This window comes from Roseateles sp. P5_E1, from assembly GCF_054049335.1.
Genome location: NZ_JBFUMN010000001.1, coordinates 493598 through 546650, shown reverse-complemented (window position 1 = coordinate 546650; position 53053 = coordinate 493598). Strand labels below are relative to the sequence as shown.

Sequence of the window (53053 nt, the reverse complement as noted above, 5' to 3'; positions counted from 1 at the left end):
CCGGTGGCCTTCTGCGGCGCGACGGTGGCGCGCACCCAGGGGTCGTCAACCTTGACTTGAGCCTGGGCGGCGAAAGAGGCGAGCAGGGCAGAAGCGAGCAGCAGGCGGCGCATGGTGAAGGGCGGGAACGCTAAAGCCTGCATTGTGCGCAGTCCTTCGAGCAAGGGCTAGAAGCGGTACAGCCCCTGCAGCCAGAACCAACGCCCGGCCAGCGGCAAGTCGTTGGGCAGCACGCCGCCGGGCAGGGTCGGCTCGCGGGCGTCGGCGTTGAGCGCATTGCGCAGCGAGCCCGAGACTTCCCAGCCGAGGGTAGCGGCCAGGCGCCGCACGGTCAGGTCGACGGTCGTGTAGTCGGCCACTGGCGGCCGCGCGTCGCCCGCCGCGCGCTTGCGGTCGGCGACATGGTTGGCCTGGCCGCTGACGAGCCATTGGTCAGGCAGGCGCCAGTCGACGCGCAGGTAGTGATGCTGATGCGGCGCATAGCCGGCATCAGCACCGGTCGCGCGGTCGGTGGCGCGTTGCAAGGCCAGGTGACCCGTCACGCTCAGCTGCCGCAGCGCGTCCCACCGAAGCTCGAGCTCGCCGCCGCGGCCCTTGAGCCGGCCGACGTTGCGGTAGGTCGCACCGGTGGCCGGTGCCGGGTTCGCAACGACGCGCACGATGTCGACCGCGTCGAGCCGGTAAAGGCTCAGATTGAACTGCAGTTCGGCACTCGGCGCCCAGGCGAGCACGAACTCGGTCGTCTTGATGCGCTCGGGCCTGAGGTCCGGGTTGCCTGTGCTGACCGGGTTGATCGTGTACTGCTCGCTGAAGCCCGGCGCACGGAACGCTCGCCCATGCATCAGCTTGGCCGTCACGTCGTAGGCAGCCTCCCAGACCAGCGCCAGGCGCGGATTGGTGGTGCCGCCGAAATCGGAGTAGCGGTCGTGGCGGACGCCAGCGGTCAGGGTCCAGTCTGGCGCGACACGCCATTCGTCCTGGCCATAGACATAGTTGCTGTCGCGGCGAGCCGGCCGGATATGGGGCTGGATGGCGTTGTAGTCGATGACGGGCCCGGTTGGCACCGGCACGCCGGTCGGCGTCAGGATGAAGTTCTTGTGCGTCTCGGCGCGGTAAAGGTCGGTGTCGTCGTGGCCGACGCCGATACGCAGGCTGTGGCCTTGGAACCCGCCATAGACCGCATGCGCGTCCACGCGCCACATGCGCTCCCAACGCGCCGGGCCGCCGATCATGCCGTCGGGAAAGAGATTCGGCCCGATGCGGACGCCGGCCGGAAACAGCACCAGGCCGCGCGGCGTCTGCTCGTGATAGTTGTGCAGCGCCGCGCTGAAACCGGCGGCCCAGTCGGGCGCGAGCTGCGCGTCGGCCCAGCCCAGATCGGCCATCAGCCGGTCCATGTCGATCACGCTGTCGGGGTCGAGGGCCGAGTTGACGCCGGCGCCGGTGCCGGCGTTGCGGCGCACGACCTTGTTGACGCGCAGCCGCCATTTGTCCCAGCCCAGATCGAGCCCTGCATCAACGGCATCGTGGCCAAGATTGGCCGGCCCGGGAGCGCGGCTGGCGTGGGTGCCAAACAGGTTGTCGAGCCGCGTCGCGCCGTCGGCCGTGATCGTCGCGCCATGGCCATCGGTCGCGCCGATGCGCAAGTAGGCGGCGAGCACCAGCGGCCCGAGCTTGCCGCCATGCTGGAGCCAGGCGTCGCGGCTACGGAAGGAGCCGCCGCGCAGGCCAGCCTCGGTGCCCCGCAGATCGGCCGGGCCCTTGGTCACGATATTGATCACGCCGGCGAAGGCGTCGGCACCGTAGAGCGCCGAGCCGGGGCCGCGGATGACCTCGATGCGCGCGACGTTCTCCAGCGGCAGGCCAGCCCAGGTATTGCCCTTGTCGCCCGTGTACGCGGTCTTCATCGGCTGGCCGTTGATCATCAGCAGCACCTGCACATTGAGCGGCTGGCTCAGCAGGCCGCGCACGCCATAGAGCGGCGTGTACATGATCGGGCCGTAGCTGACATGCAGGCCCGGCACGGTGGCCAGGGCCTCGTCGAGATCGGTCGCGCCTATCGCCGCGATGTCCTGCGCCGTGATGACGGTTGCCACGGCCGGCGCACGGCGCAGGGGCTGCGCGCTGCCGGTCGCGATGCTGATGGTGCCCTTGTCGCCATAGGCCAGGGCCAGGTCTTCATCGATAGGTTCGGCACCGACACCCGCCGCCGCGAGCATCGAGATGACCAGCCAGTGCCGACGGTGTGTCTGCATCATGAGGGTCTCCGCGGGCCGAGACGCAAACCATCGTACGCCCGCGCAGACAACAAATGCTTGACATCAACTGTCCACGTGTACTATCGTACTGATACACGTAGGCAGTTAACGATGGATCCCACCCATTTCGTCCACATCAACACCGGCTCGCCCGAGCCCATCTACCGCCAGCTCATCGAGCAGGTGAAGCGGCGCGTCGCGGCCGGGCAGCTCAAGGCCGGCGACGAGATCCCGTCGGTGCGCGAGCTGGCCCAGGCCCTGGCCGTGCACCCCATGACCATCTCCAAGGCCTATTCCCTGCTGGAGTCCGACGGCGTGTTGGAGCGCCGCCGGGGGCTGTCGATGGTGGTGGCGGCGCAGCACCAGCGCGCCCAACCCACTGCCGACCGCGTCGAGCTGCTGCGGCCGACGCTGGAGAAGGCGGCCGCCGAAGCGCGGCAACTGGAGCTCCCCAAGACCCAGGCCCTGCAGCTGTTCAAAACCATCCTCGACGAGACGCAAGCATGACTGCCTCCTCCGCCCACTTTCCCCACTCCGACACCGCCACCGCCGAACTCGCTGGCGTCAGCCTCGCCTATCCCAAGGGCGAGGCCGTGCTGAAGGCGCTGGACTGGACGTTGCAGCCGGGCCAGGTGGTCGGCCTGCTGGGCCGCAACGGCTGCGGCAAGACGACGCTGCTGGAGACGCTGCTGGGCCTGCGTGAACCTCAGCAGGGCCGCGTGCAGCTGTTCGGCCAGGACGCCGCGCGGCTGGATGACGCGGCGCGCGCCCGCATCGGCTATGTGCCCCAGCAGAGCGACCTGTTCGAGAGTTTCACCGCGGCCCAACTGCTGGCCTACTTCAAGAGCTTCTACCCGCGCTGGAACGAGTCCAGGGTCGAGGGCCTGCTGTCGCGCTGGGACATCGCCCGCGACAAACCCATCCGCAAGCTCAGTGGCGGCCAGCAGCAGCGCCTGTCCATCATCCGCGCGCTGGCCCACGACCCCGACCTGCTGGTGCTGGACGAACCCGTTGCCAGCCTTGACCCGGTCGGCCGGCGCGACTTCCTGCGCGAGCTCGTCGACCATGTGCTGGACCGCGGTACGACCGTCGTGTTTTCCACCCACATCCTGTCCGACCTGGAACGCGTCGCCTTCAACCTCGCCTTCCTGAGCGGCGGCCGCATCGCCCTGCAGGCCCCGCTGGACGAGCTGCTGGAGCAGGTGCGCGCCTTCACCGGCACCGTCACCGAACTGGCCAGCCTGTTCGCGCGGCTGAACGCCCAGCCGCTCAAGCGCACGCCACTGGAGGCCGGCCGCGAGCGCGTGCTGGCGCGGCTGCCGGCCGGCGTGAGCGCGCCGCTGGACGCACAGGCCGTCAACCTCGAAGACCTGTTCGCGGAGCTGACGTGATGAAAGCCGCCCCCTACAGCCAATTGCTGCTGGCCTTCTGGCGCCAGCGCGATCGCGAATCCCCCTGGGGCCGCCGGGCGCTGTTCGCCCTSGCCGTGCTGGGCCTGGCGCTGGGCGTCTACCTGGCGCCGCAGCTGGCGRTGCCCATGCTGGCCCTTTCGGCGGCACTGGTGCTGATGTCGCTGTGGATGGCCATCATCGGCAGCCTCATGCAGCAGAACCATCCCCATGCCGCGCGCTTCGTGCCCGGCCATCTGCGCCAGACGCTGGAGTCCGCGCTCGCAGCCTGGGCCGGCTTGTCGCTGGGCAGCGCAGCCCTGCTGTGGCTTTGCCTGCCGCAGATGCCCTCCTTCGCCCTGCTGCTGCTGGGCGCCGCGGCCGTGCTGGCCTTCATGGGCTGGGCGACGCGCGAATGGCAGCTCTGGCTGGTGATCTCCATCGGGCCGGTGCTGTTCTTCGGCACCGGACTGGACCGGCGGCTGGCGCCTCTGGGCACCGCGCTGCGCGAGCTGTGGCTGGCCCAGCCGCTGTCCGTGCTCGCGCTGAGCCTGCTGGCCCTGGGCTGGTCGCTCACGCGGCTGTTCGGCAGGGGCGACGCGGCCCACGCCGAGGCCTATGCCCGCCTGGGCCGCATGCGCCGCGCCGCCGAGGACAGCATGCAGGGCAAATACGCCGGTGCCGCCGCCTTCGGCCGGGTGGGCGAATGGCTGAGCCAGCCTTTTGCGCTCGCCGTGTCGGCCTGGCAGCGCCATGTCGTCGCGCAGGCCGAACCGACGGGCCAGAGCGCCATGCGCCGCGCCGAGATCGTGCTGCATGGCCGGCAGCACTGGCTGCACCAGAGCCTGGGCGCCGTGATGGCCGTGGGCATCGCCGCGCTGAGCTTCTTCATCGCGTTTGCGCTGGCCGGCCAGGGCCTGCAGGACAACTGGACCAAAGGCGCCTACGGCATGGCCATCGGCCTGGCGAGCATCGGCTTCAACCCTTGCTTCACCCTGCCCAACATGCTCTGGCACAGCCGCCGCGAACAGGCCCTGATGCGGCTGCTGCCAGGCCTGCCGCAGGGAGAGGCGCTGAACCGCGCGGTTGCGCTGATGCAGTTGCGCCACGCCCTGGTTGCCTGGGCGCTGACGACCGCCGGCCTGGGCCTGCTGGCCTGGGCCGCGAACAATGCCGCACTGCTGTGCCTGGCCTTTGGCGCCCTGCCACTGAGCACCGGCTGGCTGCTGCGCGCGCCTTCGCGCATGAAGTCGCCCACGGCCTGGACCACCGTCGTGCCCATCCTGGCCTTCATGCTGATGGGCTGGGGCATGTTCCTGCTGCAAAAGGATCTGGGCGCGCCGCTGCCTCTGCTGGCAGGCGCCAGTGTTGCGCTCAGCGCCGCGCTGGGCGCATGGCGCTGGCGCACGCTGAGCGCTGCGCCAACGGCCTTGCCGGCCGGTCGCTTGAGCTGAAAACGCTCGGCGCAAGCCCGCCGCAAGCTTCAAAAACCGCTCGTCGCGGGCCTCGCGCCGCTCGCCGGGCGGGGGTCTCGGTTCGTGAACTGACGCACGGACAAAACACGGCTTACATCCGCACACTGCGTCCCATGCAGTCGGCAAACCCGTCGAAAGGCGGGGACGCAAAGCCACCGGTCTTCGTGCTCTGACAGGAGCAAAAGACAGCGGGGCCGCCCTGGGCGGACAAGGACATGTCCGCAGCGTGGCACACGGGGAGGTGCCGGCTACTGCCCAGTAGCCCCACCCTTTGCATCAACCCGAAAGACCACGCCATGAAGTACCAAGCCATTGCCTTCGCTGCCCTCGCCCTGTTCGCCCAGGCCAGCTTCGCCGCCGACCCGACGGCCCAGCTCACCGGCCTCGTGCGCATCGTCAAGAGCGACGGCCAGACCGTCCTCGCCCAGGCCGCGCCCATGCTCGTCGCCGCCAACGGCACGGCCACGGGCGCCATGCCCCAGATCACCGTCAGCGAGAAGGATGCCTTCATCTCCAGCCTCGGCCGCTGCGCCTTCAACTTCAAGTACGACGAGGTCAGCGCCTCGGCCGTGGCCACCAGCACCAACCGCATCTACAGCAACGACACACTGATCGCGCAGAACACGCAAATCGCGCTGACGCCCAAGGTCGTCAAGACGATCTGGACCCAGCCCTATCTCTTCGCCGGCGCGAACAACGTGAAAGTCGTCGTCAATGTCGACGGCGTGCCGAGCACGGGCTGGGTGCGCATCAACGTGAGCGGCACCTGCGGCAAGCCCGCCGCGGCACCAGCTCCGGCACCCGTGGCCGCACCGCCCGCACCGGCCCCGTCGCCCGCTCCCGCACCGGTCGTCTATGTCCAGCCCGGCTCGGGCGACTGGAACAACCTCAACAACGCCTGGGGCTACAGCAACTACGCGGCAACCCAGCTCAAGGGCAAGGGCTATGCGAAGTACGCCGAGATCGTGCGCCTGAACGCCGCCCTCACGACGGCGATCAACGCCAAGAAGATCTCGACCGGTGACTACGGCAGCCTGATGGCGGCCTGGAACGCACTGATGGCCGACCCCGCCTTCAAGGCCGCGATGGCGGCCATCGTGCCGACACCAGGCGTCAAGTAAAGACCCCTCGTCCAGTCCCGCTCCGCTGAACACGAGCGGGCCTAACCGGCCCCCCCGAGGGGGCGGCGATGCTTGGCGGCATTGAGCCGCAAGCACATCGCCATGGCGGGCCGGCTAGGGGCGGCCCGTCGCTCGGCCCGAGCGCACCACGTTACTGGTTGATCTCCGGCTCGGCCAGCTGGGCCAGCAGGGTCAGCGACTCCTGCCAGCCCAGGTAGCAGGCCTCGGCCGGGATCATGGCCGGGATGCCTTCCTGCTTGATGTGCACCTCGGTGCCGCAGAACACGGCGCGCAGCTCGACGGTCGTCGTCATCTCGCCGGGCAAGTTGGGGTCGTCAAAGGCCGCCGTGTAGCGCAGCTTCTGGCCTGGCACCAGTTCCAGGTAGCGGCCGCCAAAGCTGTGGCCGCCGCCGGTCGTAAAGTTGGTGAACGACATCTTGTACGTGCCACCCACCTTGGCATCCATCTCGTGAACGGTGCCGGTAAAGCCATGGGGCGGCAGCCACTTGGCCATGGCGGCCGGTGTCGTGAAGGCGCGGTAGACGCGGTCGGGCGGGCAGCGCAGCACGCGGTGCAGGGTGACGGTGTTGGTCATGGTCGATTCCGTGGTTGGACAGAGGATGGCCCTCTGTCATGACGACGATCAGAGCCCGACCGGATCGACAACGCCAACCCGGAAAAAACCCTAGATCGGCAACTCGGTGAAATAACGGCCGCCGTGGAAGATCAGCGGCTGAGCGCCGAGCCGGGACGAGCAACGCTCGACTTCGCCGACGAAGATGACGTGGTCGCCCTCCTCGTAACGGCTGCGGTTGGCGCATTCGAAGACGGCAGCAGCCCCCTCCAGCACCGGCGCGCCGCCCGCGCCCTCGTGCCAGGCCACGCCGGCGAAGCGATCGATGTCACGCGTCGCGAAGCGCTGGGCCAGCTCCTTCTGGTCGGCCGCGAGGATGTTGATGGCGTAATGCGAGCCATGCGAGAACACCGGCATGGAGCCGGCGCGGCGCGCCAGGCTCCACAGCACCAGGGGCGGGTCCAAGGACACGGAGTTGAAGGAATTGGCGGTGAGGCCGACCAGGCCGCCGTCCGCAGCGCGAACGGTGACGATGGTCACGCCGGTGGCAAACATGCCCAGTGCGGCGCGGAATTGCTGGCTGTCCATGGGGTGATTGTCGCCAGTCCCGCGCCGCTGTCCTACGAAAGCCGCCATCGCCGCCCAAGCACAATGTCGGCATGGATGCCGACGACTTCCAGGTCCGCGACGACCTGCAGTTCACTGACCCGCCGACGCGCATGTTCGGCGACTGCGCCGACTGCGCCGCCGGCCGCTGCGCGCCCCCGGCCCTGCGCGGCCGCCGCCTGTTCACCGGGCTGCTTGCCGCTACCGGTGCCGCAGCGTTCATGCCAGCCTGGGCACGCGAAGGCGTGGAGGTCGGGCCCAAGAGCAAGTTCACCGGCTTCGTGTCGGCCGACCAGCTGGAACAGGCCGGTGGCCAGCAGTACGCGCTGATGATGCGCGAGGCCGGCCAGCAGCGTGCCCTGGCGCCGATGGACCACCCCCAGGCCCAGAGGCTGCGCTACATCGCCCAGCGCATCATTCCCTTCAGCTACGAATGGAACGACCGCGCCCGGCAGTGGAAGTGGGAAGTCAACCTGCTGGCCAGCGCGCAGCTGAACGCCTTCTGCATGCCGGGCGGCAAGATCGCGTTCTTCTACGGCATCCTCGACAAGCTCAAGCTGGAAGACGACGAGGTCGCCGCCATCATGGGCCATGAGGTCGCGCATGCGCTGCGCGAGCATGCTCGCGAGCGCGTCGGCAAGTCGGCGTTCACGAACGGCATCGTCGAACTCGGCTCGGCCTTGCTGGGGTTGGGCAACGTGGGCCGCGGCCTGGCCGGCATGGGGGCCCAACTGGTCAACCTGCGCTTCAGCCGCGACGACGAAAGCGAGGCCGACCTCGTCGGCATCGAGCTGTCCGCCCGTGCGGGCTATGACCCCGCCGCCGCCGTGCGCCTGTGGGAAAAGATGATGACGGCCAACAAGGGCGCGCCGCCGCAATGGCTGTCCACCCACCCGGCCAGCACGACGCGCATCCGCGACATCCAGGCCAACCTGCCCAAGGTCGAGGGCCTCTACAAGCGCGCAGCCAAGCCGGACCAGCGCTTCCCGGTTGCGCCGCCGCTGCAGGTCAGGTCGCGGTAGCTACCAGCGCGCTGGCAGGCTCTTGAGTCGCTGGTATTCGCCGGCCGCCACGCGCCTCAGGTAGCCGCCCAGCTCCAGGTCCTTGACGAGCTTGGACACCATCTCACGCGAGCAGCCCAGGCGCTGGGCCATGCCCTGGTGGGTGAGCGCCAGGTGGCGACCATCGCCGGTGGTCTCGTCGACGAGGTTCTTGAGACGGCCATAGACGTCGTTGAGCGCCAGCTGCTTGGTCGACAGCGTTGCGGCGCGGGCGCGGCGGATGACCTTGGTCAGCAGCTCGAAGGCAAATTCGGGGTGCTCGCTGATGTGGGTCAGCAGGCTGGCCCGCGTGACCATGACCAGGCGGCTGCCTTCTTCGGTGATGACACTGGCCGAGCGCGGCCCCCCGTCCAGGCTCATCTCGCCGACGTATTCGCCGGGGCCATAGACGCCGTAGGTGATCTCGCGGCCACGGGCGTCGCTGCTGAAGGCGCGCAGCGAGCCGGAGAGGATCAGATAGAGGTTGTCGCCGAGCGAGCTCTCCTCGATCAGCACGATGCCCTTGCGATAGCTGCGTGCAATGCCGCGCGCGGCCAGCTGCCGCAGCGAGGGCGGCAGGGCCAGGAGTTCGTTGTCGAGCGTGTCGTCAGGCATCCGGCGGCGCTCTGAGCATTTGGCTCCGGAGCGCGGTCGAATGTTAGTGCTTGCGGGCCGAGCGCCGGGCCGTCCCTAGCCGGCCCGCCTTGGGCGATGTGCTTGCCGGTCGATCCGGCAAGCATCGCCGTCCCCTCGGGGGACCGGTCAACGTACCCGTTGGACGAGGGGATTCAATTGACCAGCTTGGCCGGCCGCAGCGACGAAACAAGCGGCGGCAGCAAGGCCAACTGCCGCATCAGCTCGCCGATGCTGTCGGCGCCGCTCTTGGCGCGGATGCTCTGGATCTGGCTGCGCACCGTCGAGATGGCCACGCCCTGGCGCTGCGCGACCTCGGTCGGCTTGACGCCGTTGGACAGCGCCTTCAGCACCTCGGTCTCGGCCGGCGTCAGCTGGTAGCGCAGCGCGAACCACTGCGCGGCCAGGTCGCCGCAGAGCTGGCGGCGCTCCAGGATCAGCAGCACCGCCGCCTGGTTGACATCGCGGTTCAGCGGCACGACGACGACATTGGCGCGGCCACATTCGGCGCGATCGTCACCCAGGCGCAGCAGGCAGCGCCGGCCACTTGCCTCGGCGCCCTCCAGCGCGTCGGCCAGAGGCACCGCGTCGGTCAGCAGGCGGGCCCGCAGATGCTGGCCGACGAGCTCCAGCGGGTGGTTGTCATCCAGCGACGCCCGCGCCGCGAGATTGCTGTGAAGCACACGGCCCGCGCCGTTGAGAAGCACGACGCCGTGGTCGAGCTCCTCCAGCACAAGGCCCATCCATTGGTTGGAAAGCGAGGCCGCCTGACGGCGCTCGCGAGGACGGGAGCCCGGGACCTGCCCCGGCTGCACAAACTCGGACATCCACATCGAAGCACTCCTCGGCCCACCCCATGCGAGCCCTCATCAAAGAGTAGGAGAGCACGTTTCGCTTCGGGCGTAAATGTTGCTGGATGTGTTTGTGAACGAATTACCTCCAACCGCCGTTCAAACGACATCGGCAACATAGGGATTGCTGCGGCGCTCTCTTCCGATGCTGCTTTCCGGCCCATGGCCCGGGATGAACACGGTTTCATCACCCATCGGCCATAGGCGCTGGCGGATGGCGTCGATCAGTTGCAGGTGATTGCCGCCAGGGAAATCGGTCCGGCCGATGCCGCCAGCGAACAGCACATCACCCACGAAGGCGCGCCGCGCCGCGGCTGAGTGGAAGACGACATGACCCGGCGTGTGTCCGGGGCAGTGGCGCACGGTCAGGGTCTCCTGGCCGATCTGAACCGTGTCGCCATCGTCCAGCCAGCGGTCGGGCTTGAAACCTTCTGCCGGCGGGAAGCCAAACATCTTGCTTTGCTGCGCCAGGCCGTCGATCCAGAACTGGTCGCCGGGGTGGGGGCCGATGATGGGCAGGCCCTGTTCGCGGGCCAACTGGCCAGTGCCGCCAGCGTGGTCGATGTGGGCGTGGGTCAGCCAGATGGCCTTCAGGTTCAGGCCGCGCTCCTGCACCGCCGCTAGCAGCCGGGGCAGCTCGCCACCGGGGTCGATGACGGCGGCGTCTTTCGTGACGTCGCACCAGACAAGGGAGCAGTTCTGCTGAAAGGATGTGACGGGGACGGTCAGGTATTGCAGGGCCATTCGGGAGGGAGCTGATAACAAAGTTTCGAACTGAAGGTCAATGTATCGAATCGGCCCACCGAGCTTCACCGAATGCCAATGTCAAAGTTGCGAAGCCCTTGGGCCGCAAGCAACGTATGAATCGGAAATGAAGCAAGCTGCCGAGGGGCTAGCGCGGGTGAGCAGGCCATGCGCAGAACTCAATTCTCAAACCCGCACAAACCCGTCCGCGCTCCACGCCTGCGAGCCCACGCCGTGGTGCACGAAGAAGAGACCATCGGGGTCGTACCGCGCCTTCACGGCCCGCAGCCGCGCGGCGTTGGCGCCCCAGAACTCGCGCTGCCAGTCGGCGTTGAAGAAGTTGCTCTCCGACACATAGGAGCCCGACCTCGGCGCGACGCGGCGCAACGCGGCGGCGGCGGCATCAATGGCGCGCGCGTTGCGGTGCGCGTTGGTCAGGTCGGGCGGGGTGCGGGCCAGGCCCGGGTAGGCGGGCGCCTCGCCGTCGGCCATGATGACCAGCGCGAACGACTCGCACACCGCCGGGTTGGTGGCCGTGTTGGCGGCGCTGGCCAGTGCCGCGGGCGGCGCGCCGGCCAAGCCCTTGTTGAAGTGCAGGTCCAGGTGCTTGTGGCGTGTGCTGTCCAGCAGCGCCTGCACCATGCGGGCCCGCTCGCCGGGCTGCAGCAGCGCGGCGGGCAGCCAGAGGGACTCATAGCCGTGTAGCCAGGCGCCCACCTGGGCCTGGTCGCCTTTCCACCAGCCGTGGTGCTTGGGCGCGCCCTCGCGCGTGTCGGGGATCATGGAGCCGTTGCCCTCCATCCTCCACCAGCCGCGCGCATCGTCCGCCCACGCGCCGGGCTCCTCCACCACGCTGAAGTCCTCGGGCGAGTCCTTCACCCAGTCGAAGAACGGCGCCCACACCTGCTGCGCCTGCGCCTTGTCCAGGCCCTGGCACACCATGGAGATCTTGAGCGTGTTGTCCGGCCCGAACGACGCCTGCTCGCCCCAGTGCGGGTTGAAGAGTGAGTCGGCATAGAAGTCCACGAACCGCGCCACGAGGCGCCGGTAGGCCGCGTCGTCGCGGGCCTTGAACTTGCCCCATGCCGCGCCGAAGTGCTGCGGCAGTTCGTGCGTACGCAGCGTCACGCGCGTCACCACGCCCCAGCTGCCACCGCCGCCGCCCTTCAGCGCCCAGAACAGCTCAGGGTCTGACCGCTCATTGACCGTGCGTACCTGCCCATCGGCCGTCACGATCTCGGCCTCCAAGAGGCTGGACGCCGCCGTACCAAAACCCTTGGAGAAGCTGCCAAAGCCCCCGCTCTGGATGAGCCCCGCCACGCCCACGTCCGTGCAGCCGCCGCCTTGCACATAGCGGCCCGCCAATGTCGTCACCGCGTGGTACAGGTCAATCCACACCGCACCCGCCTGCGCGGACACCGCCGGCACCGGCGCCACCTTGCCCTCGCAGCCCTTGGGCACGAAGCCGTCGTGCAACGTCACCTCGTTCATCGCCCGCGTCCAGATCAACAGCGAGTCSGGYGCRTTGGACGTSCCCTGRTAGCTGTGYCCSSCGCCYTTCACSACCAGCCGCAGGTTGTGCTCGCGCGCGAAGTTCACGCCCGCCACCACGTCCACCGTGCTGCCGGCCTTGATCACATAGGCACTCGCCGCCGGCGTCCACGCGTCCAGGTAGCCCGACACCTGTGTGCCCCCGGCCTGGTCGCCCACGAAGAACGGGTTGCGCAGATTCTTCATCAGCACGCCGCAAGCCGCCGCGACGGGGCTGGCCGCGCACGGCGCCATCAGCGGCTCCACGGCCGACAGGCGCCCGCCCACCGCGTCCTTGAGCCGCTGCCACTGCGCGGCGTCGGGCCAGTCCGGGTCCGTCGGCCGCTTGCGCCGCCGCGCCCGGCCCTGTGCATGGGTGACCATCGGCAGCGCCGCCATGGCCGCTGCGCCTTGAAGAAGATGTCTACGAAGCAACGTGAACTCCCTGGGTCATTGGATGAGCACCAGCATTCCACGGCGCTGCGCGCCTGGCAGGCGCGTTGGGGTGAATGGTGGGGCGAGCGGGGCCAGCGGCTGGCCCGCTGGAAAGACGGGCTAAGGCTCGCAGCGCGCCGCCAGATGACCCACGGCGCGATAGAACGACGCCACATGCAGCGCCTGCGAGAACCGCCCGGCCTCGATGTCGCCGCTGATGGCCGCCTGCGCTATGAAGCTGACCTCGATCTCCTCCGACGGGTCGAGCGACTGGGCCGATGCATGGTCCAGGTCGGCCGCAGCGCCGCTGCTATTGCTTGCGGTCGTGCGGCGACCGCCCCAGGCCGAACAGCAGGACGCCACCGAGCAGAGCGGTGATCAACGACGCCATGCCTGATCCGAACAAGGGATGGTGCCCCCACAGGGCCAGATCATGGTGCTTGATGGCATGGCCGAACGACAGGCCCAGGAAGGCCAGGCCGACGAGCGCGGCGAACAGCAGCAGCGATACGAAAGCGTGTTGAGCATTCATGTGACTTCCTCAGACTGCAACTTCGAATGGCGGTTTTAGCCAAGGCACCGAAGGTTGGCGAGGCCCAGGTTGAGTGGGGCGTCATCAAGCATGAGGACTTCGCCACGTTTCCGGCACCCAAAATACTGTTTAAATCAACAGTATCATGCCGGATCGCCGTTGCCAGGTGTGAGGTGCACGCCAAGGCGTTCAATCCCGGCGGCCCAAGGGTCGCCGGGCTTTTTTGTCATCGTGGGGTCGCCAGACAATCCGCCCTGCCATGCCACGCCGACAGCGCCGCGATCACCACCACGTCTATGTCGTGCTGCTGTCTGAACGCGTCTGGAACGAGCCCGCCTTTCGCAAGGCCAACCCCGGCCATGACATCGTCAAGCCCTGCCTGTACGTTGGCATGACGGGCCTGGACCCGGACCTGCGCTTTGACAGGCACATGGCCGGTGTGCAGGCCAATCGTTTCGTCCTGAAGTACGGCGTGCGCCTGATGCCCGAGCTTTACGAGTTCTACAACCCGATGCCCTACGACGCGGCGCGCGACATGGAAGTGGAACTGGCCATCGGCCTGCGTGAGGCGGGCTACGCGGTGTGGCAGGCGTAGACGGGAAAGAGCGGCGTCAGCTCAGTCCCTGAGACCACGTGCCCAGACGCGGTCGGCAGCCTCGAACATCGTGCGGCCGTCCAGCATGGCCGGGTCGCGGACAAGGGCCAACCAGTCCAGCGTGTCGTGGTGGCTGCCGGGAATCAGGTCGGTCGACCGTTCCGCCACGAGCCAGGCATGCAGCCTGGCATACAGCGCGGGGTGGCGCGCCTGCGCCCAGGCCAGGCCAACGAGATCGCCATAGGCTTCCTCACGCCGCGTGGACCGCATGGCCAGCCAGGCCTGCTGCAGATCCGCGGCCAGGCCGTCCGGGGGCTTGGCGGCGACGAAGCCGGCCGGCACACCATGCCAGGCGCCATCGAGATAGCGGCGGCAATGGCCCAGTTCATGGGCGGCCATCAGCTCCAGGGCCGGGCCGCGCAGCGCGGGGTCGAGGGCGTCGATCTGGCGCTGGCCTTCGGGGTTGCCGCGCATCGACAGCACCAGCTTGCAGCGGCCATCGACAAAACCCAGCGCGAGCGGCGCCGTGCCGGGCTCGGCCTGGGGCTGCACGACGATGTCCACCGGCAGGGCGAGCGCCTGGCGAGCATGGGCAATGACGGGCGTGATGCCCTGCAGCCAGCGCATTTCCAGGGCGGTCAGATCGGCGGCGTGAGCGGTCTGCGACAGCGCGACACACACAAAAGCAAAGGTGGAAAAAAGACGTCTCAGCACGGCAGACACTCCTTGAGAGCATCTTCGGGCGTGACCGGACGAGACTTGACTGCCCCGTGCCGCGCATCCGTGAACTATGCGGACCAAAGCCGGGCTAAGGTGTATCCATGAAAACCATGCGCGACCTGATGACGCCGCCGGCCCATATCCAGGGCCGCGTCGAGACCATCATCGTGCGCGGCGCACCGCGCGACCGGGCCCGACGCATCGAGCAGACGACGGCGCTGGCCGGCATTGGCCTGGCCGACGACCGGCTCGGCCAGCGCGGCGAGGCCGAGCTGTCGACGCGCCAGGTCACGCTGATCCAGCTGGAGCACCTGCCGCTGATCGCGGCATTTGCGCGCAGCGGCCCGATCGACCCGGTCGGCCTGCGCCGCAACCTCGTCATCTCCGGCATCAACCTGCTGACGCTGAAGAACGCCAAGGTGCGCATCGGCGCGGCGCTGATCGAGATCGTCGGCCCCTGCGCGCCCTGCTCGCGCATGGAGGAGGTCATCGGCCTGGGCGGCTATGCGGCGATGCGCGGCCATGGCGGCATGACGGCGCGCATCCTCGAGGGCGGGGCCATCCGCGTCGGTGATGTGGTGAGCGTCAGCTGACCTTGCTGCGTGCCCGATCGACGGCGCGTTGGGCGCTGGCCGTCGCGCTGAGCTGGTCCCGCAGGAAATCAGCCAACCGCGGCTGCTGGCTGAAGGCCGCGTTGAAGCGGATGTGCGAGTCGCGAGCGCCATCGGCCGCGAAGGTGGCGCCGCGCACCAGCAGGATGCCGGCACGGAAGGCCTCCTTCACGACGTTGTCCACGTCGACGCCGGCCGGCAGCGTGCCCCACAGGAACAGGCCGCCCTCGCCCGGATGCTCAAGCAGCACGCCGGCCTGGCGCAGCTGCAGCGTTGCCGCGGCGCGGGCCGCGGCCAGGCGCTGCTGCAGGCGGTCCAGGTGCTTGCGCCAGCGGCCGGCGGCCAGCACTTCCAGCAGCACGTATTCGTTGAGCGCGGCCGTCGTCAGCACCGAGATGATCTTCTCGCGCATCAGCGCCTTCAGCAGCGCCGGCTCGGCCGCCATATAGCCCAGGCGCAGCGCCGGGCTCATGGCCTTGCAGAAGCTGGAGTAGTAGATGACGCGGTCCAGCCCCGAGAGCTGGGCCAGCCACGTCGGCGCGCCGGGGTGGAAGTGGCCCTGCACGTCGTCCTCGGCGATCAGGAAGTCGTGGCGCTGGGCCAGCATCAGCACCCGGTGCAGGTTGGCGGCCGTGCTGCCCCAGCCGGTGGGGTTGTGCAGCACGCTCTGGATGAAGAGCAGGCGTGGGCGGTGCTGCGTGCAGGCGGCGTCCAGCGCCTCCAGGTCGATGCCGTCGGGCCGTCGCGGCACCGGCACGATGGTCACGCCGGCCTGGCGCAGGCGGTCAAAGAGCAGGAAATATCCCGGCGTCTCGACGGCGACCGAGTCGCCCGGGCGCAGGAAGGCGCGGCAGATCAGGTCGATGGCCTGGGTGCCGCCATAGGTCGTCAGGATGCGGCCGGCATCCACGGCCACGCCCTGGCTGCGCAGCAGCATCGCGATGCGCTCGCGCAGCTCAGGCAGGCCCTGCGGCGGGCAGCGCGAAGCCATGCCGGCCGTGGCGCGGGCCAGGCCGCGCTGCACGGCGGCCGCGGGGATGGCGTCTTCCAGCCAGGTGGCCGGCAGCGCGCCGCTGCTGGCCAGCAGCACGCCGGCCTTCTGGTCGTTCGCCTGCTGGGCCAGCCAGACAGCCTCCTGCTCCTCGCCGGCTTCCACGCGCGCCGCCTGAGTCAAAAGGTCAGGCATGGCGTCCGCCGGGCCCTCGGCGACGAAGAAGCCGGCCGTGCCGCGCGAGTCGATGAGGCTGGCGGCGACAAGGCGGTCGTAGGCGACGACGACCGTGTTGGGGCTGACGCCCAGACGCGAGGCCAGCTGGCGGATGGAGTTCAGCCGGGCGCCGGGGGGCAGCTGGGCGCTGGCAATCAGCGCGTGCAGGCGCTGCTCGATCTGGTCGGCCAGCGGCGTCGGGGAGTCGCGGTCCAGAGAAAACATCAGCGCAGCAGCATCAGGGCCAGCACAACCAGGGAGGTGGCCATGATGACATTGAAGGCGCGGCGGCGCGCCGGGCTGGACAGGAAGCGGGAAATGCCGACGCCGAACAGCGCCCACATCGAGACGCAGGGAAAACCGATGAGGGCGCCCGCGAAGCTGACGAACAAGGCGCCGCTGACGATGCTCCACTGCGCCGGCATGAAGACCGACGCCACCGTCACCGCGCGGATCCAGCTCTTGGGGTTCACCGCCTGGAACAGCGCGGCCTCCGCGAACCCGACCCGTTCCGGCGGCCGGCCATTGGCGGCGGGCGCCACGGCCAGCTTCCAGGCCAGCACCAGCATGTAGAGGGTGCCGGCCAGCTTCAACATTTCGTGCAGCACCGGCCAGGCCGTGAAGACGGCACCCAGGCCCGCACAGGTCGCGAAGGTCAGCACGGCCACACCGGTGTTGGTGCCCAGGATGGCCGGCAGCGTGCGCCGGTAGCCGTAGTGGGCGCCGTTGGCCACCAGCATCATGTTGTTGGGGCCAGGGGTGCTGGACATCAGCAGGCAGTAGGTGGCGAAGGGCAGCATCTCGTTCATGGGGCCATTGCAGCGCCCGGCGGCTGGGACGTGAAGCTACAGCGCGCGGTGCCGTGCGGCGTGCTGTATCAATGCGGCGACCGACACAATGGCCGTATGAGCTTCACCCTTCGCGCCGCCTGGGCCCTGGCCGCTGCCGTCGCCGCACCCGTCTGGGCCGAGCCGCCCGCCTACCGCACCCAGGGCCAATGCGACGGCCTGCCCGCCATCACCTCGTTGAAGGTCGCGCCCGAGTTCTGCCTCGCATTGGCCGCCTCCAACCTGGGCCGGCCACGCGGTGTGCTGGCGCTCAGTGCCAACCGCCTGCTCGTCACCGACATGGGCAACTGGAACCCCGGCCATGGCCGGCTGCTGGAGCTGACCCGCGAGCCGGGCCAGCCCTTCAAGGTCACGGTGCTGCTGAAGGGCCTGGACCGCCCGCACGGTCTGCGCAAGGACGCTCAGGGCCATGTGCTGCTGGCCGAGGCCCACCGGATCAGCCGCGTCGAACTGCCCACGGGCCGGCTGCAGCCCCTCGTCACCGAGCTGCCCACCCAGGGTCGCCACCCGCTGAAGTCCTTCGCCGTCGACGCCGCCGGCGCCCTCTTCGTCAACTACGGCGCGCCGAGCGACCATTGCGAGGCCATGGACGGTGTCGCGGCCGGCACGGCCCAGGGTTGCGGCCAGACGGGCGGCAAGGCGCCGCTGGCGGCGGTCTGGAAGTTCACGCCGAAAGATGGCCGCGCATGGGAGGGCCAGCCCTTCGCGTGGGGCCTGCGCAATTCCGTCGGGCTGGCCTTCCACCCCGACAGCGGCGAGCTCTGGCAGGCCGAGAACAGCCGCGACAGCCTGCCCGGCGACAAATACGACAAGGCAAGCCCGCCCGATGAACTCAATCGCGTCGAACCCGGCCGCCACTACGGCTGGCCGCATTGCACCGGCACCGACATCCTGGACAGCAGCTTCGGCGCGCACAGCTGCCAGGACTTCACCCCACCGGTGAAGCTGCTGCCGGCGCATGCCGCGCCGCTGGGCATGCTGTTCTACGGCAAGGCCGGGCCGGCGAAATGGCAGGGCAGCCTCGTCATGACCTGGCATGGCTACCAGCCGACGGGCCACCGGCTGATGGCCTGGCGCTTCGATGGCAAACACCAGCCCATGGGCGAGCCGCTGGCGCTGATCGCGGGATGGAGCGCCCAGGCCGGCAAGCACCCGATGGGCGCGCCGGTCGATGTCGACCAGGACGAGCAAGGCCGCCTGTGGATCACCGAGGACCGCAATGGCGACCTGCTGCTGCTCGCGCCGCGCTAGTCCATGGACTCGCTGATCTCCGCCGCTGCCCGCGCGCTGGCCGCGGGTGACGCGCTGGCGGCACTGAAGCGCGTCGCGCTGCGCGAGGACCCGCCTGCGCTGGCCTTGCGCGGCATCGCGATGGCCCAGCTCGGCGAGCTGGCCCGGGCGCGCGAGCTGCTCAGGCGCGCGGCCCAGGGCTTTGGCGCGCAGGAGGCCACGGCACGGGCGCGCTGCGTCGTCGCCGAGGCGGAGGTGGCGCTGGCCATGCGCGACTTCAGCGCCGCACCGCGCGCGCTGGAGGCCGCCATGGCCGCGCTCGAAACGCGCGGCGACCGCGTCAACGCGCTGCAGGCCCGACTGATCGCGGCGCGGCGGCAATTGCTGCTGGGCCGACTCGATGCCGCGGCAGCCCTGCTTGCGCCGCTTGACGACCAGGCATTGCCACCCCTGCCCGCTGCCGTGGCCGCCCTGGCCGGCGCGGAACTGGCGCTGCGCTCGCTGCGCATGGCCGAGGTGCACGCCGCCCTCACACGCGCTCGCGACGCAGCCGCACGGGCCGGCGTGCCGGCGCTGATGGCCGAGGCCGCCGACGCAGCTGCCGTGCTCGACCACACCGCCGCACGCCGGCTCGTGGCCGGCGCCTGGCAGCCGCTGCGCCTGCACGAGGTGGCCGCGCTGATGGACTCGGGCGCCGTCGTCGTCGACGCATGCCGCCACGCGCTGAGTGCCGGGAAGTTGCGCGTGCCACTCGCCCGCCGCCCCGTCCTGTTCACGCTGTTGCGGGCCCTCGCCGAGGCCTGGCCGGGCGAGGCCGAGCGCGACACGCTGATTGCCCGCGCCTTTCGCATCCGCGAGGTCGACGAAACCCATAGAGCGCGGCTGCGCGTCGAGATTGGAAGGCTGCGTGCCCTGGTCAAGCCCGTCGCCGGCATCGAGGCGACCGCACGCGGTTTTGCGCTGCGCGCTCCGGAGGTGGCCGTGCTCTCGCCACCGATGGCAGGCGAGGCCAGCGAGCTGCTGGCCCTGCTGTCCGACGGCGCCGCCTGGTCCACGTCGGCCCTGGCCCTGGCCCTGGACGCCAGCCAGCGCACCGTGCAGCGCGAGCTGGCCGAACTGGAGGCCGCAGGCCGCGTGCGCGCCATCGGTCAGACGCGCTCGCGGCGMTGGCTGGCGCCGCCGCTGACCGGATTCACGACGATCTTGTTACTCCCCGCCGCGCTGCAGCTTGGCTAAGGTTCGCCCATCGCAAGGAGCAACCATGAACACAGTGATCCACCCCGCCGAGATCGTCCGCGAATACGGCCCCTTCGAAGGCGGCAAGAGCGTCGCCGGCGTCACCCACGACGGTCGGCGCGTCTGGGCCGCCACCGGCGCCGCCCTGGTCGCCTTCGACCCCGCCAGCGGCGAGGCCCAGCAGCGCATCGAGCGCCCCTGCGATGCCGGCACGGCCTTCGATGGCCGCTACCTCTACCAGCTCGCCGAGGCCCGCATCGACAAGATCGACCCCGCGACCGGCAGCGTCGTCGCGTCCATCCCGGCGCCGGGCCAGGGCGGCGACTCCGGCATGGCCTGGGCCGAGGGCAGCCTGTGGGTGGGCCAGCACCGCGGCCGCAAGATCCACCAGATCGACCCCGCCACCGGTGCCATCCAGCGCACCATCGAGTCCAACCGCTTCGTGACCGGCGTGACCTGGGTCGATGGCGAACTCTGGCACGGCACCTGGGAGGACGACGCCAGCGAGATCCGCCGCATCGACCCCGCCGATGGCAGCGTGCTTGAAAGTCTCCAGATGCCCGCCGGCACCAATGTCAGCGGCCTCGAATCCGACGGCGCCGACCTGTTTTACGCCGGCGGCGGCGGCACGGGCAAGGTCCGCGCCGTGCGCCGCCCCAAGCGCGCCTAACCACTGATTCCCCCTGAGCAGCACCGCACCCGAGCCTCGGGTGGAGCCGCTGCATTGCCTTCACCCACCCAAGGAGCCTTTGATGAACGCCCCCATTTCTCATCCTGTCGTCACCCGCGATCTCTGGATCGCCGAACGCAAGAACCTGCTCGCCCGCGAGAAGGAACTGACCCGGCTGCGCGACCAGGTCGCCGAAGAGCGCCGCACCCTGCCCTGGGTGCGGCTGGACGACAACGCCTACGTCTTCGACACGCCGGCCGGCCCGCGCAAGCTGAGCGAGTTGTTCCAGGGCAAGCGCCAGCTGCTGGTGCAGCACTTCATGTTCGGCCCCGGCTGGGAGCAGGGCTGCAAGAGCTGCTCCTTCATGGCCGACCACCTGGACAGCATGGCACCCCACCTGGCCCAGCGCGACATCGCGCTGCTGGCGGTGTCGCGTGCGCCGCTGGCCGACCTCGAGGCCTTCAAGCGCCGCATGGGCTGGCAATTCGCCTGGGCCTCGTCCAACGGCAACGACTTCAACCGCGACTTCCACGTCAGCTTCACGCCGGCGGACCGGGTCGACGGCGAGGTCTATTACAACTTCCACATGACGCCCTTCCCGAATGAAGAGGCGCCCGGCATCAGCATCTTCTGCAAGGACGACGACGGCCAGGTCTTCCACACCTACTCGACCTTCGGCCGTGGCGTGGAAGTGATGATGGGCACGTACAACCTCATCGACCTGACACCCAGGGGCCGCGATGAGGCGGGCCTGAGCTACACGATGGAGTGGGTGCGCCACCATGACCGCTACGAGTCGCAGGCCCCGGCGCCAGCGGCCTGCTGCGGCGGCTCGAAGGCCTGACAGCCATGAGCGCCACCAGCCTCTGGCCGTGGCTGGCCCTGGCCGGCGCCGGCGCCCTGCACGGCCTGAACCCGGCCACCGGCTGGGGCCTGGCCGCCTGCTCGCAGGACGCACGCCGCGCGCTGCTGCCGATCGCGCTCGGGCATGCCGGCGCAATCGGCGGCGTGGCGGTGCTGGTGGCGCTGGGCGGGTCCATGGGCAGCGGGCAACTTTTGTGCGGCCTGCTGTTGTTGCTGGCGCTGGCACTGCGTCGTATCAAGGCAGGGCTGGCGCTGTGGTCCGGCCTGGTGGCCAGCGCGCATGGCAGCGGCATGATGCTGGTGCCGGCGCTGGTGCCGATCTGCCTGAGCGCCTCGCCAGCCCGGGAGATCACCGCCTCGGGCTCGCTGCTGCTCGCACTGGCGGCCGTGGCCGTGCACATGGCGGCGATGCTGGCCGTGACGGCAGCCCTGGCCTTCGTGGGGAAACGGTGGATTTCTATACTGGCCGCCCTTGCCAACCGCCTGCGCGGCGCCCGCCATGACCCAAGCCCTCACTCCTCCGTCAACGCCCGCGCCCGGTGATGAACTGCAGGCTGTCGTCGAGGCCTTGCGCGACGAACGCAGGCGCTGGCGCGAGGCGCACCGCCGCGGCGGCGACGGCCGCGAGCTGCCGTCGCGCGAGCTGCTGGCAGGCATGGTGCAGTGCCTGTCGGGCGCGCTGTTCCCGATGCGCCTGGGRCCGCCAACGCTGCAGCCCGAGAACGAGGATTTCTACGTCGGCCACACCATCGGCACAGCCATGGCAACACTGCGCCAGCAGGCCGCGCTGGAGCTGCGCCACGAGGCCCGCCAGCGTGGCGATGACACGCCCAGCCAGGACGCCGCCGAGCTGGCAACTCGCTTCCTGCGCACCCTGCCCGGCGTGCGCGTGCTGTTGGACAGCGACGTGCTCGCCGCCTACCAGGGCGATCCGGCGGCGCGCAGCGTCGACGAGGTGCTGCTGTGCTACCCCGGCGTGCGCGCCCTGATCAGCCACCGCCTCGCGCATGAGCTCTACAAGCTCGGCCTGCCGCTGATCGCCCGCGTCGTCGCCGAGCTGGCCCATGCCGACACGGGCATCGACATCCACCCCGGCGCCACGATCGGCAGCGGCTGCTTCATCGACCATGGCACCGGCGTGGTCATCGGCGAGACGGCCGTCATCGGCGAGCGCGTGCGCATTTATCAGAACGTCACGCTGGGCGCCAAGAGCTTCCCCACCGACGGCGACGGCAATCTCGTCAAGGGCCAGCCGCGCCATCCCATCGTCGAGGACGAGGCCGTCATCTATGCCGGCGCCACCGTGCTCGGACGTGTCACCATCGGCCGCGGGGCCGTCATTGGCGGCAATGTCTGGCTGACGCGCAGCGTGCCGCCGGGCAGCCTTGTCACGCAGGCGGACTCCCTGGCCGGCACAACCTGAAACAGCGAGCGCCCGCCGTGGCGCTAAGGTGGTGACATGCAAGCCGATGAACAAGAGATCCGTGATCTCGTGACGACTTGGATGGCCGCCACGCGCGAGGGCAATGTCCAGGCCGTGCTCGCACTGATGACGGATGACGCCGTCTTCCTGACGCCCGGCCGGGCCCCGATGACCAAGAGCGATTTCGCCAAGGCCGCCGAGGGCCAGGCACGCGGCAAGGCGCCGAAGTTCGACGGGCACAGCGAGATGCTGGAGGTGCAGATCCTGGGCGACTGGGCCTTCATGCGCACGCGACTGAGCGTGACCGCCACACCGCCGGATGGTTCGCCGCCGACACGCCGCGAAGGCCACACGCTGACGCTGTTGCGCAAGGATGGCGGCCGGTGGAAGCTGGCGCGTGACGCCAACCTGCTGGCGCCGGTAGCCTAGCGCTCACTCTGATCAAGCCCCAGCCAGCGCGCCAGCAGCGCCAGCGTCGGGCCCTGGATGAGCAGGGACAGCAGCACGACGACGAAGGCCACGTCGAAGAAGCGCCAGCCGTTCGGCAGGCCAGCGAGCACCGGGTAGGTCGCCAGCACGATGGGCACCGCGCCGCGCAGGCCCGACCACGCCACGAAGCACTGCGAGCGCCAGCCAAAGCCCAGCGGCGCCAGGCACAGGAAGACCGCGGTGGGCCGCGCCACCAGCATCAGGCCGGCCGCCAACAGCAGGGCCGGGCCGATCAGGCGCAGGACCTCATGCGGCGTGACCAGCAGGCCCAGCAGCAGGAACAGCACCGCCTGGGCCAGCCAGGTGTAGCCGTTCAGCCCGGGCAGGCTCATCGCCGCCACGCGCTCGGCCCCGTGGCGCACCAGAAGGCCGGCGACGTAGACGGCCAGGAAGCCCGAGCCGCCGCAGCGGTTGGTGACGGCAAACAGCAGGAAGCCGAGTGCCGCCATCAGCAGCGCCGTCAGCCCGTCGTGGTCATCTGTGATGGGCAGCTTGCCCACCCACCATGCGGCCAGCAGGCCGCCCAGTACGCCGGCGAGCAGGCCCAGCCCGAGCTGCTCGCCCAGCAGGGGCAGCAGGTCGACCAGGCTGTTCACTTGCGCGTCGCCCGGCTGGCCGAAGGGCATCAACCAGGCGATCAGGCCGATGGTCAGCACCATGGCCATGGGGTCGTTCAGGGCCGACTCGACCTCGATGGTGGCCGCCAGGCGTGGCTCCAGGCGCAGCTTGCTGGCGGCGAACTGCGCAAACACGGCGGAGGCGTCGGTGGACGAGACCGCCGCGCCCAGCAGCAGGCCTTCGGTCCACGGCATGTCCAGCACCGCCTTCGCGATGCCCGCGACGATGGCGGCCGTGATCGCGACGCCTACCGTGGCCAACAGGCTGGCCGGCAGCATCGCGCGGCGCACCTCGCTCCAGCGCGTGCGCAGGCCGCCATCGAACAGGATGAGGGCGAGCGCGAGATTGCCGACGGTGACGGCCAGCCGGTGGTCGTCGAAGGGCAGGCCCAGCGGCCCATCCACGCCGGTCAGCATGCCAACCGCCATGAAGACGAGCAGATGCGACAGGCCGAGGCGGTGGGTGTAGAGGGCGCCGGCGATGGCGACCAGAACGAGCGCAGCAATGGCCGCCGTCAGCAACTCGGGGCCGGCGGCGGCGCTGTGGATCACAAAGTTCAGCCTGCCGCGGCGGGCACGATGTCAGGCGCATCAGGCGACGAGCCTTTGCGCGTTGGTGCCGGGCCGCCCGGCGCCGGTGACTGCAAGCCGACAACGTTGACGGTGTTAGTGGTGAACGCCAGACGGATGCCGCGCTGCTGCAACTCGCGCATCAGCGCCAGGTTCAGCGTCTGCTGGTGGTCCATGTAGACGTCATAGCTGGGATCGTTGACGCGGTAGACCACCTCGAAGTTCAACGAGTTCTCGCCGAAGCCCTTGAAGTGGGCCCGTACCAGTTCCAGCTTGGGGTCGGCGTCGATCAGCCCCTTGACCAACGGCGGCACCGCGGCGGCGTCATCGGCCGACGCATCGGACGTGATGCCGAAGGTGAAGGCCACGCGGCGCGTCTGCAGGCGCTTGAAGTTGGCCACCGTGCGCTTGAGCAGTTCGGCGTTGGACATGACGATCTGCTCGCCGCCCAGGCTGCGGATGCGCGTCGTCTTCAGGCCCACGCGCTCCACCGTGCCGGTGACGTCGCCGACGGTGATGGAGTCGCCCACCTCGAAGGGCTTGTCCACCGCGATGGCGAGTGACGCAAACAGGTCGCTGAGGATGTTCTGCACGGCCAGCGCCAGCGCGATGCCGCCGATACCCAGGCTGGCGACGAAGGCCGTGATGTTGACGCCCAGGTTGGACAGCACGGCCAGCACCACCACCACCCACAGCGCGCCGCGCAAGCCCCAGCTGAGCARCGTGGCCGAGGCCGACAGCGCCGYCGTACCGCCATGGCGCATCTGCTGGGCCGYGAGCACCTGCGCCACCGCCTGCTGGGCCCACAGGCCGAGCTGCAGGGCCACGACGGCGAACCACAGCTGCGACACGCGGTCATGCCAGCGGTCGTCCAGCGGCAGCATGTTGAGCCCGACCAGCAGGCCCACCACCCAGATCAGCGCGCCATTGGTGCGCTCTAGCACGCTGACGAGGCCGTCGTCCAGCGTGCTGCTGGTGCGCTGCGACAGTTTGCGCAAGCGCTGCACGACGAAGCGCAGGCCGACCTTGATGATGACGATGGTCAAGGCGCCGGCCAGCACGGCGGGCAACACGTCGGTCCAGCCCACATCGGGCCACGCGGCCTGCATGCGCGCAATGAATTCATTCCAGGTCATCGCGACCTCCTGCAGTCTTCAATCCCATGACCGTAGGCGCGCCGACGCCGCCAGTCTGTCAGCGGGCGGTAGCCGGGGCTGTGGGCCTCGGCTGACAGGGACGGCCATCGTGGACGGGGTGTCGGCTGACACCGCGCAGCGCCGCCGACATCTAAGGTCTAAGCCTCACGGTTTCCGCCTTGAAACCCTTTGAAAGAGGATCCGCCATGGACACCACCACCCACCATGACATGCAGGCCCTGTTCTGCCAGCTCGGCCTGCCGGATTCGCCGGCCGAAATCAAGCAGTTCATCCGCCTGCACCGGCCGCTGCCGCAAACGCTGAATCTGTCGGAGGCCCCGTTCTGGAACGCCAGCCAGGTCGCCTTCATCCGCGAGCAATGGCATCAGGACGATGGTGACTGGTGCGGGCAGATCGACCAGCTGAACGCTCTGCTGCGCGAGCATCCCGACCCCTCGGAGCTGGCCCAGGCTCCAAACGACAGCACCGGCGGATGAAACAGCCCTCGTGGTCGGCGCTGCTCAACCGCAACGCCGCGCTGTTCAAGCGGGCGACCCAGCCGCTGCGCGAGCGCCATCGTCCGCCGTCCAGCGCGGGCAGCTGGTTGATGGGCCTGGTGATGGCCGCGGACGGGCCGCGCCGCTACTACCTGTTCCGGCCCGCGAGCGTGCGCTTCGGCGAGCGGCTGCCGTTGCTCGTCATGCTGCATGGCTGCCACCAGGACGCCAAGAGCTTTGCCGCCAGCACGCGCATGAATGCCGTCGCCACGCGCGAGCGCTTCCTGGTGCTCTATCCCGAGCAGCCACGGCTGTGCAACACCCAGGGCTGCTGGAACTGGTTCGACACACAGTCGGGCCGCGCCTTCGCCGAGGCCGGCTGGATCATGAAGGCCGTCGACCAGGTCTGCATGCTGTACACGGCCGACCGCGAGCGCATTGCCGTGGCCGGCCTGTCGGCCGGCGCCAGCATGGCGGCCCTGCTGGCCACGCGTTACCCGCAGCGCTTCAAGGCCCTGGTCATGCACTCGGGCGTGCCGCCCGGCACGGCGAGTTCGCCGGTCTCGGCCGTCGGTGCGATGCAGGGACGACGCCAGCCGCTGCCACCCGGCTCGGCCCAGGACTGGCCGCCGCTGATGGTCATCCACGGTGACGCGGACCGCGTCGTATCAGCCCGCAACGCCGGTTCTGCGGCGCTGATGTGGTCCGAGGCGGCCGGCGCGCACCAGGAGCCGGCGCAAGAACAGCGCCGCGGCAAGCGCTACCCGATGCGGGTGACGCAGTTCAAGCGCTCGCGCGAGGTGGTGGCGACGCTGGTGGAGGTCGACCGACTGGGCCACGCCTGGAGCGGCGGCGCGGCGCGCCAGCGCTTCAGCGACGCCAACGGGCCCGACGCATCACGCATGGTCTGGCGCTTTGTCGCCCGGCAGTTCGAGGCGCAGCAGCCAAAGATCCAATCCCTTCGCTGAGCGCCGGCATTGCCGGACCGCTTGCACTTCAATCCATGATTCGATAATAATGGAAGTATGGATGAACAAGCCGGCGAGCAATTTGTCATCAAGGCCCTCGCCGCCCTGGCCCAGCCGCTGCGGCTGCGGGTGTTCCGCGCCCTGGTCGTCGTCGGTGATGCGGGGCTGACACCCGGCGCCATCCAGGAGGGGCTGGGCGTAGCACCAGCCACGCTGTCCTTCCATCTGAAGGAACTCGTCAACGCGGGCCTGGTGACCCAGGAGCGCGCCAGCCGCAACCTGATCTACCGCGCCCAATACAACAGCATGAACTCGCTGCTGGGCTATCTGACCGAAAACTGCTGCCAGGGCGCCACCTGCGTCGTGCCGAGCGGCACGGCATCCTGCTGCTGAGATCGCCATGACCACCCACGTCCTCATCCTCTGCACCCACAACTCCGCCCGCAGCGTGCTCAGCGAGGGCATGCTCAACCACTGGGCAAAGAAGCTCGGCCGCGACGTGCAGGCGCACAGCGCCGGCAGCGCCCCGAGTGGCCGCATCAACCCCTTTGCGCTGGAGGCCCTGAGCAACGCCGGCGTCGATATCTCGGGCTACCGCAGCAAGAGCTGGGATGAGTTCAGCCAGGACGGCGCACCACCGCTGTCCATCGTCATCACCGTCTGCGACAGCGCGGCCGCCGAGCAGTGCCCGGTCTTCTTCGGTGGCAGCGGCGGCCAGCCGGTCAAGGTGCACTGGGGCTACCCGGACCCGTCCAATGCCGAGGGCGGCGATGAGGGCAAGCGCCGCGCCTTCGAGCTGACGCGCCAGGCCATCGGCTTTCGGCTCCTGCAACTGCTGGCCCTGCCACTGGCCACGATGAGCAAGGCCGAGCTGCAGCAAGCCCTCGTCGGGATCTCGAAGGCATGAACCTGCCTCGCCGACTCCTCGCCGAAGCCCTGGGCACGGCCCTGCTGCTGGCCATCGTCATCGGCTCCGGCGTCATGGCCGAGCGCCTGTCCGGCGGCAACGTGGCCATCGCGCTGCTGGCCAACACGCTGGCCACGGTCGGCGGCCTGTACGTGCTGATCGAGGTTTTCGGCCCGGTCAGCGGCGCTCACTTCAACCCCGCCGTCAGCGCCGTGATGGCTTGGCGGGGCGAGCTGCCCGTCGCCGCCCTGCTGCCCTATGTCGCCGCACAACTGACCGGCGCAATGCTGGGCGCGTGGCTGGCCCACGCAATGTTCGACATGAGCGTGCTGCAGTTTTCGACCAAGCTGCGCGCCGGCACGGGGCAGTGGGTCGCGGAGGGCGTCGCGACCTTCGGCCTCGTGCTCGTCATCCTGCGCGCGCCGGGCTCGCGCGTCGCGGCCATGGTGGCGGCGTATATCGGTGCGGCCTACTGGTTCACCGCGTCGACCTCCTTCGCCAACCCGGCGGCCGTGTTCGGCCGCATGTTCAGCGACAGCTTCGCCGGCATCGCGCCCGCCAGTGCACCGGGCTTTGTCGTTGCTGAACTGGTGGGCGCCGTGATGGCCGTGGCGGTGAACCGCGTGCTGTCAGGCACGGCCGCCGAGGTCACGGCCCGACGCGCGGCCTGACCGTGACTTGAACGCGCGGGGCTGCGAGCCCCGCCTTTTTGACCCAGGTAGTTGCTATTGACAACGAGCAAAGCGGACCTCAACATGCGCCCAGATAGTTGCTATACACACCCAAATGACCGAGTCCGCCCCCGGCAGCCTGTTGCGCGAAGTGGCGCGCCTGTACACCCGCGCCCAGCGCGTCGTGGCCGACTGCTGTCGCACCACCAGCACGCAATGCCATCTGCTGACCGAGCTGGGCCGCTCCGGGCCGCTGCCGCTGTCGGAACTGGGCACGCGGGCCAGTCTGGAGAAGAGCTGGGTGTCGCGTGCCGTGGAGGCCATGGCAGCCCGTGGGCTGGTGAGCAAGGAGCCGAACCCGCTCGACGCAAGGAGCTGGCTCGTCACGCTCACCGCCGACGGCGAACGCACCGTCCGTGAGCTGAACCAGACCCTCGACGACCATGCCCAGCAGCTGCTGGCATCCCTGAGCGAGCGCGAACGCGCCGCCGTCGAGACCTCTTTGCTGACGCTCCTGAAGGCCTTGCGCGAAGACCCGGCCGCGACCTGCTGCCTGCCGCCCCAAGTGCTGAAGGAGCCCATCCAGGATTCCAAACCATGCTGTTGAACGACACCCCCTCCCTGCGCCAGGCCGGCGCCGCCGACTGGCCCGCCATCGAAGCCCTGCTGCTGGCGAACAAGCTGCCCACCGAGGGCGCGCAGGCGCACCTGCCCACCTATCTGCTTGCCATCAGCAATGGCGAGGTCGTTGGCTGCGCCGGCGCCGAGGTCTACGGCCATGTCGCCGGAACCATCGCGCTGCTGCGCTCGGTGGCCATTGCGCCGGGCCTGCACAAGCAGGGCATCGGGCGCCTGCTCGTCGAGCGGCTGCTGCAGGAAGCCCGCTCGCGCGACATCGCGGCCCTCTATCTGCTGACCGTCACGGCGCCGGAGTACTTCGCGCAATACGGCTTCAAGCGCATGAAGATCGAGGACGCACCGGCCGCATTGAAGGCCTCGGCCGAATTCCAGGGTGCCTGCCCGGCCTGCGCGGCGCTGATGACGCTGGTGCTGCGTGAAGCGCCGGTCGCCGATGGCCCGCTGCCGGTCGCGGTGCTTGGCGCCGGGCCGGTCGGGCTGGCGGCCGTCGCCCAGCTGATCGAGCGCGGCCTGCCGTTTGTCGCGCTGGAGGCCGGCGCGACGGTGGGCGCCAATCTCGTTGACTACGGCCATGTGCAGCTGTTCTCGCCGTGGCAGTTCGACGTCGACCCCGCGATGGCCCGCCTGCTGTTGCCCACTGGCTGGACAGCGCCGCCGGCGGCCGAGCTGCCCAAGGCCGGCGAGGTGGTCGAGCGCGTGCTCAAGCCCTTCGCAGCGCTGCCCCAGGTGGCTGCCGCGCTGAAGCTCGGCGCACGCGTCGTGGCCATCAGCCGCGAGGGTTTCGACAAGGTCAAGAGCGCCGGGCGCGACCAGGCTGCCTTCCTGATCCGCTACGAGCAAGGCGGCGAAGTGCACGAGCTGCGCGCCCGCGCCGTCATCGACGCAACCGGCACCTGGAACCAGCCCAATCCGGTCGGCGCCAACGGCCTGCACGCCATCGGCGAGACCGAGGCAGGGGCGCAGATCTTCTACGGCATTCCGGACGTGACGGGCGCACAGCGGGCGCGCTACGAGGGCCGGCGCACCCTGGTCGTCGGCGCCGGCCACTCGGCCGCGAATGCGCTGCTGGCGCTGGCCGAACTGGCCAGGCAGTCGCCCGGCACGCACCTGGCCTGGGCCGTGCGCACGCCGACGCTGCAGCGCGTCTTCGGCGGTGGCGACGCGGACGCCTTGCCTGCCCGCGGCGCGCTGGGCGCGTCGCTGCGCCGGCTGCGCGATGGCGGTGCACTGGAGTTCTTCGGTGGCCTGCGCATCACGCGGATCGAACGCGTGGGCGGGCAGCTGCGCCTCAGCGGTTTGGACCCGAAACAGCAGCCCGTCGTCGTTGACGGTGTCGACGAAATCATCTGTGCGACCGGACAGCGCCCCGACCTGTCACTGGCCAGCGAGCTGCGCGTCAAGCTCGACCCGTGGCTGGAATCCACCGAAGCGCTGGGGCCGCTGATCGACCCGAACCTGCACAGCTGCGGCACGGTGCGCCCGCATGGCCACCGCGAGCTGGCCCACCCGGAGCCAGGCTTCTACACCGTGGGCGTGAAGAGCTATGGCCGCGCACCGACTTTCCTGATGGCGACGGGCTTCGAGCAGGCGCGCTCGGTCGTCGCCGCTATCGCGGGCGACCTGACGGCGGCGGACCGGGTCGAACTGGAGCTGCCGGAGACGGGTGTCTGCTCGGTCAACCCGGCGGTCGAAGGCGAGGCGTCCGGCTGCTGCGACCCGGCAGCGGTGGTGGCCGTGGCCGCGCCCAAGTCGGGCTGCGGCCCGAGCAGCTGCGCCCCCAAGCCGGCGCCGGAGCGCGCCTCGCGCTGCTGCGGCTGAGCATGGCAGCCAGCCGCCTGCGCGTCGTCGGCTCGCTGGGCACGGCCCAGACGCTGGCCTGGGCCTCGACCTACTACCTGCCGGCCATGCTGGCGCGGCCGATGGCGGCGGAGCTGGGCGTATCGGAGCCTACGGTGTTCGCGGCCTTTTCCGCGGCCCTGGTCGTCTCGGCGATCGTCGGGCCGCACTCGGGCCGCCGCATCGACCATTGGGGCGGCCGGCCGGTGCTGATGGTGACCAGCCTGCTGTTCGCCGTCGGTCTGGCGCTGCTGGCCCTGGCCGATGGGCCGGTCGGGCTTTTCGCCGCCTGGCTGGTGTTGGGCGTGGCGATGGGCGGCGGGCTCTACGAGGCAGCCTTCGCGTCGCTGGTGAGGCTGTACGGCCATGACGCGCGCAGCGCCATCACCGGCATCACGCTGATCGCGGGCTTTGCCAGCACCGTCGGCTGGCCGTTGACGGCGGCGCTGGAGCACACCTTCGGCTGGCGCGGCGCCTGCTGGGCCTGGGCGGGGCTGCATCTCCTGGTGGGCCTGCCACTGAACGCCTGGCTGCCCAAGGCCGCGGCGCTGGCGGTGTCCACCCAGGCGCCAGCGGCTGCGAACGGCGAAGCGCCGCCGATGCGGACCGCCGCGCTGCTGGCCTGGGTGTTCGCGGTGACGTGGTTCATCAGCACGGCGATGGCTGCACATCTGCCACGGCTGCTGGACGCCGCGGGTGCCACGCCAGCGGCGGTCATCTTGATCAGCGCCCTGGTCGGCCCAGCCCAGGTCGCGGGGCGGCTGCTGGAGTTCGGTTTCCTGCGGCGCTTGCACCCCTTGCAGTCGGCGCGCGCCGCGGCGCTGATGCATCCGCTGGGCGCGGCCCTGCTGGCCGTCATCGGCGCGCCTGCCGCCATGGTGTTTGCGCTGTTGCATGGCGCGGGCAACGGCGTGCTGACCATCGCCAAGGGCACGCTGCCGCTGGCCTTGTTCGGGCCGCTGGGCTACGGGCAGCGCCAGGGCTTGCTCGTGCTGCCGGCGCGCCTGGCGCAGGCGCTGGCGCCATGGCTGTTCGGCCTGCTGCTGGCGGACTTCGGAACCGGCGTGCTGTGGTTGTCGACCGGCCTGGGCCTGAGCGCGCTGGCCGCCCTGCTTTTCATCCATGTGCCCGCGCGCACCACCCAGCCATTCATGGAGGACCCGCCTTGAAGATCCGTACTGCCGCCCCCGAGGACGGCGCCGCCGTCGCAGCCATCTATGCGCCCATCGTGGCCCACACCAGCATCTCCTTCGAGACGGAGCCGCCGGACGCGCAGGAGATGCGCAGCCGCATCGAGAAGACGCTGGCCAGCCTGCCCTGGCTGGTGGCCGAGGACGCGACCGGCGCCATCTGCGGCTATGCCTATGCCAGCAAGCACCGCGAACGCGCCGCCTACCAATGGTCGGTGGACACGACGGTCTACGTGCGCGAGGACACACGCGGCCAGGGCGTCGGCCGGGCGCTGTACGAGAAGCTGCTGCCGCTGCTGGCCGAGCTCGGCTACTTCCAGGCCTTCGCCGGCATCGCCCTGCCCAATGCGGGCAGCGTGGGCCTGCACGAGGCGATAGGCTTCGAGGCCCTGGGCGTCTATCGCAATGTCGGCTACAAGAACGGCGAGTGGCGCGACGTGGGCTGGTGGCAGAAGGCGCTCAGGCCTCTGGAAACGCCCTCGACACCGCAGGCCTTCAGCGCCCCGCGTTGATCTGCTGGATCAGCGCCCGGTGGCTGGGCAGATCGGCGATGGCGCGGTCGGCAAAACGCTGGATCTTGGCGAACAGCTTGTCGGCGTCCGCCATCTGCGGGAAATCGCTGCGGCCGGCGCTGAGGTCGGTGGCGAAGCCCATGCCGTAGAGGATGTACTGGTAGTTGAAGAAGGCGAAGGTCTCGGTGTCGAGCACGAAGTCGAAGCGGCCCGGCGGGCGCAGCCGCCATTCCTCCAGCAGGCCGGCGAGGCGGTCCGGGATGGTGGAAGGCTGGGCGTTGTCGCGCCAGAAGGGCTCCTGCCGCTGGCTCAGGCAGTAGTGCAGCTTCAGGAAGTTGATGATGTTCTCGAAGCGCGCCGTCATCAGCTCGTTGAAGCGCCGCGCCGGTGCGTGCATGGGGCCGCTGTGCGGCAGCATCTCCGCGATCATGCCGACGGCCGCCTCGATGAGGACGAGGCCGGTGGCCTCCAGCGGCTCCAGGAAGCCGGCCGACAGGCCGACGGCGACGCAGTTCTTCACCCACTGCTGCTCGCGGTAGCCGGGCGTGAAGGGGATGCTGCGCATTGCCAGGTCTTCGTTGCCCGCGCCGCAGTAGCCGCGCAGGATGTCGGCGGCACGGTCGTCGCTGAGATGGTCGCTGGAATAGACGCAGCCGATGCCGCGCGCGCCGTTCAAGCCGATCTCCCACAGCCAGCCGGCCTCGTGGGCGGTGGCGATGGTGGAGCTTTCCATGACCGCATTGGCATCCAGCGGCACCTTGCAGGCCAGGGCGCGGTCGACGAAGAGCTGGTGGCGCACGGACTTGAAGTTCGAACCCATCGCCCGGCCGATGAGCTCGGCGCGAAAGCCCGTGCAGTCGATATAAAGCTCGGCCTCGAAACGGCCCAGCTGGGCGGTGTCGAGATGGGCGATGGCGCCCGTCGCATCCAGCACCACGTCCGTCACCGTGCCTTCGACATGGCGCACGCCGAGCTCACGGGCGCGCGCGGCCAGCAGCTTGGCGAGCTTGAGCGCATCGAAGTGGTAGGCGTAGTTCAGCGGCGCTGCATAGGGCGCCTCGCCGGCCCGCTTGGGCGCGCGATGGGCCTCGGCGACGCGCACCTGCAGCGTCATGGCCTCGGCGAAGGGCATGCGCCCGGCCTCGTCCTGCAGCAGCCAGTAGGGCACGAGGTTGAGGTCCTCCGTGTAGAAGGGGGCCTCGAAGGGATGGAAGAACTGCTGATGCTGGCCCGCGGTGGGCGTGCGCGCCCAGTCGACGAAGCGGATGCCCTGCTTGAGCGTGGCCGAGGTCTCGCGGATGAAGCGGGCCTCGTCAATGCCGAGAAACTGCAGCGTACTGCGGATGGTGGGGAAGGTGCCTTCACCGACGCCGACGCTGCTGATGTCGGGCGACTCCAGCACGGTCACCTCGAGGTGGCTGCGCTCGGACAGCTTCAGCGCCTTGGCCAGGTAGGCGGCGGTCAGCCAGCCGGCCGTGCCGCCGCCGACAATGAGAATGCGTCGCTTGTTCATGCTCTCGTATAGAGGTTCTTCAGCCACTGCTGGCCGGTCTGGGCGCCATGGCTCCAATCCTCGTCCTCGTCACTGGGCTGGGCGACGTAGCCGGAGGGGTTGAGCAGCTTCACGCGCCCGACGCGGAAAGCCGAGACGCGGTGGGTCACGAAGGTGAGGCCATGCTCCAGCGCCGTCGCGGCGAGCAGGCCGTCGCGCGTGTTGGCGTAGGGCAGCTGGGCCCGGCGCCGCACGACGGCCGCGTCCACCGGCAGCACGCGGCCTTCGAAGGCGGGAATGACGCGGCTGTCGATCCAGTCGCGCACGACGAGGCCGGCGGCGCGGTCCTTGCGGCCCAGGCGGGCGGCGGCGTTCTCGATCTCCAGCAGGTTCAGCGCCGAGATGAAGAGTTTTTGCCGCGGCAGGCCGGCGGCCCAGGCGGCCAGGCCGGCGTCGGACTGGCCGGCCTTGGCCTTGCGCAGTTCGAGAACGATGCTGGTGTCGAGCAGGAACATGGCGCCCTCAGGGGAGGTTTTCGCGGTGATCCCAGGCGCCATCGGCCGCGGCGTCGGCCGCATCGATCGTCACGACCTCGGGCATGGCCAGCAGCTCCAGGATGCTCTCGCCCTCGCCGGTCAGGCGGCGGTACTCGGCAATGCTCATCAGCACATGAGTGGGCTGGCCGCGGTCGGTGATGACGACCGGCTCGACCTGCGCCGCCCGCTTGGCGAGGCTGACGTCACGGTTGAAATCGCGGCTGGTGAGCAGTTTCATGGCCTCGTCAATGTACCTACCTACCTGCAATCGCGCAATTGGGATGTAGGTACATAGGCCCGGATCTGTTCGACCCAATGGACATTGAAAACCCGGCTGGCAAAGTGTTCCACGTGGTGAGAGCGCTTTCACCAAAAGAGGCAGACAACGTTGTACAAAACCGCGCGGCGGTGCGTGGCAACGGCAAAAAATCTACAGGAACAGCCATGGAATTCGACCTTCTTGCCATCATGGGCGACGTGTTCGCCAAGCATGGTCCCGCTGCGGCCGCGGCCGCCAAGACCTACGCGCCGGGCGACTTCAGCATCCACTTCTTCCTGCAGCTGGGCATCATCATGCTGGCCTGCCGGGTCGTCGGCTGGGCCGGCCGCAAGTTCCTGGGTCAGCCCCAGGTGGTCGGCGAAATGATCGCGGGCGTCATCCTTGGGCCGTCGCTGCTGGGCCTGTTCTTCCCCGACGTGCAGTCCGCCATCTTTCCGAAGGAAATGCGCACCGTGCTGTACACCGGCGCCCAGCTCGGGGTGGGCCTGTACATGTTCCTGGTCGGCACGACGTTGCGGCTGGACCACTTCGCCAGCAAGGCCAAGAGCGCCATCGGCGTGTCGGTGTCCGGCATCGCGGCCCCGTTCTTCATCGCCTTCCTGATCACGCCCTTCCTGCTCACCGTGCCGGGCCTATTCGCCGAAGGCATCTCGACGACCAACGCGACCCTCTTCATGGGCGCCTGCATCGCACTGACGGCTTTCCCGATGCTGGCCCGCATCATCAACGAGCAAGGCCTGGCCCACACGTCGCTTGGCACGCTCGCGCTCACGGCAGGCGCCTTTGACGATGCCGTCTCTTGGTGTGTGCTGGCCCTGGTGCTGGCGGCCTTCGGTGCCGGCCCTGGCGTGGCCGTGCTGGCCATCGGCGGGGGCGTCCTCTGGGCGGCCTTCATCATGCTGTTCGGCCGCAAGCTGCTGGCGCCTCTCGGCCGCATGGTCGAGCGTGACGGCCACATGAGCCACACGGTGCTGGGCATCACGCTGATCTGTTTCTGCCTGTCCGCCTTCGTCATGGACGCCGTCGGCATCCACGCCATCTTCGGCGGCTTCATCATGGGCGCCGTCATGCCGCGCGGCCTGTTTGCCGCCGAGCTGAAGAAGAAGGTGGAGCCGCTCACGGTGATCCTGTTGCTGCCGATGTTCTTCACCTACTCCGGCCTGAACACGCGCCTGGACATGATCAATTCCGTCGACCTTTTCCTGATCGCGCTGGGCGTGCTGGTGGCCTCGGTGCTGGCCAAGTTCGGCGCCTGCTACCTGGCGGCCCGCATGGCCGGTGAAGACAACCGCACCGCTTTGGGCATCGGCGCGCTGATGAACTCGCGCGGCCTGATGGAGCTCATCATCATCAACATCGGCCTGCAGAAGGGCATCATCGGCCCGGCCCTGTTCTCGATGCTGGTGCTGATGGCGGTGGTGACGACCATGATGGCCACGCCGCTGTTCGAGATCTTCTACGGCCGCAAGGCGCGTGCATCGGGCGAGCTGGAAGCCGTGCCCGGCACGCCGGCCAGCAACCCGGCCTGAGGCCTCGTTTCGCTCTCCTCGCCATCGCTGAGAGGTGTCGGTGGCGTTCTCAGGGGCAAGGCTGCAGGCCTGCCCCCTTTTTTATGCCCTGAGTTGGCGCGCTCCTTGCTGCGACTCCGAGACCTGCCGAGGACATCCATGAGCGAGCTTGCTCCCGACGTCGTGGCCCGCCCGCCCGCGCCGGCGCCCGTCGTGCATCCGCCCACGAGGGCGCCCACTTACACCCTGAGCCAGGGCGTCCTCGCCTGCGCCGGCGTGTTCACCATCATTGGCGTGCTGGCGATCGGCTCGTTCAACCTGGGCGTGCTGCTGCTGCTGGGCTCCTTCGGCTCGACCGCAGTGATGATGTTCACCTTCCCGGAGCTGCACTTCTCGCAGCCCCGCAGCGTCATCGGTGGGCATTTCATCTGCACAGCGGTGGGCCTGGCGGTGCTGGCGGTGTTCGGCCCGGCGTGGTGGTCGCTCGCCGTGGCCGCGGCGGTCTCGGTGGCATTGATGATGCTCACGCGGACGATGCACCCACCCGCGGGCTCCAATCCCGTGATCGTGTTCCTCGTTGCACCCAAGTGGGGCTTTTTGCTCTTTCCCACGCTGTTTGGTGCGCTGACGATGGTGGTCGTCGCAGTGCTTTATCACCGGGCCACGCGGCGGCCGTATCCGGCGTACTGGTACTAACGCACCAACGGACGCACCTGCTCGACCAGAGCGAGCAGGAACTTGCCGGGCTCCTCGTGGGGCGCCAGATGCGCCGAGTGCTCGAACCAGACGAGCTTCTTCACCGGCGCCTTCAGCTGGGTCAACCAGGGTTCGATGACCGAGGACGGCGTGGTCAGGTCGTGGCGGCCGAGGAACATGAAGACCGGGAAGCGCGTCTCGCGGATGCGCGTGTGGTCGACGCGCCGCATGTCGGGCAGCAGGGCCGGCACCGACAGCTGGCCGCCCTGGTCGATGGCCAGGCGGTCCGCGAACTCGTAATAGGGCGACAGCCGCGCAGCGCGGAAGTAGAAATCGGCGTTGTCGCGATAGGCGGCCAGGCCGCCATAGGCCATCACCCATTTGCGCGCGACATTGACCTTGGCGAAGGGGATCTCGCCCTCACCCGGATAGGGCGCGATGGCTTCCAGCTCGGTCAACGCGACCGTGTCATGGCGCTTGCGCGCCTCGGCCAGCAGCGCCTCATATTGCGCCTTTTCGTTGGCCTGCAGATTCATCAACGGCCCGACACCGACATAGGCGCTGACCCAGCTCGGCTTGGCCATGGCCGCATCCAGGCCGATGACATTGCCCCAGGAATGGCCCAGCAGGACGACGCGCTCGACCTGGAGGCGCTGGCGCACCATGGCGATCAGCTCGATGAGGTCGTCCGCCATCTGCCGGCGTGTCAGCGAGGCCTTGTTGGCCGCCTCGCCACCGTGGCGCAGCGTCTTGCCGGTGCCGCGCTGGTCCCATTGCACGACGGTGAAGAAGTCCTCCCAGCCGCGCTGGTAGGGCCAGCTGCGCCCCATCTCGGCGGCGCCCGGCCCACCGTGCACATAGACCAGCACGGGGTTGGCCTTGTYGGCGCCGCGGATGGTGATCCATTGCTTGAGCCCACCCAGCTCGACGGCCTCGCTGATCTCGACCGCATTGGGCGCCACGAGGCGCTGCTGGTCGGCAATCATGGGCCGCACTGTGGCGTAGGCGGGCTCGGCAGGGGGCGGCGCAACGGGCGCGTCCGCGGCATGGGCCAGACCGACGAAAAACAGCAGCGTGGCGGGCAGGAATTTCTCGATCATGGCGGCCGGGCGTTGAACGGGCGGCGCACCATAGCACCAGGGCCGCCCGGCCTGCACGACCGCCACGCCATGAGAGACCTTCCCTGGTTCCTGCTACCCGCCCTGCTGCTGTCCGCCTGCGCTGCGCCAACCGGCATCACCTTGCCGCGCCAGCAGGCTTGGGTCGAGGGCAAGCGCGTCGAGTACGTGACGACGGACATCTCCGACGGGACGATGGCCGCGCAGGCGGGCATCCACCACGTGCCGCGCCTGGCCGGCGCCGTGGGCATGGGCAGCGCCTCGCTGACCGAGCGCGTCTACAAGTTTGCCGATGGCGCGCAGATCAGCGTCTTCGCCTCCGGGCCGGCACCGGTGGGATCTGCTCGGCCGGACCCGAACTACAGCCCCCTGTGGCGGCTGGTGCTGGTGCGCTGGAAACCGGCCAGGCCGCCGCGCGAGCTGCGCTCCGAAGAGGCGGTGCTGGACGCTCAGGCCTCGGGCGACGTCGAGCTCGACGTGACGGGCATCGTCGTCAACTGCCCCATCACGCGCGGCGTGGACGGCAGCGCCTTGCGCGGCGTGCGCTGAATGCCGACCAGCAACGCCAGCCCCGGCACGCGGCGCAGCACGAGATAGGCGCCGCCGCTGATGGCAAAGGTCAGCACGATCAGCAGCACCGCCTCCAGCCCCCAGGGCAGGGCCAGAGGTTTGAGCCACTGGCTCAGCACGACGATGACGCTCTGGTGCAGGATGTAGAGGCAGAACACCGCCTTGCTCGCCTCGCGCAGCAGCGGCGACTCCTTCGTGAAGGCGCGCTGGGCCCATCCGCCCGCGGCGACGATGGCAAACCAGGTCAGCGAGCCCCGCAGCGTGCGGGCGGCGGTCAGGACGGCATCGCTCGGCGTCGCCTCGGCGTACTGCTGGCTGAAGACCATCAGCACGGCCCAGCCCGCCAGCGAGACGCCGAGGGCCACCCAGCGCAACCGCAATGCCGCCGCCCAGAAGCCCTGCGCCAACGGCGTGCGGCTGGCCCAGCCGATGGCAAACAGCCAGCCGTATTGCAGGTGGTTGTAGAGGTCATGCACCAGGTCGTGCTCGATCGGGAACCGCGGCTTGATGAAGATGCGCATCAGCGCCAGCGGCACCGCCGGCAGCAGCAGCCAGGCCCAGGCGGGCAACCGCAGCTCGCCGCGCAGGCGGATGAAACGGGCCAGCAGCGCCCCCAGCACCGCATACAGCCACAGATAGGGCAGGAACCACAGGTGGTTCCAGGTCGGCACGTCCATGCAGTCCTGGCCGCGGCAGTATTTGCCGCCCTTCAGGTAGGCCTGCCAGAAATCGAGGTAGCCGCCATCGCCCGGCAACTGCGCCGGCACCTTGGTCAGCACCTCGAAATAGGCCTGCGGCGTGACGATGACGGCCATGCCGAATAGCAGCGGCAGCAGCAGGCGCAGCGAGCGGTCCTTCAGCGTGCCCAGGGCGCCGCGCTTGGTGAACAGGCCCTGGCAGGCCGCGCCGGCAATCAGGAACAGCAGGCCTAGTCGCCACGGCGAGCTGAGCTGCATAAAGGGCTCGAGGGCGCCGCTGGCCGCGGGGCTCTTCACATGCCAGTCCCAGGTCACGTAGTACATGCCGACGTGATACGGGATCAGCAGCGCGAAGGCGGCAACGCGCAGGCCGTCAAGGAAGGGGAGGCGGTTCGTGTTCATGGCCGCCAGCTTCGCGGTGGCACGGCGCGCGAGCCAGCGCGCTGGGGCGAGTGGCGCCGCCCCAGGGGCCAACGGCTCTCAGCCTCTCAGGGCAGGCTGCTGAGCCGGATGCTGGCCGCCGCGTCGGGCGCGCCGCGCAGCTCGGTCAGCAGCACCACCTTGCCGTTGACACGATGGAAAACATAGCGGCCAACCTGCGCGAAGCGGTCCGCGCCCACGGTGACAGGCGCCAGCGAGGCACGTGCCTGCAACGCCATGTCGGTCGCGTTGAAGGTGCCGACCCGTGTGAAGCAGGCGTAGAGCATGTCCAGGCGAGGATCGCAATTGAACTTGTCCTGCTCCAGCACCACGAGCTGGTTGCTCACGAGGCTGTCGCTGATGGACAGCGCCGCATAGCCGAAGCTGGCCGTGGACGTTGACGCCGACATCGCGAAGGAGCCGGCATAGCGCATGTCCAGGCTCGGATCGCTGGACGCCGTGAAGACCTTGCCGCAGGCGGTGTACAGCCGTGAGCTGGTTGCCGAGGTCCACACCTGGCCGCAGATTTCATAGTCGCCGTGATAGGGCGAATCGACGGCATCACGCGGGCCGGCGGCTTCCAGCGTGACGTTGTAGATGTCGTTGGGCGAGACGTCCCGGGTCGAGAAATAGATGCGGTCACCGGCGGCGTGCAGTACCGGCAGCACCGGGCTGTAGATGTTGGCCGTGGCGGTCTTGTCGATGCCGTTGGCCGTGTCCACCCAGTGCAGGTAGGCCCAGGTCGGCGCCGAGCCGAAGGCGTAGATGCGGCCCTGGCCGTCCAGCACGACGGCGCCGACCGGCATGCTGACCGCAAACCGGCTGACCGCCATCGCCGCGCCCGGCGTGGCCGGCACGAGGTCGACGAGTGAAACGGCGCCGTCATGCCCCACTGCCGCGCGCCGCCCGTCGGGCGACAGCGCCACCGAAGTCGGTACCGAGGCCAGCGCGACGCTGCGCGTCTGCCCATCGGCGAGCGAGCGCAGGTTCAGCGCGGCGGCCGGCGCCTTGGAAACCGACACGACGGCATCCAGGCTCGCGCTGTAGGCAGCGGCAACGACGTCATGCGGCAGCGTGACGGCGTCAGTCAGCACCTGCTGCGGCTGGCCGGCCTCGGGCTCGGCGAAGTGGCCCACCTTGAGCTTGACCGGCACGACGAACGGGCTACCGCGCGCGGGCGTGGCGCATTTCGAGTCGATGCAGACCTCGACGGTGATCGTGTCGTCATAGCTGCCCAAACCGAGCACGCCGGGAGACGACAGCCCGACCTGCAGATCCAGCCCCGAGTCGGTGCGCGGTGATTCGCCAATGAAGTTCAGGGCCTTTTTTGTGTAGGTCACGCGGTAGTAGTAGCCCTCGGCGGGCGGACGGTCCACCAGCAGCGCGAGCTCGACCTTCTCGACCTGGTTGCGCCGGTAAAGGTCGCGCTCCACGGTCACGCTGGACATCGACATGTGGGCACCGATGTCGTTGGACGGGGTCACCGGCGTGGTCGTGCCGCCGGGCGTGCTCGACCCCCCGCTACCGCCACCGCCACAGGCGGCCAGCACCAGGCAAGAGGCCATCAACGCCCACCACACACGCCTGCCCATCGCGTCCCCCCGGCCTGTGGCCCTTTGATTGGGCGGCGATGCTAACCCGGTCAGCGGCTTGCTTCGTTAGCACACGTATCGACCATCATCCGGCGATCGCGTCAAGAACCCCGCGATAGCCGCGTGACACCCGCAGCGTTCCGCCGCAACTCAACGTCAGTACGGCCTCGCCACTGGACAGGCGCTCGATGCGCCGCACATGCACCGGATTCACCGCGTGGCTGCGGTGCACGCGTACAAAGCGCGCGGCCCAGCCGGGGCGGCCCAGCGCATCGGCCAGCGTGGCGCGCTCCAGCAGGCTGCGCGGGGGCAGGTGCAGCTCGATGTAGTTGTCGGCTGCCGAGATCCATTGCACTTCGGCCAGCGCAATGCGCTCGCCTTCAACCCACCACTCGCCCACCGGCGCGGCCGGCCGCGCCAGCGACTCGCGCACGCGCGCCAGCGCCGCGGCCAGCCGCTCGGCCGTGTAGGGCTTGAGCAGATAGTCCAGCGCCGCCAGCTCGAAGGCCTGCAGTGCGTGCTCAGCGTGCGCCGTCGAAAAGATGATGCAGCGCACGCCGGCCTCGCGCAGCGCGGCGGCCAGTTGCACGCCATTGCCGCCGGGCATCTCGATGTCGAGCAGCGCCAGGTCGGGCGGCGTGGCGAGCGAGCGCACGAGGGCCAGGGCCGACGGCGCGTCGGGCGCCTCCATCAGCTCGGCCACGTCCGTCTCGGCCGCCAGCAGGCGGCGCAGCTTGGCGCGCGCGGCGGGCTCGTCGTCGACGATCAACGCGCGCATGGCAGCTCCACCGTCAAGCTCATGCCGCCACCGTCAGGCCCGAAATTGACGCTGGCAGCATCGGCATAGCGGGCTTGCAGCCGCTCACGCAGATTGCGCAGCCCCAGGCCGCCATCAGGGTCGGGCGGCGAATCGGGCGCCGGGGTGTCGCCATGGTTGCTGACCTTCAGATGCAGCCGCTCGCCGACGCGCTTCGCGACGACGCTGACCGTGACGCGGCCGCGATGCCGCGCCACGTCATGCTTGACGGCGTTCTCCACCGGCGCCAACAACAGCAGAGCAGGCAGCCGGCAGGCGCTCGCCGCCTCGTCGGTCTCGATATGCACGACCAGCCGCTCCGGCCCGAAGCGGGCCTGCATCAGCGCGAGGAAGGGCTGCACCAGCGCCAGCTCCTCGCCCACCGTGTGCTCGGCGCGCTGTTGGGCTGCCAGCGTCTGGCGCAGCAGGTCGGCGAGCTGGCACAGCAGCTTGTCGGCGCGCGGCACGTCCTCGTACATCACCGAGCTGATGAGGTTGAGCGTATTGAACAGGAAGTGCGGCTGCACCTGGTCGGCCAGGCGGGCCAGCCTCACCTCGGCGAGCTCGCGGCGAGCCCGGTCCAGCTCCTGCGCGCGCAGGGCCGCCGCCTGGGCCATCCAGACCCCGCGCGAGATCAGGCAGAAGCTGAGATAGCTGACGGCGTCCTTGCCACCCTCAAAGACAAGCACCGTGGCCAGATCGTCTGGGTGGTAGTCCACGCCTGCGAGGCCGTAGACCGCAAAACGCAGGCCGAACATGCCGGCGATGTGCAGCAGGCTGAACAGGGGCATCGCGGCCGCATGCGCCGCCAGCTGGCGCTGCCAGGACCGGCCCCGCAGTTGGCCCAGCAAGGCATGCACACCCAGGGCCAGCAGGCCGATGACGCTGACCGAGCTGAACTCCCACAGGAACGGCTCCCAGGGGTGGGTGCCGCCCGAAAGGCGGTAGGTCTGCAGCGCGGAGATGCTCAGCAGCAGGCCGATGATGGCCAGCACGGCGACATAAGGCAGGCGCCAGCGGCGCGGCAGGATGGTCATGCCGCGAGGTTAGCCCGGGCAGGGGCTGCGCCTCGGCGCTTCGCCCCGGCCAGGGCGCCATTCGTCCCAGGACCGTCAGCGGTTGGGCCGTGGTTTGCTGTCGGCCGCGCCGTGCTCGCCACCCTTCACCATGCCGCCGCGGCGATCGGCATCCAGCCCCGGCGTAGCGCGCAGGTCAGTGTCAACCTGACCCTGCTTCAGATCGCGCGCCGCACGATCCACCTGAGGGTCGGGCTTGGGATTGGTCGCCGAGTTCTGCTGGTCACGCTCGTGCGGCAGCGACGGCTTGCCCTCGGGGCGAGCGGCGTCGGGGTTGATGGTCTTGCTCATCGCCTGGCGTGGCTCTTGCCAGCCTGCTCGGCGTCGCGCATCTCGCGGGCCTCGTCGATGCTGCGCGGCGCGGCCTCGCGGGCGGCAGGTTCCACACCGCCGCTTTTCACGAACTTCTCGGCGGACTCGCGGTGGCGGCGCGCGGCGTCGTAATTGCCTTCGCCCTGCAGACCGTCGCCCTGGGTCGGGCTTTTGGAGGTGGATTTCATCGCGGGCTCCGGAAGAAGATCAGTTGAACAACTTTCGGCGACGAGCGCAGCGGTCGCGGTCATCCAGGCCGCCTTCGCCCTGTCGGCGCAGGCCGACAGGGCGGTCGCGGCGGCGCGCCGTCCTACAAAGCGCGCAGTCGGCGTCCGGGCCACTGGCAAGACGGCGCGGCAGAGCATGGGTCGTCATGTCCTCCACCCCTGCTGCCTCACTGCCTCCGCCCGCCGACACCGCAAGCACCGGCGAGGGCAAGGCGCATTGGGAAGGCGAAGGCCCGCAGTGGCGCCTGGTGCTGGCGGGCGACGGCGCCGATGTGGCACTGCCCAAACCGCCCGCCGAGTTGCCGGTGGCGGCGGGCACGCGGCTGGGCTTTGACAGCTCGGCGCTGTCGCACTGGCAGCCACCACTGGCCGGCGCGCTGTGGCAGCTGCTGGCACCGCTGGCGCGAGGCGGCGTGCAACTGGACCTGGCTGGCCTGCCGCGCGGCCTGCAGCCGCTGCTGTCGCTCAGCCTGCCCAAGACCGAGGCCGCGCAGAAGAAGAAACCAGCCGCTGATGACGAACCTCTGGCGGAGCCCGAATGGCGCAAGACCCTGGTCTTCGTCGGCGACATGCTGGGCGCCGTCGGCCGGCTGGCGCGGGGCAAGAGCGCTATGCGCACGAGCGACTGGCTGTGGCAGATCGAGCAGACCGGCCCGCGCAGCCTGCCCATCGTGCTGCTGGTCAGTTCGCTGGTGGGGCTGATCGTGGCCTACATGGGCGCCGAGCAGCTGAAGCGCTTCGGCGCGCAGAGCTACATCGCCAATCTCGTCACCGTCGGCGTCGTGCGCGAGATCGCGGCCCTCGTCGTCGGCATCGTGCTGGCCGGCCGCGTGGGTGCGGCCTTCGCGGCCCAGATCGGCAGCATGCGCGCCGGCGAGGAGATCGACGCGCTGACGACACTGGGCGTGGACCCGATCGAGCACCTGGTGCTGCCGCGCATGCTGGCCCTGCTCGTCACCGGCCCGCTGCTGACGCTGTGCGCTGGCGCCGCTGGCCTGGCCGTGGGCTGCGGCGTGGCCGTCGTGCTCTACGACGTGCCGGCCGCGGCCTACCTGGCGACGACGCGCGAGGCGCTGGAGGGCTGGGACCTCTTCGTCGGCCTGCTCAAGGGCAGTGTGTATGCGGTGCTGGTGGCACTGGCCGGCTGCCGCCAGGGGCTGAATGCCGGTCGCAGCGCCCAGGCAGTGGGCGAGGCGACGACGGCGGCGGTCGTGCAGGCCATCGTCTGGATGGTGGTGGCTGCCTCGGCGCTGACCGTCATCTTCCAAAGGCTAGACATCTGATGGACAAGGGCGAGGTCCTGATGCGTGTCGAGAACCTCAGCCTGCACGCCGGCGGCAAGGAGTTGCAGCATGGCCTGAACTTCGAGGTCAAGGCGGGTGAGGTGCTCGCCATCGTCGGCGCCAGCGGCTGCGGCAAGAGCACACTGCTGCGCCACATGATCGGGCTGCAGACGCCGCAGACCGGCCGCGTGCTGTGGACGGCCGGCGGCAAGGAACGCGATGTGCACGGCGACGATCCGCCGCGGCGCGAGATCGGCGTGGCCTTCCAGGCCGGCGCGCTGTGGAGCAGCATGACCGTCGGCGAAAACATGATGCTGCCGCTGGAGCTGTATACCGAGCTGGACGAGGCCGAGCGCGAACGCCAGGCCCGCTTCAAGCTCGCCTTGGCGGGTTTGAACGACCCCGCCACCTTCGACGCCGAACCGGCCGCGCTGTCGGGTGGCATGCGAAAGCGCGCGGCCATCGCCCGCGCGCTGATGCTGGACCCGCCGCTGCTGTGCCTGGACGAGCCCTCGGCCGGCCTGGACCCGCTGACCTCGGCGCGGCTGGACGACCTCATCAAGCAGCTGAAGAACGATGTCGGCTCGGCCATCGTGCTCGTCACGCATGAGCTGGAGAGCCTGTTTGCCGTGGCTGACCGCGTGCTCTTTCTCGACGTCGAAGCACACACGGCCACGGCGCTCGGGCCGCCGGCAGAGCTGCGAGACCAAGGACCCGAGCCGGTGCGCGAGTTCCTGACCCGTGGCCAGTACGAACCGCAGAAGGAAGCCGCGTGAAGCGCCGCCGCGCCAGCCCCCTGGCCATCGGCGCCTTCGTCGTCGGCGCGCTGGCCCTGTTCGCCGTGGCCCTCGTCGTGCTGCCGGGCCAGCACTGGTTCAAGCAGCCGCAACGCGTCGTGATGTTCTTCTCCGGCTCGGTGTTCGGGCTGCAGAAGGGCGCGCCGGTGGTGTTCCGTGGCGTGCGCATTGGCGACGTGACCGACATCAGCGTGCACTACGACAGGGAAACCGACAGCTTCGCCATCCCCGTCGTTGCCCAGCTGGATGCCGACGCCGTGCGCGGCCTGAACGGCCGCAACGACAGCGACGACATCGGCCACGCCTTGCCTGCCCTCATCAAGCGCGGCCTGAGCGCCCAACTCGGCACGCAAAGCCTGCTGACCGGCCAGCTCTACATCGACCTGGACATCCGCACCAAGCAGCGCGGCACGCTGCGCGGGGGCTTTCGCGGCGACATGACGGAGATCCCGACCGTCGCGACCGCCTTCCAGGCGCTGAAGAACCAGCTCGAAAGCGTGGACCTGCGCAAGATCCTAGATGACCTGAGCCAGATCGCAAATTCTGCTCGCTCGCTGATCGCAGCGCCCGAGCTGAAGCAGGGCCTGAAGGACTTCGCGGCCACCGCGGGCCACGCGCGCAAGCTGGCCGCGCAGCTGGAACAGCGCGCCGCGCCGCTGACGCGCAGCGCCGAACGCGCCATGGCCAGTGTGGATAGAGCTGGCGACAAGGTGTCCGGCGCGGCTGACAAGGTGGGCGTGGGCGCCGACAAGGCCAGTGCCGTGCTCGACCCGAACGGCCCGGTCATGCGGGACCTGCAACGGGCCCTCGCAGAGCTGAGCCGCGCCAGCGCCTCGCTGCAGGAGGCCGCGAGCAGCGATGGCCCCTTGCTGCAGCAGACCGAGCGCACGATGCGCGACTTGTCGCAAGCGGCGCGGGCCTTGCGCCAGCTCGCCAACACGCTGGACGCGCAACCCGAGGCGCTGCTGCGCGGTCGCAAGCCCGACACCACGCCTGCACCGGAGCCCGCACGATGAAGCCGATCGCCCTGCACCGCCGAGACCTGGTCCTGGGCCTGCTGGCCGCGGCCACCCTGGCCGGATGCGCCACGCGCGACGCGCCGCCGCGCCGCCTCTATGGCCTGACAAGCACGCCGCCCCTGCCGGCCAGTGCCAAACCCGGCCAGGATGGCCGCGCCTGGGTGCTGAGCCCGCAGATCGCGCTGCCCGAACTGCTGGACCGCGACGAGATCCTGGTTGCCGAGGGCAGCGCGGGCCTGAGGCCCTGGCCCGAGGCGCGCTGGGCCGAGCCGCTGCGTGACGCGCTGCCGCGCGTGCTGGCCGAGGACCTGGGGCGGCTGCGCCAGCCCTACCCGGTCACGTTGGGCGCCAAGTCGCAGCCCGACAACGGCGCGGAGTCGCTGCGCCTGGTCGTGCAGGTGGATGAATGGCTGGCTCGCCAGGATGGCGGTGGCCTGCAGCTGACGCTGCGCGCGCGCTGGCGCTGGGCACCGCTGCACGCGCCGATCAATACCGCCCTGCCTGCCGCCGGCGCCGCCGAGCTGACCGTCCCGTGCGCGGCGAACGCCGATGCACTGGCCGACGCCTACCGTCGCAGCATCCTGGAGCTGGCCGCACGCATGGTCGCGGCCTCCTGAACCCGTCACTTCAGGGAGACCCTGAGGTGATCGCGCGGCTGGCGCGTAAACAATAGCGGCCGCAGGGGCGGCTGCCTCGCTTAAAAAAGAACCGCGCCCGGGCCGCCCGAGGGCGCCTGAGGGAGTAAGTGATGCTGGAAAGTTTGAGGTCCTGGGTCTTCGTGCTGGCGCTGCTGATCGGTGGGCCTTATGTGATGTTCAGCGGCGCAAACGACTCGCGCGACATCAAGCGCCTGCAGGCCAATGGCCGCGAGACCACCGCCACCGTGGAAAGCATCGAGTGGCGCAAGAAGCGCAGCGGCTCGGAGAGCGGTTTCCGCGGCCACATCGTCTTCAAGACGGAGGCCGGCAACCTGGTCAACGCCGAGATCGGCCTGCCTCAACAACAGGGCCAGGCCATGAAGGACGGCAAGGCCGACCCCATGGTCAAGGTGCGCTACCTGCCCAATGAACCCAGCGTCGTGCGCTTGGCCGACATGCAGGACAACACCAGCGAAACCCGCTGGATCGGCGCAGTCATGTTCCTCGCCGGCCTGGGCCTGTTGTGGTGGCGCTGGCGCAAGAACTCGGGCGGGCCGGCGGCAGTCGCGGCTTGATGGAAGTGGGGCCGGCGATGCCGGCCCCGGATCACWGCGCCACCGTCAAGCGGGCCGCGAACGCCTTGTGCACGCCCAACAGGGCGGCGGCGCGCTGGGTCTGTACCTGAATCAACGCGTCCGCCGCCGCCAGGCGCTCCTGCTCGACGCTGAGCAGCGCGTAGAAGTCGGTCACACCGGCCTCGTAGCGCTTCAAGGCCAGCTCGCGGGCACGCCGCGTCGCGTCGGCGGCGGTGGCCTGGGCCGCGGCCTGAAGCTCCGTCTCGCGCAGCGTCGACAGGCTGCCCTGGGCGTCCTGCAGGGCCGTCAGCTGGGCCTGTTCAGCACCGGCGACAGCAGCCTCGTAGCCAGCGCGAGCCGCGCTCTCCTCGGCCTTGCGAGCGCCGAAGTCGAGGAAGTTCCAGTTCAGCGCCGCGGCCAGGCTGTGGATCTGCGTGCCGCTCTTGAACAGGTCGCCAGCGCTGCCGGCGCTCCAGCCGATCTGGCCGGTCAGGCCCAGGCTGGGCCAGCGCGCGGCCCAGGCGACATGAGCGCGTGATGCGGCAGCCTGGGCGCGCACGGCGGCGGCCTTCACGTCAGGGCGTTGGGCCAACAGGCCGGCGGGGTCAGGCAGCTGCCCCAAGCTGATGAGGCGGGGCTCGGGCATGGCGGGCAAGGGGTCGCTGTCGGCCTTGTCGCAGTCGGCTGGCGGCTGGCCGCGCAGCACGTCGAGCTGCAGCCGCGTGAGGCAGGCCGCGTTGCGCAGCGCCGGGACGCTGGCCGAGGTCTGCGCCACCAAGGCTTCAGCGCGGGCCTGGTCCAGCGCGGTGCCGCGGCCGGCGCCGACGCGGGCCTTCACCAGATCGAGCAGCTGGTTCTGCACGACCAGGGTCTCCTTGGCCAGATTCAGGCGGTGGCCGAGGCCGATGAGCTGGGTCTGCAGGTTCAGCGCCGTACCGGCCAGGCTGAGCTGGGCGGCGTCACGATCGAGCGCTGCGCCTTCGGCGTCATAGCTGGCGGCCCGGGCGTTGGATGCGGCGCGGCCCCACAGGTCCACCTCCCAGCCCGCCGTCGCATTGACGCCGTAACTGGTGAAGTTGTTGAACACGCCCTGCTCGTTGGGCGCGCGCTGGCGGCTGGCGCTGGCACCCAGGCCCACGGTCGGGAAGCGCTGGGCACCGGCGGCCGTCGCAAAAGCCTCGGCCTGCTTCAGCCGCGCGGCGGCGGCACGCAGGTCCCGGTTGTTGGCCAGCACCTCGTCGACGACGCGCTGCAGCTGGGCGCTGTCGACGAAGGCGGCGGTCATGGTCGCGGCGCCAGGATTGGCCCCGGCCTCGATGGCAGGCAACTGAGCGAAGCTCGCGGGCGCCAGGTTCTGCGGTCCGGAGGAGAGGCCGGGCGCGGCGCATCCGGCCAGCAGGACGGCGGCGGAAGCAGCGGCGAGAGGGGTCAGGCGGGCGAGCATTTCAGTGGCCCTCCTTCTTGGGTGCAGCATCGTCGATGCCGGGATGGAAGGCATGCGCGGAAGCGTCGATCTGGGCACGCACCGTGGCGGCGCGGGCGCGACGCTTCTGGGTGCTGGCGCGCAGCAGGCTGTAGAAGACCGGCGTCAGGAAGATGCCGAACAAGGTCACGCCCAGCATGCCGGCGAACACGGCAATGCCCATGGCACGGCGCATCTCGCTGCCCGCGCCGCTGCCCAGGATCAGCGGGATGACGCCGGCGCAAAAGGCGATGGACGTCATCAGGATCGGGCGCAGCCGCAGGCGGCAGGCCTCGATGACCGCCTCGCGGATGGTCTTGCCCTGCTCCTCCAGCTCCTTGGCGAACTCGACGATCAGGATGGCGTTCTTGCACGCCAGGCCGACCAGCACGACGAGAGCCACTTGCGTGAAGATGTTCAGGTCCCCCGCCTGCCCGAACGGCGGAAAGTGCGACAGCCAGACGCCGAACAGCGCCGACAGGATGCACATCGGCACGATCAGGATGATGGCCAGCGGCAGGCTCCAGCTCTCGTACTGGGCAGCCAGCACCAGGATGACGAGCAGCACCGAGAACAGCAGCACCGCGGCGAGCGTCGGGATCTGCACGTTGAGCACCGGCACGTTGACGCTGCGGGTCAGGCGGTCCTGGTAGCTGAGCTCGGTGAACTCATAGCCGAAGCCGCGCGGCAGGTTCTTCAGCAGGGTCTCGATCTCGGCTTCGGCCTGGCCGCTGGAGAAGCCCGGCTTGGGCGCCCCGTTGACGTCGGCCGACGGGAAGCCGTTGTAGCGCGTCACGCGCGTCGGGCCGAAGGTCGGCTCGACGCTCATCAGCGAACCCAGAGGCACCATGTCGCCGACACCGTTGCGGGTCTTGAGCTGGACGACGTCCTCGGCCTTGGCGCGGAAGGGCGCGTCGGCCTGCACGATGACCTGGTAGGTCTTGCCGAACTTGGTGAAGTCGTTGACGTACAGCGAGCCGAGGTTGATCTGCAGCGTGTCGTAGATGGACGCGAGCGGCACGCCCATCTGCTTGGCCTTGACGCGGTCGACGTTGGCGAACAACTGCGGCACGTTGATGTCGTAGTTGGAATACGGCTGGCCGATGGAGGTGTTCTGGTTGCCGTAGATCTGGCCCAGCGTGCCCCAGACGGCGCCATACAGGGCCTGTTCGCCCTGGCTGCTGCGGTCCTGCACCTGCACCTTGAAGCCGCCGGCAATGCCCAGCCCGTCGACCGGGGGCGGCGGCACGACGAACATGCGCGCGCCCTGGATCTGCTGGATGGCGCCGTTGACCTGGCCGAGGATGGCCTCCTTGCTCTTCTCGCGCGAGGTGCGCTCGTCAAAGCTCTCCAGGCCGAAAAAGACGATGCCCTCGTTGGGCGCGGCCGAGAAACCGGCGCTGGACAGGCCGGGGAAGGCCACCGAGTCCTTGATGCCGGGCACCTTCAGCGCGATCTCGCTCATGCGGCGGATGACTTCCTCGGTGCGGTCCAGGCTGGCGCCGGCCGGCAGTTGGGCAATGCCGATCAGGTACTGCTTGTCGGGCGCAGGCACGAAGCCGCTGGGGATGCGCGCCAGCAGCAGGGCCGTGGCGCCGAGCAGCAGCGCATAGACGATCAGCGCGAGCGACTTGCGCTTCAGGATGCCGGTGACGCCGCGGCCGTAGTCTTCCGAGCGGCGGTGGAAGAAGCGGTTGAACCAGTTGAAGAAGCGGCCGAACACCTTGTCCATGCCGCGCATCAGCGCGTCCTTGGGCGCGTCATGCGGGCGCAGCAGGATGGCGGCCAGKGCGGGCGACAGGGTCAGCGAGTTGAWSGCCGAGATCACCGTSGAGATGGCGATGGTGACGGCGAACTGCTTGTAGAACTGGCCCGACAGGCCCGGCACCAGCGTCAGCGGGATGAACACCGCGCACAGCACCAGGGCGATGGCGATGATGGGGCCCGAGACCTCCTGCATGGCCTTGACGGTGGCCGCATGCGGCGTCAGACCATCCTGGATGTTGCGCTCGACGTTCTCGACCACGACGATGGCGTCGTCCACCACGATACCGATGGCCAGCACGAGGCCGAACAGCGTCAGCGTGTTGATGGAGAACCCGAGCAGCAGCAGCACGGCGAAGGTGCCGATGATGGACACCGGCACGGCCACCAGCGGAATGATGGAGGCGCGCCAGGTCTGCAGGAAGATGATGACGACCAGCACCACCAGGCCGACGGCCTCGAACAGCGTGTGCACGACCTTTTCGATGCTGGTCTGCACGAAGCGTGTCGGGTCATAGACGATGGCGTAGTCCACGCCCTTGGGGAAGCTGGGCTTGAGCCTCTCCATGGTCTTGCGCACGTTGTCCGAGATGGCCAGCGCGTTGGAGCCAGGCGCCTGGAAGATGGCGATGGCCGCGGCCTCCTTGTTGTTCAGCAGGCTGCGCAGCGCATAGGTGTTGGCGCTGATCTCGACGCGGCCGACGTCCTTCACGCGCACCAGGGCGCCGGTCTTTGGCTCGCTGCGCACGACGACGTCGCCGAACTCTTCCTCGCTGACGAGGCGGCCCTGCGCGTTGATGGCGAGCTGGAAGTCCGTGCCCTTGGGCGACGGCGAGGCGCCGACCACACCGGCCGCCACCTGCGTGTTCTGCTCGCGGATGGCGCCGACGACGTCACTCGCCGTCATGTTGCGCGCGGCGAGCTTTTGCGGGTCCAGCCATATGCGCATGGCGTAGTCGCCGGCACCGAAGCTCAGCACCGAGCCCATGCCGGGCACACGCAGCAGGTCGTCGCGCACATTGAGCGTGCCGTAGTTGCGCAGGTAGAGGGCGTCGCGCGAGTTGTCCGGGCTGACCAGGTGGACCACCATGGTCAGGTTGGACGCGGCCTTCTCGGTCGTCACGCCGATCTGGCGCACGATGTCGGGCAGGCGCGGCAAGGCGCGGTTGATGCGGTTCTGCACCGCGGTCTCGGCGGCTTCCGGGTGGGTGCCGATCTTGAAGGTGACGGTCAGCGTCATGCCGCCGTCGCCGGTGGCCTGGCTGTCGAAGTAGAGGACGTTCTCGAGGCCGTTGATCTGCTCCTCGAGCGGCGTGGCCACCGTCTCGGCGATGACGCGCGGGTTGGCGCCGGGGTACTGGGCACGCACGACGACTTGGGGCGGCGCGACCTCGGGGTACTCGGAGATCGGCAGCAGCGGGATGGCCAGCGCGCCGATCAGGAAGATGAAGAGGGACAGGACGGTCGCGAAACGCGGCCGGTCGATGAAGAAGCGTGAGATGTCCATGGCAGGGGCCGCCTTTGTTTACTTCGAGGCGGCGGAAGCCGGAGCGGGAGCAGGGGCGGGCGCA

59 protein-coding genes and 1 riboswitch (2 of these 60 cut by a window edge) are annotated in these 53053 nt (G+C 69.4%); of the genes, 31 read left to right on the top strand and 28 right to left on the bottom strand.

What is annotated here, in order from left to right; translation table 11 throughout:
- Both ACXJKJ_RS02655 and ACXJKJ_RS02650 read right to left on the bottom strand, forming a co-directional pair.
- Positions 1 to 143 carry the start of a copper chaperone PCu(A)C gene (locus tag ACXJKJ_RS02655; RefSeq protein ID WP_457388994.1) on the bottom strand. Its footprint begins 301 nt before the window's first position, so only the first 143 of its 444 coding nucleotides appear in the window; its start codon is at positions 141 to 143; the stop codon falls past the left edge of the window.
- Positions 144 to 167: 24 nt separating this feature from the next.
- Positions 168 to 2258 carry a TonB-dependent receptor plug domain-containing protein gene (locus ACXJKJ_RS02650; protein WP_457388992.1) on the bottom strand — a complete coding sequence of 697 codons (2091 nt, stop codon included), beginning with the start codon at positions 2256 to 2258 and terminating at the stop codon, positions 168 to 170.
- Positions 2259 to 2369: 111 nt separating this feature from the next.
- Here ACXJKJ_RS02650 and ACXJKJ_RS02645 point away from each other — a divergent pair, with 111 nt between their 5' ends.
- From ACXJKJ_RS02645 to ACXJKJ_RS02630, 4 genes are all read left to right on the top strand, one after another.
- Positions 2370 to 2765, top strand: coding sequence for a GntR family transcriptional regulator (locus ACXJKJ_RS02645; protein WP_056191605.1), 396 nt, complete (start codon positions 2370 to 2372; stop codon positions 2763 to 2765).
- Positions 2762 to 3649: an ABC transporter ATP-binding protein gene (locus tag ACXJKJ_RS02640; RefSeq protein ID WP_457388991.1), complete on the top strand. Its 888-nt coding sequence runs from the start codon at positions 2762 to 2764 to the stop codon at positions 3647 to 3649. The genes ACXJKJ_RS02645 and ACXJKJ_RS02640 overlap by 4 nt, the downstream gene beginning before the upstream one ends.
- Entirely contained in the window at positions 3649 to 5100 is a 1452-nt protein-coding gene (locus ACXJKJ_RS02635; RefSeq protein WP_457388989.1) for a hypothetical protein, read from the top strand. The genes ACXJKJ_RS02640 and ACXJKJ_RS02635 overlap by 1 nt, the downstream gene beginning before the upstream one ends.
- A 132-nt stretch (positions 5101 to 5232) precedes the next feature.
- A riboswitch (cyclic di-GMP riboswitch) is annotated at positions 5233 to 5323 on the top strand.
- Positions 5324 to 5417: 94 nt separating this feature from the next.
- On the top strand, positions 5418 to 6242 hold the full coding sequence (locus ACXJKJ_RS02630; RefSeq protein WP_457351344.1) for a hypothetical protein: 825 nt from the start codon (positions 5418 to 5420) through the stop codon (positions 6240 to 6242).
- A gap of 151 nt (positions 6243 to 6393) precedes the next feature.
- Here ACXJKJ_RS02630 and ACXJKJ_RS02625 read toward each other — a convergent pair whose 3' ends face one another.
- A complete protein-coding gene (locus tag ACXJKJ_RS02625) occupies positions 6394 to 6837 on the bottom strand; it encodes an SRPBCC family protein (protein ID WP_056191596.1) in 444 nt (147 codons plus the stop codon).
- A gap of 90 nt (positions 6838 to 6927) precedes the next feature.
- The gene (locus ACXJKJ_RS02620) at positions 6928 to 7404 is read right to left on the bottom strand and encodes a flavin reductase family protein (protein ID WP_056191594.1); all 477 of its coding nucleotides are present in this window, start codon (positions 7402 to 7404) and stop codon (positions 6928 to 6930) included.
- A gap of 131 nt (positions 7405 to 7535) precedes the next feature.
- Here ACXJKJ_RS02620 and ACXJKJ_RS02615 point away from each other — a divergent pair, with 131 nt between their 5' ends.
- Entirely contained in the window at positions 7536 to 8444 is a 909-nt protein-coding gene (locus ACXJKJ_RS02615; RefSeq protein ID WP_056192583.1) for a M48 family metallopeptidase, read from the top strand.
- Here ACXJKJ_RS02615 and ACXJKJ_RS02610 read toward each other — a convergent pair whose 3' ends face one another.
- The 6 genes from ACXJKJ_RS02610 to ACXJKJ_RS02585 all read right to left on the bottom strand — a co-directional run bounded on the left by ACXJKJ_RS02610 (position 8445) and on the right by ACXJKJ_RS02585 (position 13187).
- The gene (locus ACXJKJ_RS02610) at positions 8445 to 9077 is read right to left on the bottom strand and encodes a Crp/Fnr family transcriptional regulator (RefSeq protein ID WP_056191593.1); all 633 of its coding nucleotides are present in this window, start codon (positions 9075 to 9077) and stop codon (positions 8445 to 8447) included.
- Positions 9078 to 9250: 173 nt separating this feature from the next.
- Positions 9251 to 9928, bottom strand: coding sequence for a helix-turn-helix transcriptional regulator (locus ACXJKJ_RS02605; protein ID WP_082532346.1), 678 nt, complete (start codon positions 9926 to 9928; stop codon positions 9251 to 9253).
- A 117-nt stretch (positions 9929 to 10045) separates the two neighbouring features.
- Positions 10046 to 10690, bottom strand: a complete 645-nt coding sequence (locus tag ACXJKJ_RS02600; RefSeq protein WP_457388987.1) for an MBL fold metallo-hydrolase — start codon at positions 10688 to 10690, stop codon at positions 10046 to 10048.
- 186 nt (positions 10691 to 10876) lie between these two features.
- Positions 10877 to 12619 carry an FAD-dependent oxidoreductase gene (locus tag ACXJKJ_RS02595; protein ID WP_457388985.1) on the bottom strand — a complete coding sequence of 581 codons (1743 nt, stop codon included), beginning with the start codon at positions 12617 to 12619 and terminating at the stop codon, positions 10877 to 10879.
- A 156-nt stretch (positions 12620 to 12775) separates the two neighbouring features.
- Entirely contained in the window at positions 12776 to 13018 is a 243-nt protein-coding gene (locus ACXJKJ_RS02590; RefSeq protein ID WP_457388983.1) for a hypothetical protein, read from the bottom strand.
- Complete coding sequence (locus tag ACXJKJ_RS02585) at positions 12966 to 13187, bottom strand: hypothetical protein (protein ID WP_457388981.1); 222 nt, start codon at positions 13185 to 13187, stop codon at positions 12966 to 12968. The genes ACXJKJ_RS02590 and ACXJKJ_RS02585 overlap by 53 nt, the downstream gene beginning before the upstream one ends.
- Positions 13188 to 13446: 259 nt before the next feature.
- Between ACXJKJ_RS02585 and ACXJKJ_RS02580 the strand changes: the two genes are divergently transcribed.
- Entirely contained in the window at positions 13447 to 13782 is a 336-nt protein-coding gene (locus ACXJKJ_RS02580; RefSeq protein ID WP_056191582.1) for a hypothetical protein, read from the top strand.
- 21 nt (positions 13783 to 13803) lie between these two features.
- On the opposite strand, the gene ACXJKJ_RS02575 is transcribed toward ACXJKJ_RS02580, so the two are convergent.
- The gene (locus ACXJKJ_RS02575) at positions 13804 to 14496 is read right to left on the bottom strand and encodes a hypothetical protein (protein ID WP_235531777.1); all 693 of its coding nucleotides are present in this window, start codon (positions 14494 to 14496) and stop codon (positions 13804 to 13806) included.
- Positions 14497 to 14603: 107 nt separating this feature from the next.
- Here ACXJKJ_RS02575 and ACXJKJ_RS02570 point away from each other — a divergent pair, with 107 nt between their 5' ends.
- Positions 14604 to 15095, top strand: coding sequence for an MOSC domain-containing protein (locus tag ACXJKJ_RS02570; protein WP_457388980.1), 492 nt, complete (start codon positions 14604 to 14606; stop codon positions 15093 to 15095).
- On the opposite strand, the gene ACXJKJ_RS02565 is transcribed toward ACXJKJ_RS02570, so the two are convergent.
- A complete protein-coding gene (locus ACXJKJ_RS02565) occupies positions 15088 to 16545 on the bottom strand; it encodes an aminotransferase-like domain-containing protein (RefSeq protein ID WP_457388978.1) in 1458 nt (485 codons plus the stop codon). The genes ACXJKJ_RS02570 and ACXJKJ_RS02565 overlap by 8 nt on opposite strands.
- A complete protein-coding gene (locus ACXJKJ_RS02560) occupies positions 16545 to 17129 on the bottom strand; it encodes a LysE family translocator (protein WP_457351361.1) in 585 nt (194 codons plus the stop codon). The genes ACXJKJ_RS02565 and ACXJKJ_RS02560 overlap by 1 nt, the downstream gene beginning before the upstream one ends.
- A 96-nt stretch (positions 17130 to 17225) precedes the next feature.
- Here ACXJKJ_RS02560 and ACXJKJ_RS02555 point away from each other — a divergent pair, with 96 nt between their 5' ends.
- From ACXJKJ_RS02555 to ACXJKJ_RS02525, 7 genes are all read left to right on the top strand, one after another.
- Positions 17226 to 18419 (top strand): PQQ-dependent sugar dehydrogenase, encoded by a 1194-nt coding sequence (locus ACXJKJ_RS02555; protein ID WP_457388976.1) that lies wholly within the window; start codon positions 17226 to 17228, stop codon positions 18417 to 18419.
- Positions 18420 to 18422: 3 nt separating this feature from the next.
- Positions 18423 to 19634 (top strand): helix-turn-helix domain-containing protein, encoded by a 1212-nt coding sequence (locus ACXJKJ_RS02550; RefSeq protein ID WP_457388974.1) that lies wholly within the window; start codon positions 18423 to 18425, stop codon positions 19632 to 19634.
- A gap of 25 nt (positions 19635 to 19659) precedes the next feature.
- Positions 19660 to 20304, top strand: coding sequence for a Vgb family protein (locus tag ACXJKJ_RS02545; RefSeq protein ID WP_457388973.1), 645 nt, complete (start codon positions 19660 to 19662; stop codon positions 20302 to 20304).
- Positions 20305 to 20386: 82 nt separating this feature from the next.
- Entirely contained in the window at positions 20387 to 21148 is a 762-nt protein-coding gene (locus tag ACXJKJ_RS02540) for a DUF899 domain-containing protein (RefSeq protein WP_457388970.1), read from the top strand.
- A gap of 5 nt (positions 21149 to 21153) precedes the next feature.
- Complete coding sequence (locus ACXJKJ_RS02535) at positions 21154 to 21711, top strand: hypothetical protein (RefSeq protein ID WP_457388968.1); 558 nt, start codon at positions 21154 to 21156, stop codon at positions 21709 to 21711.
- On the top strand, positions 21668 to 22591 hold the full coding sequence (gene epsC / locus ACXJKJ_RS02530) for a serine O-acetyltransferase EpsC (protein WP_056191564.1): 924 nt from the start codon (positions 21668 to 21670) through the stop codon (positions 22589 to 22591). The genes ACXJKJ_RS02535 and epsC overlap by 44 nt, the downstream gene beginning before the upstream one ends.
- 36 nt (positions 22592 to 22627) lie before the next feature.
- The gene (locus tag ACXJKJ_RS02525; protein WP_457388967.1) at positions 22628 to 23020 is read left to right on the top strand and encodes a YybH family protein; all 393 of its coding nucleotides are present in this window, start codon (positions 22628 to 22630) and stop codon (positions 23018 to 23020) included.
- Here the strand turns inward: ACXJKJ_RS02525 and ACXJKJ_RS02520 are convergent.
- Both ACXJKJ_RS02520 and ACXJKJ_RS02515 read right to left on the bottom strand, forming a co-directional pair.
- Positions 23017 to 24249, bottom strand: a complete 1233-nt coding sequence (locus ACXJKJ_RS02520) for a potassium/proton antiporter (RefSeq protein WP_457388965.1) — start codon at positions 24247 to 24249, stop codon at positions 23017 to 23019. The genes ACXJKJ_RS02525 and ACXJKJ_RS02520 overlap by 4 nt on opposite strands.
- 5 nt (positions 24250 to 24254) lie before the next feature.
- Complete coding sequence (locus ACXJKJ_RS02515; RefSeq protein WP_457388963.1) at positions 24255 to 25403, bottom strand: mechanosensitive ion channel family protein; 1149 nt, start codon at positions 25401 to 25403, stop codon at positions 24255 to 24257.
- Positions 25404 to 25609: 206 nt separating this feature from the next.
- Here ACXJKJ_RS02515 and ACXJKJ_RS02510 point away from each other — a divergent pair, with 206 nt between their 5' ends.
- The 9 genes from ACXJKJ_RS02510 to ACXJKJ_RS02470 all read left to right on the top strand — a co-directional run bounded on the left by ACXJKJ_RS02510 (position 25610) and on the right by ACXJKJ_RS02470 (position 32623).
- On the top strand, positions 25610 to 25900 hold the full coding sequence (locus ACXJKJ_RS02510; protein ID WP_056191557.1) for a DUF2789 family protein: 291 nt from the start codon (positions 25610 to 25612) through the stop codon (positions 25898 to 25900).
- Positions 25897 to 26868 carry an extracellular catalytic domain type 1 short-chain-length polyhydroxyalkanoate depolymerase gene (locus ACXJKJ_RS02505; RefSeq protein ID WP_457388962.1) on the top strand — a complete coding sequence of 324 codons (972 nt, stop codon included), beginning with the start codon at positions 25897 to 25899 and terminating at the stop codon, positions 26866 to 26868. The genes ACXJKJ_RS02510 and ACXJKJ_RS02505 overlap by 4 nt, the downstream gene beginning before the upstream one ends.
- Before the next feature lie 57 nt (positions 26869 to 26925).
- Entirely contained in the window at positions 26926 to 27261 is a 336-nt protein-coding gene (locus ACXJKJ_RS02500) for an ArsR/SmtB family transcription factor (RefSeq protein WP_457388960.1), read from the top strand.
- A gap of 7 nt (positions 27262 to 27268) precedes the next feature.
- A complete protein-coding gene (locus ACXJKJ_RS02495; protein WP_056191554.1) occupies positions 27269 to 27775 on the top strand; it encodes an arsenate reductase ArsC in 507 nt (168 codons plus the stop codon).
- Positions 27772 to 28446, top strand: a complete 675-nt coding sequence (locus ACXJKJ_RS02490) for an aquaporin (RefSeq protein ID WP_457388957.1) — start codon at positions 27772 to 27774, stop codon at positions 28444 to 28446. The genes ACXJKJ_RS02495 and ACXJKJ_RS02490 overlap by 4 nt, the downstream gene beginning before the upstream one ends.
- A gap of 115 nt (positions 28447 to 28561) precedes the next feature.
- The gene (locus tag ACXJKJ_RS02485; RefSeq protein WP_457388955.1) at positions 28562 to 29053 is read left to right on the top strand and encodes a MarR family winged helix-turn-helix transcriptional regulator; all 492 of its coding nucleotides are present in this window, start codon (positions 28562 to 28564) and stop codon (positions 29051 to 29053) included.
- Positions 29044 to 30903: an arsenic resistance N-acetyltransferase ArsN2 gene (gene arsN2 / locus ACXJKJ_RS02480; protein WP_457388954.1), complete on the top strand. Its 1860-nt coding sequence runs from the start codon at positions 29044 to 29046 to the stop codon at positions 30901 to 30903. The genes ACXJKJ_RS02485 and arsN2 overlap by 10 nt, the downstream gene beginning before the upstream one ends.
- 2 nt (positions 30904 to 30905) lie before the next feature.
- Complete coding sequence (locus ACXJKJ_RS02475) at positions 30906 to 32090, top strand: MFS transporter (RefSeq protein ID WP_056191547.1); 1185 nt, start codon at positions 30906 to 30908, stop codon at positions 32088 to 32090.
- The gene (locus ACXJKJ_RS02470; protein ID WP_457388951.1) at positions 32087 to 32623 is read left to right on the top strand and encodes an arsinothricin resistance N-acetyltransferase ArsN1 family B; all 537 of its coding nucleotides are present in this window, start codon (positions 32087 to 32089) and stop codon (positions 32621 to 32623) included. Before ACXJKJ_RS02475 ends, ACXJKJ_RS02470 begins: the two co-directional genes overlap by 4 nt.
- Here the strand turns inward: ACXJKJ_RS02470 and ACXJKJ_RS02465 are convergent.
- Genes ACXJKJ_RS02465 through ACXJKJ_RS02455 form a run of 3 tightly spaced genes read right to left on the bottom strand, consistent with a single transcriptional unit; the run spans position 32607 to position 34889 of the window.
- The gene (locus ACXJKJ_RS02465; protein WP_457388950.1) at positions 32607 to 34136 is read right to left on the bottom strand and encodes a tryptophan halogenase family protein; all 1530 of its coding nucleotides are present in this window, start codon (positions 34134 to 34136) and stop codon (positions 32607 to 32609) included. The two genes, ACXJKJ_RS02470 and ACXJKJ_RS02465, sit on opposite strands and share 17 nt — an antisense overlap.
- Positions 34133 to 34630, bottom strand: coding sequence for a PIN domain-containing protein (locus tag ACXJKJ_RS02460; protein ID WP_056191541.1), 498 nt, complete (start codon positions 34628 to 34630; stop codon positions 34133 to 34135). Before ACXJKJ_RS02460 ends, ACXJKJ_RS02465 begins: the two co-directional genes overlap by 4 nt.
- A 7-nt stretch (positions 34631 to 34637) precedes the next feature.
- The gene (locus ACXJKJ_RS02455) at positions 34638 to 34889 is read right to left on the bottom strand and encodes a type II toxin-antitoxin system Phd/YefM family antitoxin (protein ID WP_056191539.1); all 252 of its coding nucleotides are present in this window, start codon (positions 34887 to 34889) and stop codon (positions 34638 to 34640) included.
- A gap of 206 nt (positions 34890 to 35095) precedes the next feature.
- Between ACXJKJ_RS02455 and ACXJKJ_RS02450 the strand changes: the two genes are divergently transcribed.
- Together ACXJKJ_RS02450 and ACXJKJ_RS02445 are read left to right on the top strand one after the other, a co-directional pair.
- A complete protein-coding gene (locus tag ACXJKJ_RS02450; protein ID WP_457320288.1) occupies positions 35096 to 36460 on the top strand; it encodes a cation:proton antiporter in 1365 nt (454 codons plus the stop codon).
- A 138-nt stretch (positions 36461 to 36598) separates the two neighbouring features.
- Complete coding sequence (locus ACXJKJ_RS02445; RefSeq protein WP_457388948.1) at positions 36599 to 37135, top strand: HPP family protein; 537 nt, start codon at positions 36599 to 36601, stop codon at positions 37133 to 37135.
- On the opposite strand, the gene ACXJKJ_RS02440 is transcribed toward ACXJKJ_RS02445, so the two are convergent.
- On the bottom strand, positions 37132 to 38235 hold the full coding sequence (locus ACXJKJ_RS02440) for an alpha/beta fold hydrolase (RefSeq protein ID WP_457388947.1): 1104 nt from the start codon (positions 38233 to 38235) through the stop codon (positions 37132 to 37134). The two genes, ACXJKJ_RS02445 and ACXJKJ_RS02440, sit on opposite strands and share 4 nt — an antisense overlap.
- A 69-nt stretch (positions 38236 to 38304) precedes the next feature.
- Here ACXJKJ_RS02440 and ACXJKJ_RS02435 point away from each other — a divergent pair, with 69 nt between their 5' ends.
- Positions 38305 to 38802 carry a DUF7482 domain-containing protein gene (locus tag ACXJKJ_RS02435; protein ID WP_457388945.1) on the top strand — a complete coding sequence of 166 codons (498 nt, stop codon included), beginning with the start codon at positions 38305 to 38307 and terminating at the stop codon, positions 38800 to 38802.
- Here the strand turns inward: ACXJKJ_RS02435 and ACXJKJ_RS02430 are convergent.
- The 6 genes from ACXJKJ_RS02430 to ACXJKJ_RS02405 form a co-directional block, all read right to left on the bottom strand.
- On the bottom strand, positions 38703 to 39923 hold the full coding sequence (locus ACXJKJ_RS02430) for an acyltransferase family protein (protein WP_457388943.1): 1221 nt from the start codon (positions 39921 to 39923) through the stop codon (positions 38703 to 38705). The genes ACXJKJ_RS02435 and ACXJKJ_RS02430 overlap by 100 nt on opposite strands.
- 86 nt (positions 39924 to 40009) lie before the next feature.
- Entirely contained in the window at positions 40010 to 41506 is a 1497-nt protein-coding gene (locus ACXJKJ_RS02425; protein ID WP_457388941.1) for a hypothetical protein, read from the bottom strand.
- 112 nt (positions 41507 to 41618) lie between these two features.
- Complete coding sequence (locus tag ACXJKJ_RS02420) at positions 41619 to 42311, bottom strand: LytR/AlgR family response regulator transcription factor (protein WP_457354800.1); 693 nt, start codon at positions 42309 to 42311, stop codon at positions 41619 to 41621.
- Positions 42299 to 43366, bottom strand: coding sequence for a sensor histidine kinase (locus tag ACXJKJ_RS02415; RefSeq protein WP_457388939.1), 1068 nt, complete (start codon positions 43364 to 43366; stop codon positions 42299 to 42301). The genes ACXJKJ_RS02420 and ACXJKJ_RS02415 overlap by 13 nt, the downstream gene beginning before the upstream one ends.
- A 75-nt stretch (positions 43367 to 43441) precedes the next feature.
- On the bottom strand, positions 43442 to 43696 hold the full coding sequence (locus ACXJKJ_RS02410; RefSeq protein WP_457388937.1) for a hypothetical protein: 255 nt from the start codon (positions 43694 to 43696) through the stop codon (positions 43442 to 43444).
- A complete protein-coding gene (locus tag ACXJKJ_RS02405) occupies positions 43693 to 43905 on the bottom strand; it encodes a hypothetical protein (protein WP_056191523.1) in 213 nt (70 codons plus the stop codon). Before ACXJKJ_RS02405 ends, ACXJKJ_RS02410 begins: the two co-directional genes overlap by 4 nt.
- 185 nt (positions 43906 to 44090) lie before the next feature.
- Between ACXJKJ_RS02405 and ACXJKJ_RS02400 the strand changes: the two genes are divergently transcribed.
- The 5 genes from ACXJKJ_RS02400 to ACXJKJ_RS02380 all read left to right on the top strand — a co-directional run bounded on the left by ACXJKJ_RS02400 (position 44091) and on the right by ACXJKJ_RS02380 (position 48256).
- Positions 44091 to 45227: an MlaE family ABC transporter permease gene (locus ACXJKJ_RS02400; protein ID WP_457388935.1), complete on the top strand. Its 1137-nt coding sequence runs from the start codon at positions 44091 to 44093 to the stop codon at positions 45225 to 45227.
- Positions 45227 to 46003: an ABC transporter ATP-binding protein gene (locus tag ACXJKJ_RS02395; protein ID WP_457388933.1), complete on the top strand. Its 777-nt coding sequence runs from the start codon at positions 45227 to 45229 to the stop codon at positions 46001 to 46003. Before ACXJKJ_RS02400 ends, ACXJKJ_RS02395 begins: the two co-directional genes overlap by 1 nt.
- Complete coding sequence (locus ACXJKJ_RS02390; RefSeq protein WP_457388931.1) at positions 46000 to 47040, top strand: MlaD family protein; 1041 nt, start codon at positions 46000 to 46002, stop codon at positions 47038 to 47040. Before ACXJKJ_RS02395 ends, ACXJKJ_RS02390 begins: the two co-directional genes overlap by 4 nt.
- Positions 47037 to 47660 carry a PqiC family protein gene (locus ACXJKJ_RS02385; protein WP_056191514.1) on the top strand — a complete coding sequence of 208 codons (624 nt, stop codon included), beginning with the start codon at positions 47037 to 47039 and terminating at the stop codon, positions 47658 to 47660. Before ACXJKJ_RS02390 ends, ACXJKJ_RS02385 begins: the two co-directional genes overlap by 4 nt.
- Before the next feature lie 131 nt (positions 47661 to 47791).
- On the top strand, positions 47792 to 48256 hold the full coding sequence (locus ACXJKJ_RS02380) for a DUF3592 domain-containing protein (RefSeq protein ID WP_457388929.1): 465 nt from the start codon (positions 47792 to 47794) through the stop codon (positions 48254 to 48256).
- A 31-nt stretch (positions 48257 to 48287) separates the two neighbouring features.
- On the opposite strand, the gene ACXJKJ_RS02375 is transcribed toward ACXJKJ_RS02380, so the two are convergent.
- The 3 genes in view from ACXJKJ_RS02375 to ACXJKJ_RS02365 are tightly spaced (at most 18 nt apart) and all read right to left on the bottom strand, a layout consistent with a single transcriptional unit that may run on beyond the window.
- Entirely contained in the window at positions 48288 to 49700 is a 1413-nt protein-coding gene (locus ACXJKJ_RS02375; RefSeq protein WP_457388927.1) for an efflux transporter outer membrane subunit, read from the bottom strand.
- A 1-nt stretch (position 49701) separates the two neighbouring features.
- Entirely contained in the window at positions 49702 to 52989 is a 3288-nt protein-coding gene (locus ACXJKJ_RS02370; RefSeq protein WP_457388925.1) for an efflux RND transporter permease subunit, read from the bottom strand.
- An 18-nt stretch (positions 52990 to 53007) separates the two neighbouring features.
- On the bottom strand, positions 53008 to 53053 hold the 3' portion of the coding sequence (locus ACXJKJ_RS02365; RefSeq protein ID WP_457388923.1) for an efflux RND transporter periplasmic adaptor subunit. It continues 1184 nt past the right edge of the window; 46 of the gene's 1230 nt are visible here — the last part of the coding sequence; the start codon falls outside the window, past its right edge; the stop codon is at positions 53008 to 53010.

What these genes read in the sequence shown, in the direction of transcription:
- ACXJKJ_RS02650 (WP_457388992.1), bottom strand. Translation starts at nt 2,258, where the DNA reads ATGATGCAGACACACCGTCGGCACTGGCTGGTCATCTCGATGCTCGCG.
- ACXJKJ_RS02645 (WP_056191605.1), top strand. Translation starts at nt 2,370, where the DNA reads ATGGATCCCACCCATTTCGTCCACATCAACACCGGCTCGCCCGAGCCC.
- ACXJKJ_RS02640 (WP_457388991.1), top strand. Translation starts at nt 2,762, where the DNA reads ATGACTGCCTCCTCCGCCCACTTTCCCCACTCCGACACCGCCACCGCC.
- ACXJKJ_RS02630 (WP_457351344.1), top strand. Translation starts at nt 5,418, where the DNA reads ATGAAGTACCAAGCCATTGCCTTCGCTGCCCTCGCCCTGTTCGCCCAG.
- ACXJKJ_RS02625 (WP_056191596.1), bottom strand. Translation starts at nt 6,837, where the DNA reads ATGACCAACACCGTCACCCTGCACCGCGTGCTGCGCTGCCCGCCCGAC.
- ACXJKJ_RS02620 (WP_056191594.1), bottom strand. Translation starts at nt 7,404, where the DNA reads ATGGACAGCCAGCAATTCCGCGCCGCACTGGGCATGTTTGCCACCGGC.
- ACXJKJ_RS02615 (WP_056192583.1), top strand. Translation starts at nt 7,536, where the DNA reads ATGTTCGGCGACTGCGCCGACTGCGCCGCCGGCCGCTGCGCGCCCCCG.
- ACXJKJ_RS02610 (WP_056191593.1), bottom strand. Translation starts at nt 9,077, where the DNA reads ATGCCTGACGACACGCTCGACAACGAACTCCTGGCCCTGCCGCCCTCG.
- ACXJKJ_RS02605 (WP_082532346.1), bottom strand. Translation starts at nt 9,928, where the DNA reads ATGTGGATGTCCGAGTTTGTGCAGCCGGGGCAGGTCCCGGGCTCCCGT.
- ACXJKJ_RS02600 (WP_457388987.1), bottom strand. Translation starts at nt 10,690, where the DNA reads ATGGCCCTGCAATACCTGACCGTCCCCGTCACATCCTTTCAGCAGAAC.
- ACXJKJ_RS02585 (WP_457388981.1), bottom strand. Translation starts at nt 13,187, where the DNA reads ATGAATGCTCAACACGCTTTCGTATCGCTGCTGCTGTTCGCCGCGCTC.
- ACXJKJ_RS02580 (WP_056191582.1), top strand. Translation starts at nt 13,447, where the DNA reads ATGCCACGCCGACAGCGCCGCGATCACCACCACGTCTATGTCGTGCTG.
- ACXJKJ_RS02570 (WP_457388980.1), top strand. Translation starts at nt 14,604, where the DNA reads ATGAAAACCATGCGCGACCTGATGACGCCGCCGGCCCATATCCAGGGC.
- ACXJKJ_RS02565 (WP_457388978.1), bottom strand. Translation starts at nt 16,545, where the DNA reads ATGTTTTCTCTGGACCGCGACTCCCCGACGCCGCTGGCCGACCAGATC.
- ACXJKJ_RS02560 (WP_457351361.1), bottom strand. Translation starts at nt 17,129, where the DNA reads ATGAACGAGATGCTGCCCTTCGCCACCTACTGCCTGCTGATGTCCAGC.
- ACXJKJ_RS02555 (WP_457388976.1), top strand. Translation starts at nt 17,226, where the DNA reads ATGAGCTTCACCCTTCGCGCCGCCTGGGCCCTGGCCGCTGCCGTCGCC.
- ACXJKJ_RS02545 (WP_457388973.1), top strand. Translation starts at nt 19,660, where the DNA reads ATGAACACAGTGATCCACCCCGCCGAGATCGTCCGCGAATACGGCCCC.
- ACXJKJ_RS02540 (WP_457388970.1), top strand. Translation starts at nt 20,387, where the DNA reads ATGAACGCCCCCATTTCTCATCCTGTCGTCACCCGCGATCTCTGGATC.
- ACXJKJ_RS02535 (WP_457388968.1), top strand. Translation starts at nt 21,154, where the DNA reads ATGAGCGCCACCAGCCTCTGGCCGTGGCTGGCCCTGGCCGGCGCCGGC.
- ACXJKJ_RS02525 (WP_457388967.1), top strand. Translation starts at nt 22,628, where the DNA reads ATGCAAGCCGATGAACAAGAGATCCGTGATCTCGTGACGACTTGGATG.
- ACXJKJ_RS02510 (WP_056191557.1), top strand. Translation starts at nt 25,610, where the DNA reads ATGGACACCACCACCCACCATGACATGCAGGCCCTGTTCTGCCAGCTC.
- ACXJKJ_RS02505 (WP_457388962.1), top strand. Translation starts at nt 25,897, where the DNA reads ATGAAACAGCCCTCGTGGTCGGCGCTGCTCAACCGCAACGCCGCGCTG.
- ACXJKJ_RS02500 (WP_457388960.1), top strand. Translation starts at nt 26,926, where the DNA reads ATGGATGAACAAGCCGGCGAGCAATTTGTCATCAAGGCCCTCGCCGCC.
- ACXJKJ_RS02495 (WP_056191554.1), top strand. Translation starts at nt 27,269, where the DNA reads ATGACCACCCACGTCCTCATCCTCTGCACCCACAACTCCGCCCGCAGC.
- ACXJKJ_RS02490 (WP_457388957.1), top strand. Translation starts at nt 27,772, where the DNA reads ATGAACCTGCCTCGCCGACTCCTCGCCGAAGCCCTGGGCACGGCCCTG.
- ACXJKJ_RS02485 (WP_457388955.1), top strand. Translation starts at nt 28,562, where the DNA reads ATGACCGAGTCCGCCCCCGGCAGCCTGTTGCGCGAAGTGGCGCGCCTG.
- arsN2 (WP_457388954.1), top strand. Translation starts at nt 29,044, where the DNA reads ATGCTGTTGAACGACACCCCCTCCCTGCGCCAGGCCGGCGCCGCCGAC.
- ACXJKJ_RS02475 (WP_056191547.1), top strand. Translation starts at nt 30,906, where the DNA reads ATGGCAGCCAGCCGCCTGCGCGTCGTCGGCTCGCTGGGCACGGCCCAG.
- ACXJKJ_RS02465 (WP_457388950.1), bottom strand. Translation starts at nt 34,136, where the DNA reads ATGAACAAGCGACGCATTCTCATTGTCGGCGGCGGCACGGCCGGCTGG.
- ACXJKJ_RS02460 (WP_056191541.1), bottom strand. Translation starts at nt 34,630, where the DNA reads ATGTTCCTGCTCGACACCAGCATCGTTCTCGAACTGCGCAAGGCCAAG.
- ACXJKJ_RS02455 (WP_056191539.1), bottom strand. Translation starts at nt 34,889, where the DNA reads ATGAAACTGCTCACCAGCCGCGATTTCAACCGTGACGTCAGCCTCGCC.
- ACXJKJ_RS02450 (WP_457320288.1), top strand. Translation starts at nt 35,096, where the DNA reads ATGGAATTCGACCTTCTTGCCATCATGGGCGACGTGTTCGCCAAGCAT.
- ACXJKJ_RS02445 (WP_457388948.1), top strand. Translation starts at nt 36,599, where the DNA reads ATGAGCGAGCTTGCTCCCGACGTCGTGGCCCGCCCGCCCGCGCCGGCG.
- ACXJKJ_RS02435 (WP_457388945.1), top strand. Translation starts at nt 38,305, where the DNA reads ATGAGAGACCTTCCCTGGTTCCTGCTACCCGCCCTGCTGCTGTCCGCC.
- ACXJKJ_RS02430 (WP_457388943.1), bottom strand. Translation starts at nt 39,923, where the DNA reads ATGAACACGAACCGCCTCCCCTTCCTTGACGGCCTGCGCGTTGCCGCC.
- ACXJKJ_RS02425 (WP_457388941.1), bottom strand. Translation starts at nt 41,506, where the DNA reads ATGGCCTCTTGCCTGGTGCTGGCCGCCTGTGGCGGTGGCGGTAGCGGG.
- ACXJKJ_RS02420 (WP_457354800.1), bottom strand. Translation starts at nt 42,311, where the DNA reads ATGCGCGCGTTGATCGTCGACGACGAGCCCGCCGCGCGCGCCAAGCTG.
- ACXJKJ_RS02415 (WP_457388939.1), bottom strand. Translation starts at nt 43,366, where the DNA reads ATGACCATCCTGCCGCGCCGCTGGCGCCTGCCTTATGTCGCCGTGCTG.
- ACXJKJ_RS02410 (WP_457388937.1), bottom strand. Translation starts at nt 43,696, where the DNA reads ATGAGCAAGACCATCAACCCCGACGCCGCTCGCCCCGAGGGCAAGCCG.
- ACXJKJ_RS02405 (WP_056191523.1), bottom strand. Translation starts at nt 43,905, where the DNA reads ATGAAATCCACCTCCAAAAGCCCGACCCAGGGCGACGGTCTGCAGGGC.
- ACXJKJ_RS02400 (WP_457388935.1), top strand. Translation starts at nt 44,091, where the DNA reads ATGTCCTCCACCCCTGCTGCCTCACTGCCTCCGCCCGCCGACACCGCA.
- ACXJKJ_RS02395 (WP_457388933.1), top strand. Translation starts at nt 45,227, where the DNA reads ATGGACAAGGGCGAGGTCCTGATGCGTGTCGAGAACCTCAGCCTGCAC.
- ACXJKJ_RS02385 (WP_056191514.1), top strand. Translation starts at nt 47,037, where the DNA reads ATGAAGCCGATCGCCCTGCACCGCCGAGACCTGGTCCTGGGCCTGCTG.
- ACXJKJ_RS02380 (WP_457388929.1), top strand. Translation starts at nt 47,792, where the DNA reads ATGCTGGAAAGTTTGAGGTCCTGGGTCTTCGTGCTGGCGCTGCTGATC.